44 protein-coding genes (1 of these 44 running past the window's edge) are annotated in these 57,671 nt (G+C 62.7%); 22 read left to right on the top strand and 22 right to left on the bottom strand.

Annotated features, from left to right (window positions below; translation table 11 throughout):
- Nucleotides 1-803, top strand: partial view of a branched-chain amino acid aminotransferase gene (locus KGR00_RS20020; protein ID WP_224419049.1) — the 3' portion only. It extends 295 nt beyond the left edge of the window; the window shows 803 of its 1,098 coding nt (coding positions 296-1,098); the start codon falls outside the window, past its left edge; it ends in the stop codon at nucleotides 801-803.
- Nucleotides 804-1,165: 362 nt separating this feature from the next.
- Here the strand turns inward: KGR00_RS20020 and KGR00_RS20015 are convergent, their stop codons facing one another.
- Entirely contained in the window at nucleotides 1,166-2,203 is a 1,038-nt protein-coding gene (locus tag KGR00_RS20015; protein WP_224417614.1) for an IS110 family transposase, read from the bottom strand.
- Between the two features lie 187 nt (nucleotides 2,204-2,390).
- Here KGR00_RS20015 and KGR00_RS20010 point away from each other — a divergent pair, with 187 nt between their 5' ends.
- The 4 genes from KGR00_RS20010 to KGR00_RS19995 all read left to right on the top strand — a co-directional run bounded on the left by KGR00_RS20010 (nucleotide 2,391) and on the right by KGR00_RS19995 (nucleotide 8,208).
- On the top strand, nucleotides 2,391-2,831 hold the full coding sequence (locus KGR00_RS20010; RefSeq protein ID WP_224419048.1) for a DNA polymerase III subunit chi: 441 nt from the start codon (nucleotides 2,391-2,393) through the stop codon (nucleotides 2,829-2,831).
- Between the two features lie 221 nt (nucleotides 2,832-3,052).
- Complete coding sequence (locus tag KGR00_RS20005; RefSeq protein WP_224419047.1) at nucleotides 3,053-5,893, top strand: valine--tRNA ligase; 2,841 nt, start codon at nucleotides 3,053-3,055, stop codon at nucleotides 5,891-5,893.
- Nucleotides 5,894-6,073: 180 nt separating this feature from the next.
- Nucleotides 6,074-7,957, top strand: coding sequence for a type IV secretory system conjugative DNA transfer family protein (locus tag KGR00_RS20000; protein WP_224419046.1), 1,884 nt, complete (start codon nucleotides 6,074-6,076; stop codon nucleotides 7,955-7,957).
- A gap of 56 nt (nucleotides 7,958-8,013) precedes the next feature.
- Nucleotides 8,014-8,208: an antitoxin gene (locus KGR00_RS19995; protein ID WP_129139217.1), complete on the top strand. Its 195-nt coding sequence runs from the start codon at nucleotides 8,014-8,016 to the stop codon at nucleotides 8,206-8,208.
- Nucleotides 8,209-8,950: 742 nt separating this feature from the next.
- On the opposite strand, the gene KGR00_RS19990 is transcribed toward KGR00_RS19995, so the two are convergent.
- From KGR00_RS19990 to KGR00_RS19965, 6 genes are all read right to left on the bottom strand, one after another.
- A complete protein-coding gene (locus KGR00_RS19990) occupies nucleotides 8,951-9,283 on the bottom strand; it encodes a type II toxin-antitoxin system PemK/MazF family toxin (protein ID WP_224419045.1) in 333 nt (110 codons plus the stop codon).
- A complete protein-coding gene (locus KGR00_RS19985) occupies nucleotides 9,283-9,537 on the bottom strand; it encodes an AbrB/MazE/SpoVT family DNA-binding domain-containing protein (protein ID WP_129139215.1) in 255 nt (84 codons plus the stop codon). Before KGR00_RS19985 ends, KGR00_RS19990 begins: the two co-directional genes overlap by 1 nt.
- A 376-nt stretch (nucleotides 9,538-9,913) precedes the next feature.
- A complete protein-coding gene (locus tag KGR00_RS19980) occupies nucleotides 9,914-11,098 on the bottom strand; it encodes a GGDEF domain-containing protein (RefSeq protein ID WP_224419044.1) in 1,185 nt (394 codons plus the stop codon).
- 318 nt (nucleotides 11,099-11,416) lie between these two features.
- A complete protein-coding gene (locus KGR00_RS19975) occupies nucleotides 11,417-13,111 on the bottom strand; it encodes a mechanosensitive ion channel domain-containing protein (protein WP_224419043.1) in 1,695 nt (564 codons plus the stop codon).
- 264 nt (nucleotides 13,112-13,375) lie between these two features.
- The gene (locus KGR00_RS19970; protein ID WP_224419042.1) at nucleotides 13,376-16,255 is read right to left on the bottom strand and encodes a WG repeat-containing protein; all 2,880 of its coding nucleotides are present in this window, start codon (nucleotides 16,253-16,255) and stop codon (nucleotides 13,376-13,378) included.
- Complete coding sequence (locus KGR00_RS19965) at nucleotides 16,252-19,044, bottom strand: WG repeat-containing protein (protein WP_224424520.1); 2,793 nt, start codon at nucleotides 19,042-19,044, stop codon at nucleotides 16,252-16,254. The genes KGR00_RS19970 and KGR00_RS19965 overlap by 4 nt, the downstream gene beginning before the upstream one ends.
- A gap of 358 nt (nucleotides 19,045-19,402) precedes the next feature.
- On the opposite strand from KGR00_RS19965, the gene KGR00_RS19960 reads away from it, so the two are divergent.
- Entirely contained in the window at nucleotides 19,403-19,954 is a 552-nt protein-coding gene (locus KGR00_RS19960) for a YqhA family protein (protein WP_224419040.1), read from the top strand.
- A gap of 187 nt (nucleotides 19,955-20,141) precedes the next feature.
- Here KGR00_RS19960 and KGR00_RS19955 read toward each other — a convergent pair whose 3' ends face one another.
- Nucleotides 20,142-21,023: a LysR family transcriptional regulator gene (locus KGR00_RS19955; protein WP_224419039.1), complete on the bottom strand. Its 882-nt coding sequence runs from the start codon at nucleotides 21,021-21,023 to the stop codon at nucleotides 20,142-20,144.
- 150 nt (nucleotides 21,024-21,173) lie between these two features.
- Here KGR00_RS19955 and KGR00_RS19950 point away from each other — a divergent pair, with 150 nt between their 5' ends.
- Complete coding sequence (locus tag KGR00_RS19950) at nucleotides 21,174-22,148, top strand: DMT family transporter (RefSeq protein WP_224419038.1); 975 nt, start codon at nucleotides 21,174-21,176, stop codon at nucleotides 22,146-22,148.
- A 90-nt stretch (nucleotides 22,149-22,238) separates the two neighbouring features.
- Here the strand turns inward: KGR00_RS19950 and KGR00_RS19945 are convergent, their stop codons facing one another.
- The gene (locus KGR00_RS19945) at nucleotides 22,239-23,465 is read right to left on the bottom strand and encodes a GGDEF domain-containing protein (protein ID WP_224419037.1); all 1,227 of its coding nucleotides are present in this window, start codon (nucleotides 23,463-23,465) and stop codon (nucleotides 22,239-22,241) included.
- Between the two features lie 209 nt (nucleotides 23,466-23,674).
- The gene (locus tag KGR00_RS19940) at nucleotides 23,675-23,974 is read right to left on the bottom strand and encodes a hypothetical protein (protein ID WP_224424519.1); all 300 of its coding nucleotides are present in this window, start codon (nucleotides 23,972-23,974) and stop codon (nucleotides 23,675-23,677) included.
- Between KGR00_RS19940 and KGR00_RS19935 the strand changes: the two genes are divergently transcribed.
- Entirely contained in the window at nucleotides 23,973-25,481 is a 1,509-nt protein-coding gene (locus KGR00_RS19935) for a DUF2252 family protein (protein ID WP_224419035.1), read from the top strand. The two genes, KGR00_RS19940 and KGR00_RS19935, sit on opposite strands and share 2 nt — an antisense overlap.
- A gap of 80 nt (nucleotides 25,482-25,561) precedes the next feature.
- On the opposite strand, the gene gstA is transcribed toward KGR00_RS19935, so the two are convergent.
- On the bottom strand, nucleotides 25,562-26,164 hold the full coding sequence (gstA, locus tag KGR00_RS19930) for a glutathione transferase GstA (RefSeq protein ID WP_224419034.1): 603 nt from the start codon (nucleotides 26,162-26,164) through the stop codon (nucleotides 25,562-25,564).
- A gap of 119 nt (nucleotides 26,165-26,283) precedes the next feature.
- Here gstA and KGR00_RS19925 point away from each other — a divergent pair, with 119 nt between their 5' ends.
- The 5 genes from KGR00_RS19925 to KGR00_RS19905 all read left to right on the top strand — a co-directional run bounded on the left by KGR00_RS19925 (nucleotide 26,284) and on the right by KGR00_RS19905 (nucleotide 31,784).
- Nucleotides 26,284-27,189, top strand: coding sequence for a LysR family transcriptional regulator (locus KGR00_RS19925; protein WP_224419033.1), 906 nt, complete (start codon nucleotides 26,284-26,286; stop codon nucleotides 27,187-27,189).
- 88 nt (nucleotides 27,190-27,277) lie between these two features.
- Nucleotides 27,278-27,418 (top strand): hypothetical protein, encoded by a 141-nt coding sequence (locus KGR00_RS19920; protein WP_224419032.1) that lies wholly within the window; start codon nucleotides 27,278-27,280, stop codon nucleotides 27,416-27,418.
- 1,138 nt (nucleotides 27,419-28,556) lie between these two features.
- A complete protein-coding gene (locus KGR00_RS19915) occupies nucleotides 28,557-30,032 on the top strand; it encodes a carbohydrate porin (protein WP_224419031.1) in 1,476 nt (491 codons plus the stop codon).
- 52 nt (nucleotides 30,033-30,084) lie between these two features.
- Entirely contained in the window at nucleotides 30,085-30,252 is a 168-nt protein-coding gene (locus tag KGR00_RS19910) for a rubredoxin (protein WP_224419030.1), read from the top strand.
- An 89-nt stretch (nucleotides 30,253-30,341) separates the two neighbouring features.
- A complete protein-coding gene (locus tag KGR00_RS19905) occupies nucleotides 30,342-31,784 on the top strand; it encodes an aldehyde dehydrogenase family protein (protein ID WP_224419029.1) in 1,443 nt (480 codons plus the stop codon).
- Between the two features lie 225 nt (nucleotides 31,785-32,009).
- On the opposite strand, the gene KGR00_RS19900 is transcribed toward KGR00_RS19905, so the two are convergent.
- A complete protein-coding gene (locus KGR00_RS19900; protein WP_224419028.1) occupies nucleotides 32,010-33,008 on the bottom strand; it encodes an oxygenase MpaB family protein in 999 nt (332 codons plus the stop codon).
- Between the two features lie 765 nt (nucleotides 33,009-33,773).
- On the opposite strand from KGR00_RS19900, the gene KGR00_RS19895 reads away from it, so the two are divergent.
- Nucleotides 33,774-34,391: a TetR/AcrR family transcriptional regulator C-terminal domain-containing protein gene (locus tag KGR00_RS19895; RefSeq protein ID WP_224419027.1), complete on the top strand. Its 618-nt coding sequence runs from the start codon at nucleotides 33,774-33,776 to the stop codon at nucleotides 34,389-34,391.
- A 163-nt stretch (nucleotides 34,392-34,554) separates the two neighbouring features.
- Here the strand turns inward: KGR00_RS19895 and KGR00_RS19890 are convergent, their stop codons facing one another.
- On the bottom strand, nucleotides 34,555-34,968 hold the full coding sequence (locus KGR00_RS19890; RefSeq protein WP_224419026.1) for a LysR substrate-binding domain-containing protein: 414 nt from the start codon (nucleotides 34,966-34,968) through the stop codon (nucleotides 34,555-34,557).
- Nucleotides 34,969-35,266: 298 nt separating this feature from the next.
- Nucleotides 35,267-36,028, bottom strand: coding sequence for an acyl-CoA thioester hydrolase/BAAT C-terminal domain-containing protein (locus tag KGR00_RS19885; RefSeq protein ID WP_224419025.1), 762 nt, complete (start codon nucleotides 36,026-36,028; stop codon nucleotides 35,267-35,269).
- A gap of 588 nt (nucleotides 36,029-36,616) precedes the next feature.
- Here KGR00_RS19885 and KGR00_RS19880 point away from each other — a divergent pair.
- Both KGR00_RS19880 and KGR00_RS19875 read left to right on the top strand, forming a co-directional pair.
- Nucleotides 36,617-37,858, top strand: coding sequence for an FAD-dependent oxidoreductase (locus KGR00_RS19880; RefSeq protein ID WP_224419024.1), 1,242 nt, complete (start codon nucleotides 36,617-36,619; stop codon nucleotides 37,856-37,858).
- A 406-nt stretch (nucleotides 37,859-38,264) separates the two neighbouring features.
- Entirely contained in the window at nucleotides 38,265-39,842 is a 1,578-nt protein-coding gene (locus KGR00_RS19875) for a DUF262 domain-containing protein (protein WP_224419023.1), read from the top strand.
- Between the two features lie 219 nt (nucleotides 39,843-40,061).
- On the opposite strand, the gene guaA is transcribed toward KGR00_RS19875, so the two are convergent.
- The 3 genes from guaA to KGR00_RS19860 form a co-directional block, all read right to left on the bottom strand.
- A complete protein-coding gene (gene guaA, locus KGR00_RS19870; protein ID WP_224419022.1) occupies nucleotides 40,062-41,636 on the bottom strand; it encodes a glutamine-hydrolyzing GMP synthase in 1,575 nt (524 codons plus the stop codon).
- A gap of 149 nt (nucleotides 41,637-41,785) precedes the next feature.
- Nucleotides 41,786-43,255, bottom strand: a complete 1,470-nt coding sequence (gene guaB / locus KGR00_RS19865) for an IMP dehydrogenase (protein WP_224419021.1) — start codon at nucleotides 43,253-43,255, stop codon at nucleotides 41,786-41,788.
- A 133-nt stretch (nucleotides 43,256-43,388) separates the two neighbouring features.
- A complete protein-coding gene (locus KGR00_RS19860; protein ID WP_343232811.1) occupies nucleotides 43,389-44,174 on the bottom strand; it encodes a BCCT family transporter in 786 nt (261 codons plus the stop codon).
- A 29-nt stretch (nucleotides 44,175-44,203) separates the two neighbouring features.
- Between KGR00_RS19860 and KGR00_RS19855 the strand changes: the two genes are divergently transcribed.
- Nucleotides 44,204-44,743, top strand: a complete 540-nt coding sequence (locus KGR00_RS19855; RefSeq protein WP_224419020.1) for a hypothetical protein — start codon at nucleotides 44,204-44,206, stop codon at nucleotides 44,741-44,743.
- Nucleotides 44,733-45,662 carry a nucleotidyl transferase AbiEii/AbiGii toxin family protein gene (locus tag KGR00_RS19850; RefSeq protein WP_224419019.1) on the top strand — a complete coding sequence of 310 codons (930 nt, stop codon included), beginning with the start codon at nucleotides 44,733-44,735 and terminating at the stop codon, nucleotides 45,660-45,662. The genes KGR00_RS19855 and KGR00_RS19850 overlap by 11 nt, the downstream gene beginning before the upstream one ends.
- Nucleotides 45,663-45,973: 311 nt before the next feature.
- Here the strand turns inward: KGR00_RS19850 and KGR00_RS19845 are convergent, their stop codons facing one another.
- The gene (locus tag KGR00_RS19845) at nucleotides 45,974-47,107 is read right to left on the bottom strand and encodes an alkene reductase (RefSeq protein ID WP_224419018.1); all 1,134 of its coding nucleotides are present in this window, start codon (nucleotides 47,105-47,107) and stop codon (nucleotides 45,974-45,976) included.
- A 405-nt stretch (nucleotides 47,108-47,512) separates the two neighbouring features.
- Between KGR00_RS19845 and KGR00_RS19840 the strand changes: the two genes are divergently transcribed.
- Together KGR00_RS19840 and KGR00_RS19835 are read left to right on the top strand one after the other, a co-directional pair.
- The gene (locus tag KGR00_RS19840) at nucleotides 47,513-48,415 is read left to right on the top strand and encodes a LysR family transcriptional regulator (RefSeq protein ID WP_224419017.1); all 903 of its coding nucleotides are present in this window, start codon (nucleotides 47,513-47,515) and stop codon (nucleotides 48,413-48,415) included.
- Nucleotides 48,416-48,556: 141 nt separating this feature from the next.
- Nucleotides 48,557-49,330: a TSUP family transporter gene (locus KGR00_RS19835; protein WP_224419016.1), complete on the top strand. Its 774-nt coding sequence runs from the start codon at nucleotides 48,557-48,559 to the stop codon at nucleotides 49,328-49,330.
- A gap of 341 nt (nucleotides 49,331-49,671) precedes the next feature.
- On the opposite strand, the gene KGR00_RS19830 is transcribed toward KGR00_RS19835, so the two are convergent.
- Nucleotides 49,672-50,709, bottom strand: coding sequence for an IS110 family transposase (locus KGR00_RS19830; RefSeq protein ID WP_224424105.1), 1,038 nt, complete (start codon nucleotides 50,707-50,709; stop codon nucleotides 49,672-49,674).
- 126 nt (nucleotides 50,710-50,835) lie between these two features.
- Complete coding sequence (locus KGR00_RS19825) at nucleotides 50,836-52,941, bottom strand: TonB-dependent siderophore receptor (RefSeq protein WP_224419015.1); 2,106 nt, start codon at nucleotides 52,939-52,941, stop codon at nucleotides 50,836-50,838.
- Nucleotides 52,942-53,169: 228 nt separating this feature from the next.
- Between KGR00_RS19825 and xseA the strand changes: the two genes are divergently transcribed.
- The gene (gene xseA, locus KGR00_RS19820) at nucleotides 53,170-54,513 is read left to right on the top strand and encodes an exodeoxyribonuclease VII large subunit (RefSeq protein WP_224419014.1); all 1,344 of its coding nucleotides are present in this window, start codon (nucleotides 53,170-53,172) and stop codon (nucleotides 54,511-54,513) included.
- 78 nt (nucleotides 54,514-54,591) lie between these two features.
- On the top strand, nucleotides 54,592-55,530 hold the full coding sequence (locus tag KGR00_RS19815) for a hypothetical protein (RefSeq protein WP_224419013.1): 939 nt from the start codon (nucleotides 54,592-54,594) through the stop codon (nucleotides 55,528-55,530).
- Nucleotides 55,531-55,961: 431 nt separating this feature from the next.
- Here KGR00_RS19815 and KGR00_RS19810 read toward each other — a convergent pair whose 3' ends face one another.
- Together KGR00_RS19810 and KGR00_RS19805 are read right to left on the bottom strand one after the other, a co-directional pair.
- Nucleotides 55,962-56,996 carry a CNNM domain-containing protein gene (locus tag KGR00_RS19810; protein WP_224419012.1) on the bottom strand — a complete coding sequence of 345 codons (1,035 nt, stop codon included), beginning with the start codon at nucleotides 56,994-56,996 and terminating at the stop codon, nucleotides 55,962-55,964.
- Nucleotides 56,997-57,223: 227 nt separating this feature from the next.
- Nucleotides 57,224-57,442, bottom strand: coding sequence for a hypothetical protein (locus tag KGR00_RS19805; RefSeq protein ID WP_224419011.1), 219 nt, complete (start codon nucleotides 57,440-57,442; stop codon nucleotides 57,224-57,226).
- Between the last annotated feature and the right edge of the window lie 229 nt (nucleotides 57,443-57,671).

The raw sequence follows: 57,671 nt of genomic DNA, 5'->3' as shown, positions 1-57,671 counted from the left end.
GCTTTCGCGCCTCGGCACGCCGTCTGGCACTGCCCGAACTCTCCGACGAGGACTTCATCGGCTCGCTGAAGGCACTGCTCACCCAGGACAGCGCCTGGGTCCCGACCCCGCGGGATGGCGAGGAGACCAGCCTCTACCTGCGCCCGTTCATGATCGCCAGCGAGACCTTCCTCGGCGTGCGCCCGTCCAAGGAGGTCGACTACTACGTGATCGCCTCCCCCGCGGCGGCCTACTTCAAGGGCGGCGTCAAGCCGGTCTCGATCTGGCTGTCGTCGAACTACAAGCGCGCCGCGCCGGGGGGCACCGGCTACGCCAAGTGCGGTGGCAACTACGCCGCCTCGCTGGCCGCCCAGAAGGAAGCCGAGGCCCACGGCTGCGACCAGGTGGCCTTCCTCGACGCGGTCGAGAACCGCTGGATCGAGGAGCTCGGCGGCATGAACCTGTTCTTCGTCTTCAAGGACGGGCGCATCGTCACCCCCGAACTGACCGGCACCATCCTCGAGGGCGTGACCCGCGATTCGATCATCGAGCTCGCCCGCGAGGAGGGCCTGACCCCGGAGGAGCGCCACATCAGCATCGACGAGTGGCGCCAAGGCGCCGCGTCCGGCGAGCTGGCCGAGGTCTTCGCCTGCGGCACCGCGGCGGTGGTCACCCCGGTCGGTGAGCTGGTCAGCGACGACGAACGCCTGCGGCTGACCGGCGACAACGGCGGCGAATACGCCAAGCGCCTGCGCACCCGGCTGCTCGACCTGCAGTACGGCCGCGCCGAGGACAAGCGTGGCTGGCTGACCCGGCTGGCCTAAGTCATCAAAATCGAAGGCTTTTGTGGGAGGGAACTCGTTCCCGATGAAATTTAGCCATTTCTGTCGCGAATGAATTCGCTTATATGGACCCGTCCCGTTGTGCAAGCCAGCAGCAACGAGACATGAGGTGAGACTGCACGCTTATATCCGGCCTCTTGTGGCGCCTGCGGCGCCGGGCCCTGATGGAATGCGCGCTCTCTGGCCTCTTATCTCCCACACGGCCTCCAACGGGCCTAGCGAATTATCAGTGTGCCAGAGAGCCGGTCTTGCCGACCATGTCATCGAGGCAACTTGCCCGCGCAACCTCGGAAAACGCTTTTCTGTATCCGCTTGCGCTTCTTGCCTTTCTTCCCGTCCGGCCCTCAGATCACCTGGCCCTGAGGCTGATAAGGCCGGCTATGAGCCAGCACGGACCAACAGATACGGGCCAGCTTGTTGGCCAGCGCCACGATCGCCTTGCGTTGGCCCACGCGTGCCGCCAGCTCACAGACCCAACGGGCCAGCCGGTCGGGAGCCGCCTGGCGCTGGAACTGGCGTAAGGCCGCCCGGGCCCCATGCACCAACTGGCGTCGCACCTCGCCGTTGCCCCGTTTGGTGATGCCCCTCAACCGCGCCTTGCCACCACTGGAGAACTGCCGCGGTACCAGACCGATCGAGGCACTGAACTGGCGGCCGTTGGGGAAACGCCGGGGATCGCCCAGATGGCTCAGCAACAGCGTGGCATTGACCGGACCGATGCCGGGCACGCTCATCAGCCGTTCGGCATCCGACGAGGCCTTGGCCAGTGCCATCAGCTGCTTGTCATAACCCTTGAGCCGCTCGTCCACGTCACGCCATTGGGCGATCAGGTCTTCCAGCAGCAGGCACAGGGCGCTACCCAGTCGCTCGCGGTGTCGCTCGATCAACTCTCGGGCGACGCCCTGGCGAAGCACCGCGTGGCCCTGGGCCACCACGAGTCCGAACTCGCCCATCAGACCGCGCAACTCATTGCCGATCGCCGTGCGCTCGCGAACCAGACGTGTGCGTACCCGATGTATGGCCTGAAGCGCCTGTTGCGCCTCGGTCTTGATGGCCACGTGGGGCGTGGCGGGACGCGCCGCCGCCTCGGCGATCCCCGCCGCATCGCGGGCGTCGTTCTTGTGGCCCTGGACGAAGGGCTTCACGGCCTGGGGCGGCAACAGGAGCGCGTCATGCCCCATCGCGCGGATCTCACGCGCCCAATAATGGGCCGAACCACAGGCTTCCATCGCGACCCGGCACGGCGGCATCTGGCTCAGTGTCAGGCGCAGTTGCTGGCGGCTCACCGACTTGCCGAAGACCTTGCGGCCGTGTGCATCGATGGCGTGCAGTTGGAAGACGTGCTTGGCGAGATCGATACCCACAATGCTAATCTTGTTCATGAATGGACCCTCCTCTCGGGATGCCGTGGGTGCCCCATGCACCGATAGATGGCGTTACAGGCTCATCTTGGCACAAGGGGGGACGGGTCCATTCCATTTCCCACGGCTCCCCGGTCTTGGGGGGCGTGGACACCGACCACGGGCTCCGCGTAGCCCGTAGCCCGTAGCCCGTTATCAGGTCCTGACCGTGACCCACGTCGATTTCTACATCCTCCCCGACACCACGCTCGAGGCGCGCCTCGACTTCGCCTGCCGGCTGGCCGAGACCATCCATCGCAAGGGCTACCGGCTGCACGTCCATACCCGCGACGAAGCCATGGCCCGCGACATGGACGAACGCCTGTGGACCTTCAAGCCCGAGAGCTACCTGCCCCACGGCCTGCTCGCCGACGGCATCTCACCCACACCGCCGGTGACCCTGGGCTGGGAAGCGCCCCCGGACCCGGGGACCGACAGTCCGCCCATCGAAGCCCTGCTCAACCTGCATGACGGCATCCCCGAGTGGTTCTCGCGCTTCGAGCGGGTCGCCGAGATCATCAACCAGCACCAGGCGGTACTCGAGGCCAAGCGCGACTGCTGGCAGACCTACAAGCAGCGCGGCTACCCGGTCAAGGCCCACAAGCTCTGAGCCAGGACTGACATCTGGCATGACAAGGGACGTCGGCAACTTTTCGCACCAACCTCCGTGGCCATGGCTCCCATCACGCCTCACGCGGCCCCGGCACCGCCCATGACGTTCGCGGCCGCGAACGCTATAATCGGGCCCATTTTTCTCACGCCTCCGATCGCCAGCGCGCCGCGACATGCGCGACGCCCGCGATCGACCCGGCACCGTCAGGCAGAGCGCTCATGGACAAGACCTACCAACCCGAACAGATCGAAACCCGCTGGTACCAGCGCTGGGAAGCCGACAATCGCTTCGCGCCCTCGGGCGAGGGTCAGCCCTACACGATCATGATTCCGCCGCCCAACGTCACCGGCAGCCTGCACATGGGCCACGCCTTCCAGGACACCATCATGGACACCCTGACCCGCTACAAGCGGATGCAGGGCCGCAACACTCTGTGGCAGGTGGGCACCGACCACGCCGGGATCGCCACCCAGATGCTGGTCGAGCGCAAGGTCGCCGCCGAGGAGGGCAAGAGCCGCCACGACCTGGGCCGCGAGGCGTTCACCGACAAGATCTGGGAATGGAAGCAGGAATCCGGCGGCCACATCACCCGCCAGTTGCGCCGCATGGGCGCCAGTGTCGACTGGTCCCGCGAGCGCTTCACCATGGACGACGGCTTCTACAAGGCGGTGCAGGAAGTCTTCGTGCGGCTGTTCGACGAGGGCCTGATCTACCGCGGCAAGCGCCTGGTCAACTGGGACCCGACCCTGCACACCGCGATCAGCGACCTGGAGGTCGAGAACAAGGAGCAACAGGGCCAGTTCTGGCACTTCCGCTATCCGCTCGCCGACGGCGTGACCACGGATGCCGGGCTCGACCACCTGGTGGTCGCCACCACCCGCCCCGAGACCCTGCTCGGCGATACCGGCGTGGCGGTCAACCCCGAGGACCCGCGCTACGCCTCGCTGATCGGCAAGTTCATCGAACTGCCGCTGGTGGGCCGGCGCATCCCCATCGTCGCCGACGCGCACGCCGACATGGACAAGGGCTCGGGCTGCGTGAAGATCACCCCGGCCCACGACTTCAACGACTACGCGGTGGGCAAGCGTCAGGGCCACGTGCTGATCAACGTCTTCACGCCGGATGCCACCATTCGCGAGCGCGCCGAGGTGTTCAACCTCGACGGCACGCCCAACGCCGACGTCGACCCCGCCCTGCCGGCGGCCTACGCCGGGCTCGACCGCTACGCGGCCCGCGAGCGGATCGTCGCCGACATGGATGCCGCCGGCCTGCTCGAGACCACCGAGACCGTCACCAATACCCTGCCCTATGGCGACCGCTCAGGCGATGTCATCGAGCCGCTGCTCACCGACCAGTGGTTCGTCGCCGTGGAAACGCTGGCCAAGCCGGCCATCGAGGCGGTCGAGAACGGCGACATCCAGTTCGTGCCCAAGAACTACGAGAACATGTACTTCGCCTGGATGCGCGACCTGCAGGACTGGTGCATCTCGCGTCAGCTATGGTGGGGCCACCGCATCCCGGCCTGGTATGACGCCGAGGGCAAGGTCTACGTCGGCCGCACCGAGGCGGAAGTGCGCGACAAGCACGGCCTCGCTGCCGACATCGCGCTCACTCAGGACGAAGACGTGCTGGACACCTGGTTCAGTGCCGGGCTGTGGACCTTCGCCACCCTGGGCTGGCCCGAGAAGACCCCGGAACTGGCGACCTTCCACCCCACCAGCGTGCTGGTCACCGGCTTCGACATCATCTTCTTCTGGGTCGCGCGGATGATCATGATGACCCTGAAGTTCACCGGCGAGGTGCCCTTCAAGCAGGTCTACGTCCATGGCCTGGTGCGCGACGCCCAGGGCCAGAAGATGTCCAAGTCCAAGGGCAACGTGCTCGACCCCATCGATCTGATCGACGGTATCGACCTCGAGACGCTGGTGGCCAAGCGCACCGGCAACATGATGCAGCCGCAGAAGGCCCGCGCCATCGAGAAGGCCACCCGGGCCGAGTTCCCCGACGGCATCGAGCCCCACGGCACCGACGCGCTGCGCTTCACCTTCCTGTCGCTGGCCACCACCGGGCGTGACGTCAAGTTCGACATGGGCCGTCTCGACGGCTTCCGCAACTTCTGCAACAAGCTGTGGAACGCCTCGCGCTACGTGCTGATGAACACCGAGGGCGAGGATTGCGGCCTCGACGGCGAGGTGACGCTGTCGCTGGCCGACCGCTGGATCGTCTCGCGGCTGCAGCATACCGAGCGCCAGGTGACCCGCGCGCTGGAGGAATATCGCTTCGACCTGGCCTCCCAGGCGCTCTACGAGTTCGTCTGGAACGAGTACTGCGACTGGTACCTGGAACTCTCCAAGCCGGTGCTGTGGGACGACGCCGCGACGCCGCAAGCCAAGCGCGGCACCCGGCGCACCCTGGTTCGCGTGCTCGAGGCGATCCTGCGCCTGGCACACCCCATGATGCCGTTCATTTCCGAGGAGATCTGGCAGCGCGTGGCGCCGCTCGCCGGCACCGCGGCCGAGGACGCCTCGATCATGAACCAGCCCTGGCCGCAGGCCGACGACACGCGCCTCGACGAGAGCGCCGAACGCGACATCGAATGGCTCAAGGGCGTGATCGTCGCGGTGCGCAACGTGCGCGCCGAGATGAACCTGGCGCCCGGCAAGCCGCTCGACGTGCTGCTCACCAAGGGCGGCGACGCCGACCGTGAGCGGCTGGCCGCCAACCGCGTGTTCCTCGCCAAGCTGGCCAAGCTGGCCAGCGTCGAATGGCTCGACGATCCTGCCCAGACGCCGCTCGCCGCCACGCAACTGGTCGGCGACATGGAAGTGCTGGTGCCCATGGCCGACCTGATCGACAAGGACGCCGAAATCGAGCGCCTGACCAAGGAGCTCGACAAGCAGGACAAGTTCATCGGCGGCATCGAGAAGAAGCTCGGCAACGAAAGCTTCGTCGCCAAGGCCCCGGCCGAGGTGGTGGAGAAGGAACGCGCCAAGCTGGCCGAGGCCCAGGCCAGTCGTCAGGTGCTCGCCGAGCAGCGCGACAAGATCGCCGCGCTCTGAGAGGGTGTTTACAAATTAGGCGAGCGAAGGCCAGACCGGGGCGCGTAGCTAAGGCAAAATCGGCCGAAAAAGCGGAGTTTACGCGCCTTTATCTTGACTGAATAATCGGCACATTGCTGAACCCTCAGCGGGGCGTGTCTGCCCTGTTCGGGGGAGGATGACGACAGGGAGAACTGCCGCATGGATGAGCGCGAGAACTCTTGGCACCAAGAAGGCCAAAAGGCCGGCGAGCACTGGCGCCGCGCCCGCAAAATCGTGGCGTCGCTATTGGCCCCGCTGAGGACGCTCGGCCGCACCTTGGTCGGAGGGGGACGGTACGTGCCGGCGCCAGGCTGGCTGCCTTCGCCTCGGAGCCAGGGGGTGCGGGGGCTGATTTACTCAGCTCAGGCGTTCGCCTTGGTGCTGGGGGTGATCCTGTTGACCGGGGGCGATGCGATGACAACGCTGGCGGCCGATCCGGGTCAAGTGCTGTGGTCGGTATTGCTGCCCGTGGCGGTGCTGCTGGGTGCTCAGACCTGGTGGCAGCGTCGCCATTCGGACTCGGACCCGCGGCGCTGGGTGCTCTTGGCTCCCGTCGCCATCGTCGCCATGTGGTGGGCGGCTATTGTCGTGCCCTGGTATGACCTGGTGCGCAGTGTTGGTGGGGGCATCATCGTGCTGGTGCAGCTGGTGATCGTCGTGGGCCTGGTAGGGGCTGGGATCGCTGCTTTCCTGCGGCTTCGGGACACGACACCTTCGGTGGAGAAGCATCGCCCGGACCTGCTGGCTGACCCCGCCATCCATCGAACAGTGCAGGGGCGCTCACAGCCGGGTGGTGTGCTCGCCGGCGAAGTGGGAGGACAGCCGCTGCATATCGGCACCCAGGACCGCGCCTGCGTCATCGGTCCGCCTGGCACCGGCAAAACGGCCTTCCTGGTCGCTCAGCTGCTGGACTGGGCCGAGTCGGGCCGCTCGTTCGTCGTCAACGACATCAAGCCCGAGATCCTCGAGATCGTCCGCGAGCGCCTGGAGGCCAAGGGCTATCGCCTGCTGGCGTTCAACCCTACGGCTCAGAGTGGAGAGGGTTACAACCCCCTCGATGACCTGGAGAGCCCCGAAGCCGTGGGCGAGCTGGCGTCGGCCCTGGTGCCGCCGGCGGATGATGCTGAACAGTCGGTGTTCATCGAGTCGGCTCGCGACCTCCTGGACGCGCTCATCTGCCACCTGCGCGACGCTGCGGGCGGGGCTTCGCTGCCGAGTCTGCGGGACTATGTTGCGCAATTCAGCGATCACCGGGAGCTGCTGCGCGAGCTGGCCGCTAGTCCGTCGCCGGACGCCCGCGACCTGGCCAACGGACTGCGCATCATGGCCAACAATGAGCGCCTGATGGGCTCGATCTTTGCGACCTTCCAGTCGAATCTCCGTTTCCTGCGCTTCCCGGCGATCCGCGAGGCCCTGGCGGCGTCGGATTTCACACTGGCCGACCTCTGCCGGGGCCGCGTGGGGCTGTTCCTGCAATTCGAGGAGTCCCAGCAGCAGACCACGGCCCGACTGTTCTCGGTGATGATGGGCCACGTCCTGCGCTATCTGATCGAGCACACCAACCGGGCGCCGGTGCTGTTGTTGCTCGATGAGATCGGCAACGTGCCCCAGGTGGCGGGGCTCGTGCAGAAGCTGAACACCATCCGGTCCCGCGAGCTGCCGACATGGTTGTATTGGCAGAGCCGGGAGCAGATGCAGCCGTATGGGACGAAAAACAACGAGGGGCCGAATATCATCATGGGGGCCTGCGACCTCCACCTGGTGTTCCGCCTCAATGACAATGGCACGGCCCAGTGGGTGAGCGACAAGATCGGCAGCGTGGACCGCTTGGTCGAAGCGGTCAGTGCCAGTGAAGACCCCGGTTTCCTCAGCTCCGAGTACACGTACACGCACAGTCATTCCCTGGAGCGTGAGCCGATCATCTGGCCCCACCAACTCCAGCAGCTCGCCCAGGGCGAGGCGGTTTGCACGTATCAAGGGCTCGCGTGGCGTGGCACCGCGACACCGTATTACCGCCGCTGGCCAGAGTTTGAGCGGCGATGACTTTAAGGGGATAAAGTCCCGATATTGGCGGATTGCCATCGAGAGGAAGCCATCGCATGAGCACCCCACTGAATCCACGCATCAGCGAGTTCGAGACGCAGGAACAGGTCGACAGCTACGATCGTTGGTTTCGCGAGCGCGTCCAGCGCAGCTTGAACGGCCCGCGGCCCAACATTCCCCATGATGAGGCAATGGCCAAACTGCGCTCTCTCCTCTTGGAGTCCAAGAAGCGCCAACATACCGCTGGTTAGGAGATACCCATCGACACTCCTGAGCAGAAGAAGATAATCCTTCACGGATGCCAGTGCGGCTAAGCATGGCCTTGCTGGGCTTGCGAGACAGCCTCTCCGATGTGTGCTTTGAGGGCGCGGGCAGCACGACCTCCACGGCGTGATTTTCGCCAGGCTCCCAAGACCAGCACTACAACGCCAGCGATTGCCGCATAGTCCCACCTGGCCATTCTCCAAGGATGAGCGAAATAGCCACTCGGCGGCAGTGTGAGATACACCACCAAGGCAGCTACAGCCAGCGCAAAAATGAGTGAAACACCGGTGATGCGTTCTAGACGAAGCCGCCTCTGCAACGTTTTCGCAGGGATAATGTCGTGCGACCGACCGGTCGAGTGATTCACGAGTGAGCATAACCAGCCACGCTCACTGCGAGGGAGGCCAGCACAAACCACGGTGACTTGCTGACCAGCACGCAGTGGCACTTTGACATCCTCGAGCTGGATGGATTGTTCACGCCCATCACCCCCGCGAATCCAGAAGTCATGGTATGTTTTTTGTCTCATCCGTACGCGGGCATTCCCCACGCCACTACGGGCTGTGACGCGGGTTTCGCTGTAGCGATCTGAATCTAGAACTTCCCCTTGAAGCTTCCAAAACTGTACCCGCTTGCCTCGGTAATTGAAGTCATCCATAACTTTTCACCAGCGCAGTTCCTAGAGTTTCCATGCTTAATAGCCTCCTAACGGAAGCAAGACAGTATGGCTCAGCTCACCAAGGTCGCCAGCTTGGCAAGCACATCATCCATGATCTCTGGCGGCACGTTCTCCACCCATCGTCCCTGACGGGCCTCGATGTCCAGGGTGCGGATCTGACTGCACAGCACGACGCCGGTAGTGGTCGTGCCCGCTTCGGCCAGCGATACCGTGAAGCCTCGGGAACGCGCGAAGTCGCCACCGTTGGTGATCGGCGCAACCAGGGGTGTGCCCATGGCGAGATTGAACGCGTCCGGTGACACGATTAGCACCGGACGCATGCCCTCCTGTTCATGGCCCCGCGTGGGGTTGTGCGAAACGAAATAGATGTCACCGCGCTGCATTACAGCAGCTCACGGCCGACGGGCTCGGCATCCAGCCACTCGCGCTCGCCAGCGGACATATCTGCCGTGGTGTCGCACTGAGCCAGCAGCTCCTCAAGGGAATACCGCGGCTTAGCCGGCTCCACGATCAGACGCCCGTGATCGACCTCGATATCAACCTGAGAGCCGGCGTGCAGGTGCAACTGATCGAGCAGTGCCCGCGGCACCGCCATCATGACAGAGCCGCCGACGCGGCGGAGATTGGTGGTACTCATATTGGCCTCCTTAACCAGCAGCGCACTAGAGCATGAGTTATACAAACATATAACTCAAGGACGCCCGCGCCGCAATCACCAGCGAGTTGTTCAGCCGTCTCTTTTTCCTTTTCTGCCCCTTTTCTCTTTAATAACTCATTGATTATAAGGTATTTTTAGAGAAAAAAGGAGGTTCTTGCGGTTTGAGAGGGAGGGATTTGCGGTACCGGGGAGAGATTTACGGTCTCAGTCCCACAGAGCCCAGTAAACTCAAGATTACGCGGGTTAAATGAGCATTTTGACCGGGCTCGCGCACGAGGCCGATTTTAACGCCGTATTGTCGAGCGCAGGCATTTTGTAAACACTCTCTGACACGACGGTTCGCGCTGGGGAGCCGTCAGGAGCGGCCCGGGCTCCCCAAGGCCATGCGCATCTCCTCGGCGGCGCGCCCCATCACGGCTCGGCTCGCCTCGGCGGCGGCACCCTCGCCGTCTTCGGCCATCTCGTCGTCGCGACCGCAGACCCGGTCGCGACCGCTCCGCTTGGCCGCGTAGAGGCGTCGGTCGGCCATCGCCACCAGGGCATCGATGTCCTGGACCTCGCCATTCACCGCCACTCCCGCGCTCAGCGTCAGGGTCAACTCCCGCTGCACATCCAGCCAATAGGGTGTCTCGCGCACGCCGGCGATCAGGCGCCTGGCGATGCCCATCGCCTCGTCATGACTCATGCCGCGCAGTACGGCGATGAACTCCTCGCCGCCATAACGCCCCAGCATGTCCTCCTCGCGCATATTGAGGCGCAGGCATTCGACCACGTGGCACAGGGCGCGATCGCCGCGCTTGTGGCCGTAACGGTCGTTGATGCGCTTGAAGTGATCGATATCCAGCATCAGCAGCGCGAATGGGGTACCGCTGGCCTGAGCCCTTTCGACCTCGGCCAGCATCGCCCGGCGATTGTAGACGCCGGTCAGGGCGTCGTGGTTGGCCTGACGGCGATAGTTGAGCTCCAGACGTTCCGTGATGCCCTCGAGCTGACGCAGGATCACTCCGAACAGCAGGCTGACCGTGGTCAGATTGGCGACCAGCAACAGGTCGGCGGCCAAGGGCGACAGCGCATTCGCGGCCGGAGCATCGCCCACCGTCATCAGTTGCCAGGCGGTCAGTGCCAGCAGGCCGGCACTGACCAGCAACTTGACCCCTTGCGACAGATCGCTGATGTAGATGATCAGCATGATCAGCGCGAAGTAGAGCTCGAAGCCCTGGCCGCTGCCGTAGACGCCGATCGCCGTGAACATGTGCGCCGTCATCATCGTCAGCAGCAGCAGCACGGCGCTGCCCATGTAACCACGCCGGTGTACCTCGCGAGCGATCAGCGTCCCCGCCAGCCCGGCCAGGGTGATGCCCAGCAGCGCTTTATCGCCCAGCAGCCAGAACATCGGCACCAGATCGAGGACATAGGTGAAGATGGCGATCAGATAAAGACGTGACAGGGTCTGAAAGTACCGCTGACGCTCGGGCGGCAGGGGGCGAGTCGGCAGACTGCGCTTGAACCACGCCGCGAACGGGTGATGACGAGCACGCATGAAAATTCCCTTTCTCCTTCCGCCGGCTTCTTGCTGGCGGTTGCTCCCGCCGTCTGGACGGCGGTCGCGTGATGATCCGGCTCTCGGTTCACGTTCACTTCCCGGGCCTCCCTGCCCTGGGACGCGCGAACGCTCATCGCCTGCTGGCGACGCGGTGACGAGTGGCGATCGTGCGATGGCTGGCCCGGCTAGCCCCGGACCCATACAGAGTCGACGGGCTATAGGGTAGTCGCTATCCCCCCTTCCTTGCTAGCGCGGTGAGGCCGTGCTGCCAGACAGCCGTCCAACGCTGTAGCGCGAGTCGCGGCATGCCGGCGGTCACGGGGTCTGGCCACCCCCGGCGTCATTGACGCGCGCCACATCCTCGTGGGTGACCACCATCACGCTGCGCGGCCACCATTCCGGGTGATGTTCGCGGATGAAGGCCATCAGGCGCTCACGGACGTTCATTTCCGCGACCCAGCCGCCGAACGGATCCGAGGTCATCAGGTAACAGACGACCGTCTGAGCCGTCTCGGTCTGCCCCGTCACGTAACAGCACAGCTTGTGATGCTCGACGATGTTGTCCTCCTCCCGGGCATATTCCAGGAACTTCTCCCGCAGGCACTGGATGTCCGCACTCAGGTGCAGCGTCAACGCCAGACTCCGATACTCCTTGGTGCTCTTCACCGACAGGTTCTCGAAGGGCTTGGAGACGAAGTACGTGACCGGCACGATCACGCGACGCTCGTTCCAGCAGCGCAGGCGGATGAAGGTATAGAAGATGCCCTCGACATAGCACCACTGGTCCTCGAACATCACCAGGTCGCCGATGCGGATCGACTTCGCCAGTGACAGCTGGAACGACGACAGGATGTTGCCCAGCACCGCCTGACCGGCGATACCCACCAGGACCGTCAGCACACTCGCCGAGGCCAGCAGCGACATGCCCAGCGTCTCGAAGAGCTGGACCTGGCTCAGCACGTAGACCGTGACCGCGGTGACCGTGACCAGGATGATCATCCGCCGCAGGGCGTAGAGCGTGGTCAGCAGCTTGCGCTGGTCGCGGGGCTTGGAGTCGTCGATCTGGCCCATCAGCCGCCGCGTCAACCGCAGCATGAGGGTGTCGACGAGGCGAATCGCGATCATCCCGGCGCCCCAGGCGAGAATGCCGATCAACAGCACCCGGAAGGAGGTGGTCGCCACCGCCGAGAACGAGACCACATAGTCGAGCAGCGTCTGGGTCACCAACGACATGACGATGAGCGCCACGGGCAGCTTGATCTGGCCGACGAAGATGCTCGGCACGCCGGCCGGCAGCCAGCGGGTCATCACGCCCACCAGCTTGTAGACCCACCATCCCACCAGGCCCACCGCCAGCAGTACCAGCGGGATGGCGATCCACTCCCAGACCTTGAGGATCCCCAGCGAGGTCTTGAACGACGGAGGGATGTACTCCTCCAGCAGGGAGGGGCCGTACGCCTCGTACAGCAACGGCAGCGACGTCAGGCTGTCCGGCGTGATCAGCCATACCGGCTGCTCGTCGCCCACCTTATAGCGCCCCAGGCGAATGTCGTAGGCTTCCCCCTTGGCGGTGAGCGAGGCCAGCTTGATGTTGCGCCGCGGCTGCCCCGCGTGGGGGCGCTTGTCCGCCGGGTGCTCGGTGGCCCCGTCCTGCCGTCCGGGCAGGCTGGAGACCTGCAGCCATTCGCCGCGCTTGAGCACCTGGGCCAGTTGCCGGGCAAGTTCCCCGCCACGCTGGCGCTGCTCCGCCGGTGCCAGGTTGGAAAGATTCAGGATATGCGCCGCCGCGTCGTATTTCTCCTGCTTGGTCAGCTCCAGAAAGCTGCGGATCGTCTCGCGGGGCGTGGTCTGCTTGACCGCTTCGGGGGCCTCGTCCAGCCCCGTGTTCAGCGAATCGACGGAGAACCAGAGCGCCGACTTGCCCTCGTCCTCCTGCGCCGCGCACAGGCTGGAAAATACCAGCGCCACTGCAGCCACCAGCCACAGCCGCCATGAACCTATCGTCTTCATGTGTCCTTACCGATTCAGGGGGTCTTCCGTGTATACCACCTATCGCCGGCGCGATCCCGGTCCGGCGAATGGCCTCGACTGCGGGCACTCCCGCCCGCAGCGCGGCCAAGTACAGCGTGCCGGCCAGGCGCTCGTCCAGAACATGGGTTAGACGATGCGGCTTATTCCAACCCTCTCTGCGATGACGTTCTTCGTGGGGTCACCATTGGAACGACCCCGAAACCGCCAATGCCTCGTCGCTATTCGGACCGCCGGGCAACGGCATCAACGGCAGCGCTGCGGCAAACGCGTCGGCCACAGGCGCTCCTTGTCGGGGCCATAGAGCACCCTGACGCCACACTCGTTCGTCACGCGGGCGATGGTACTGCCCTGCTGGTCGATCAGCATCGCGCTTTGCGCCGTCGTGACGATGGCGCGTCCGTTCTCGAAATCCGTTACCTGGTCGTAGACCGGTGATATGATGTAGCGTCCGTCCTTGTCGATGAAGCCGTAACGATCCTCGCGGGCTGCATAGGCCAGACCGTTATCCGCGGGCAGCCCGAGGTCCGAATAGCGTTCCGGCATCGCCAGGCGTTCCCCCGACGCATTTATCCAAAACCCGTCCTGACCATTGGAGCGGCTTACCAACGCCGTATCGTTGTGGAACACGCCCGCCTCGCCGTCGACGCTGAGGGTGATCTCGCCGCTCGGGTCGGCGTATTTCGTCGTCGTCGAACTGCCCTCGCGAACACGCCCGATGATGCGAGAGGCGTCCACCGGCCAATACCATTCGCCCTCCGGCAGAGTCGCGACGACGGCGCCCTCGGCATCGATGATTTCCGTCCCCTCATCGGTGTAACGCAACGCCCTTTGCGACTCGGCATGGAAGTCACTGCCCATGCCCGGTTCGAGGGCAACGGCCCATTCGCCGTTGTCGCCGAGGTAGCCGGTCGCGGTGCGATGCCGCCGCTTGATCCAGTCGCCCATCACGCTGAACGCGACCTCGTGGCCGTCGATAAGGATCTCCCCGGCGGGGCTCAGCAGCCTGTGGACGCCGTCGTTACCGAGCGCCCCGGCCTCGACGTTGCCATTGTCGAGCAGCTCCGCCGAAAGCCGGCCTTCGGTATAGGGGACGACGATTTCGCCCTCGGCGTCGACCAACGCCCGGGGCACGTCCTCGAAGGCGTCGCTCCCAAGGCGCCGCTGGACGATCCACAGCCGGCCATTTACCGGCTCGACCGCGGCATACGCCGGCGCCAGGACCCACTCACCGGCCCTGTCGATCACGCCGGCCTTGCCGTCCGACGAAACCGCCACGGCCTGGCCGTCCTGAAAGTCTCCCACGTCCTGGAACCGAGGCTCGGTGATCGGCTGCTGCGCGACAAGATCGTAGAGGCTGAACAATGCCTCCTCCGACGCGCTCTTGCGGTAGCGTACGACCCCGGGGGCGACCACCGACATGGCGAACCCGTTGGGCACGTCGAAGAGCTGCCCCGAACGATCGACGACTCGCGTCACGCCGTTGCCGTAAACCAGCGCATGGCCGTTGTGGAAGTCGTCGATATGCTGCTGCTTCGCGGCGAGCAGGACCGAGCCCGCTCCATCGAGGATGCCCACCCCCTCATCCGTGTGGAACACGAAACGCCGCTCGTCCACGAATTCGTCCGCATAGACTGGCTCGACCTTGTGCCAGTCTTCATGCAATACAAGCTGGCCATCGGCCATCAACAGGCCGGCGCCGGGCTTACAGTGGTGGTATGGGCACTCACTGACCAGAGCAATGGCGACCGGCTGGTCCCCGGCGGCGCCCTCTTCCACTTCCCGGGGTTCGACGTTGTACTCGCCGAGGCGCTCGAGCGTGGACTTGTCGAGCAGGGGGCGCCCATCGGGACCGGCGATCTGGAGCAGTGTCTTTTGCTGGTTGCGGAGCCATGTCCAATCCCCTTGGCGTTCGACATAGTCGATCGTCTGGAACCAGTCACCGCTATCCTTGGCCGAGAGATAGGTGCCGGACTCGAGAATCACGCCCGACAGGGTGTCGCCGTCGAACACCACCAGGAAGTCGGCGGCGGGCGCCTCTTTCAGAGTGACTCCGGGGGCGAGCGAGACCGGCTCAGTGAATGCCGGCCCGAGGACCTCCGTGCTTTCATCACCGGGAACGACCAGGAAGGCGCCCATTTCCCTGGCGCGGCGGCCGGCCTGAGCATCGAATTCGGCGAGCCGCTCGCCCTGCAAGTCGAATGCCGCATAAGTCCCATCGGGCCGCCTGGCATACCATAGCGCCTCATTAAACCGAGCGACTGAAGCGCCCTTGACGACCATGCTGCCATCCTGGCGAATCAGTGCATCACCCTCCGGGCTATCCGACGCCACGGCGACCGCCCCCGGTTGCGACGGGACTCTGATATCCTGGTAATCCGGTTCGACCTGCCACTCAAGGTCTGCGTCGATCAAGCCATAGCGGTAATCGCGGCGCGCGATGAACAGCCCCGATGAGCCGAGCGGCTCGACCAGGGTGACTCCCTCGGGTACGGCGAGCGTCTCCCCGTCGGCATTCTCGTAGGTATCTTCGTACTCGACCTCAACGCGCACAGGAGAACCGTCGCCGACTCGAAACCGCGCCACAGGGTCCTGCAGCGGGGCATCGACCGGCTTGCCGGCACGGTCGATGAGCCGCCAATCGCCCTCCAGGACAACAGCGGCGATGCCCCCGTCCCCGAACGCCTGCACCTCGTCGAACCGGGGTTCGATGGCCCAGTCCCCCCGGCGATCGATGTACCCCCAATGGGCACCGTCGTAAGCGGCAGCCAGCCCGGCCTGGAAATGCCCCACCCGCTCGAAGCGCGGGGGTATCGCCAGCTCTCCCGCCTCGTTGATGAAGCCCCAACGATACGCGCTGCTCCCCCCGGCCGTGGCGACATTATCGATGTCTTCCCCCTCGGCGGGTAACCGCAGCGCCGCCAGCCCATCGTGCAATTCGCTCAGGCAAGAACTGCCACGCCGGCCCCCATGACCGTCCAGTCGGTAGGCCTCGAAAGTCCGGACGTGGTTCGACGTAAAACAACGATCCGCATCCCGCGCCGCCGCGTCTGTCGGCATCAGGAGCGACAGGGTGGCGGCAATCGCCAGTGTCGCCAGGCCGTGGAACGCACCTTGTCCAATCATTGAGCACCTTCCTTGTCTTGCGCACCGTTCTCTTCCCCGGAATCCTCTCCCAGACAGGAGAAGGTGGTCTCATCGAGTTCCGCCGGCCAGGTCACCTCATCCTGGGGGTTGGTGACCACGAACCGATTGCAGAGGACGCCGAAGCCAAACGTTTTCCGCCCCTGGGGATCGATGAAGAACATCCCCTGTCCGTTGCCGAAAACCAGTGCCCGGGACTCGCTGAAGGTCGAGACGCGAGCGTAAGCGGCCGGGATGACGATCTCACCCGCCCGGTCGATGAAGCCGACAAGGTCGCCCGATACCTTGCGACGCTCGAACGCCGCCCGATCCTCGCGCATGGGACCCAAATTGCTGAAATGGGCCCCCGTCACCTTCTCGCCCTGCGCGTTCATGACGCCGTAGAGACGCGCATCCTCGTCCCGCCAGGCGACCAGGCCGTTCGCCCCCGAAGCCTGATCGATGGCACGCTGCCCCGGGATGCGCGTCAGTTCCTCACCGTCGGTGTTGACGAGCGCCGTCGCATCGTCGTCCTCCAGGTTCAGGGAGTAGCGCATCATCCCGGGAATGGGCGTCAGGTTGTCCACCGGCTGAACGTTACCCGCGTCGTCCACCACGACGGTCTCGTGACCATCATGGACCCGCACCTGCATCAGGGGCGGCACGAAGTCCAGTGATTGCGTATAGGCCGGCTCCACCTGCCACTCCCCGTGACTGTCCAGGGCGCCATCGAGATCCTCGAAGAGCGTGAGGGCCAGCGTGCCGTTGGTCTCGAAACGGTCGACCAGGCCCTCGCCGCTGGCCAGCGTGTTACCCGTGCGATCGATGAGCCGGACACCGCCATCGACTGGCTGGACCAGCAGGCGCTCCGGCCCGGCCACTTCCGCGGACTCGTACAGCAGATCGGTGATCGGTCCCCCGGTCTCGGTCGAGACCAATTGGTAACGCCAGTCGCTACGGTGTTCGCCCTCACCGGCACGGCGCTTGATCTCGTAGATACCCGGGGCGATACGCTCCGGCGACGACCGGTCCTCGTGCAACGGCTCGACGACCCACTCACCCTGCCGGTCGATGATCCCCCAGCGTTCGTCGCCGGCATCGGTGCGCACCGCGGCCGGCGCATAGCCATCGACGAACTCGGAGATGGACGTGAACCGGGGCTCCACCACTACCGCACCTTCGGCGACACTCCAGAGTCCCCATCGGGAATCCCCTTGCGACGAGCGTTCGCTGAACTCGAGCAAACCGGCGTTGAACCCGCGCTGGTGCTCGAAGATCTGCGGGCGGAGCGGATAACGCTCACCGTCTCGGTCGACGATGACCACCCGCCCACCGAAGTTGGGCTGGGCCAGCGTATAGTCACCGGAGAACGCCACCATGTCGTCGTAGTCGGCGGGGATGACCCAGTCCCCGTTGGCATCGATGGCACCGATCCGCCCCTCGAGGGTTTTCACCAGGGCCGGGGCGAGCACATCGTCGGTATCCGGGAATGCGTCCCAGTCCTCGTTGCTGACGATCTCCCCATCGGCGGTCAGAACCGCCAGTGGCCGGCCAGCCTTGCGCGGTTTCAGCGCGGCGAGAGGTAGCGACCGCTCGGCATCGCCTGCCTTCAGATCCGCCGGCAGCGTGAACAGATCGACTTGATACTCCTTCAGACGCTGGCGGGTTGCGTCGTCGATCAACGAGTCACCCGCGAGATCCCGGATATCCATGACGTTCCTGGCCTCGTCATACAGCCAGAGCACACCGTCGCGGTAATAGAGCGTCTCGAGTCCGGGCGCGGCCATGCGAAGCGTCTCGCCATTGCGGCGGGCGATGACGACGGCATCCTCCAGCTCGTACAGGACGAACTCGTCGCGTTCAACATAGGGTGAGGCACGGCGCTCGAGTGTCTCGATCTCGTTGCCGGCCGCATCCACCAGCCACCGTTCATGATCGTCGCCTTCAGCGACCCAGGTACCGGTAAGCAACGGCTTGAACGAACGGTAGTCGCGCGTACCCAGCAGTCGGCCCTGGTTGTCGTACAGCCGCCACGTGTCGTCGTCCTCGACCGCCGTCAGCTCGCCATCGGTCACCGGCTCGTCCGTGGCATCGAGCACCGCCGGGGACAGGCGCCACTCCCCATTGGCGTCGAGAATCCCCCAGCGCGCGCGCTCCGGCGACTGCCTGACCCGGACGGCGAAGACGTCCGACGCCTCGGCGCTGACGGACAAGAAGGCCGTGTTCTCGGGCAGCGTCACTCCCTCACCATCCTCGACCCGCCAGACCTTGGGCGGCGTCGGCACTCTGACCGGGAACAGCGCTATTTCCGGCTGGTGGAACGTGGAGCGATAGAATGTCCCGTAAGGCAGGCGCCTGAGGGTCGCGCCATTACGGTCGATGAGCGTATAGCGACCCGCTTGCTTGACCATCGCCGCGCCGCCCGTGCCGAACGGATTGGCCTCTTCGAACTGCGGCGCAATGACCCATTCGCCCCGGGCGTCGATGTATCCCCACTTGCCGTCGAGGGAGACGGCGGCCAGCCCGTTGGCGAAATCCATCGCGTCGTCGAACCGTGGCTCGATCACAACCGCACCGGACTTGTCGACATAGCCTATGGTCGGCCGTCGCGCATCGAGGTCTCCCAGCAGTGGCGCGCGCGCCAAGCCCTCGTGGAAGACCCCGAAACAGCTCAGACGATCGCTCTGCCAGTTACAATGAGTGGGCCAGGGCACGATCGCGGACTGGGCAACGGAAGAGAGAGCGGCGGCAAGCGCACCGACCAGAGACATTGAAATGACACGAAACATCATGGCTCCTTTAATAAAATCCTTTTTATAGCCGACTATCACGCATATTAAGCGATAAGCCCCTCATAGCGGATGAGCCACGCCGAGCGGGATCTCGCGTTTAAAATCCAGCCCGGAAGAGTACACGCCCGTGGACCGGCACGCCAGACATCGGTTTTTTTACGCCAGCATCATCCAAACTGGCGCTTAAACAACGCCAGGTGCCAGCGTCATGTGAAGCCAGCTGGAGAAGCACGCGATGGGCGACAAGCGGATGAAAATCGAAAACATGTTTTCAAAAGCGGCCGAGCGGAACCACACACCTGGGTAAAGTGCTTCGCATTACCTACGATGAAGGCCAAACGACCAGACAGGAGGCATCATGCAAGCACCGGACAAGCGAGAACCGTCCACAAGACAAAACCGCCGGTTCGAGGAGCGTTTCGAGCGATTCCTGTGGGGCTCCCGCTTCCTGGTCATGGCGGCCGTGATTCCCAGCCTGCTGGGAGCCTTTCTGCTCTTCATCATCGGCACGCTGGATATTTGCGAGATAGTCATCGATGCGGCGGCATACTACTTCCTGGGTCAGGGGGTCGATATTCATGAAACCGTCGTGCCGAACATCGTCATTGCCGTCGATATCTATCTGGTGGCCATCGTGCTGCTGGTATTTGGCTTGGGCGTCTACCGGCTTTTTGTCTCTCCGATCGAGCAGGCCGAAGACTATGCGCCCAAGCATCCCTTCAATGTCGAGTCATTCGATCAGTTGAAAGACAAGATCGCTCGCGTCGTCATTCTGGCGGTGATCATCGAGTTTTTTCGCGCCGTGGTGGATATACGCTTTCAGACGCCATTGGATGCCATTTATCTGGCGGTATCGGTCCTGGCCCTGGCAGGCGCTATCTACCTGATGAGCCTCAGCCACCAGAAATAGAGGGCAAACCCCGAATGCGCCGAGCCAATCTGGCACCTTCAGTGGCTCGCGCAACGATGGATCAGATCCTGGCAGAGCGGGGCCACACGTAGACGGTAAGGCTCGGCGGGAGCGCTCGGCACAGTAGACGACGCTGACGTCTGGATGGCCACGGGGCTGTCAGCCAGCATTCAGCCTACGCCCGGATTCATCGCGTCTCCGCGAACACCTCCACGGCCGTATCGATAAAGACATGAGCGCCGGGTACCGGGGTGTCGCCGTTGGCCAGCTCCAGCCCGAGCTGACGCCGGCAAGGGGTCTCCAGCGCCAGCGCGCGCCAGCCCTGGCGCTGCCGGGGCAGATGCAGCGACGGCACCAGCGCGACGCCGAGCCCCTCGCCGACCAGCGTCAGCGCGCTGTTCCAGTCGCGTACCTCGAGCTGAAGATCGTGCAGTGCAAGCCCCGCCGCTTCGAACAGCGTGCGGGCATTGCTGGAGCAGCCACCGGTGGCGAGCACGAACGGCTCCTCGGCCACCGCCGCCAGCGCCACCCGCGAGAGGCCCTGACGCACCCAGCGATGATGCGAGGGCACCACCGCGAGCCATTCGTCCTGGCACAGCGTCACCCCGCCACGCTGCGGAGAGGGGTCACAGACCACGCCGATATCCACACGCCCCGCCGCCAGCCACGCCGCCACCTCGTCATCGGTGCCCTCCACGGCGACGATGCGGATTCCCGGGTGGCGCTGGGCGAAGACCCGCAGCAGGTCCGGCAGCAGCGTGGCCGCGAACGACGGCAGGCACCCCAGCCGCAGGCGGCCATGGGCGATACCCTGGGCCGCGTCGACCAGCTGGCGAATGGTGGTCAACCCTTCGACCACCCGGCGGGCCTGTTCGAGCACCTGCTGACCGAGCCGGGTCAGCACGATGCCGCGTCGCTGCCGCGTGGCCAGGCACGCGCCGAGATCGGCCTCCAACGCGGTCAGCGCCTGACTGGCGCCAGACTGGGTCATGCCCAGCCGGTCGGCGGCACGCGAGAGACTGCCGGTCTCGCCCAGGGCGACCAATAAGCGAATCTGGTTCAGGTTCATGACATAAGCCAGAGTGATATCTGGATTCTTTTGCTGTAACGAGACTTATCTTGTCGCTACCCGCCAGACTGGGGCAAGTCCTGATCGAGCACCGCCGCGGCGCTCCCGAGACACTGCCCGTTTCGCGCTTCCTGGCCGAGGAGATAGCTCATGTCGCGCCACGCTGGCGACCACCAGCCCACCCCCCGATACCGGTACCAAACGACCCAGACTGGCGCAGCCGATCCGCAAGATACGACACCCAGCGCGCTGTGGACGCGCGGCGCGCCGCTGCTATTTCTGCTGCTCTGGTCGCTGGGCTTCCCGGTCTCCAAGATCGGCATCGAGGCCGTCGACCCGCTGCTGTTCCTGGCGCTGCGCTTCGTGCTGGTCCTCCTGGTGCTCTTGCCGGCAGCGCTATGGCTGCACCCGCCGCTGCCGCCCCGGGGGCGCGAATGGGGCCATCAGATCGTGGTCGGGGCGCTGATCCAGACGTTCTACTTCGGGTTTTGCTATACCGGTTTCGCTCTGGGCGCCTCGGCGGCCACGGTGGCGCTGATCATTTCGCTGCAGCCGATTCTGGTCGCGCTACTGGCGCCACGTCTGCTGGGTGAGCGGGTCGACGCCCGGCGCTGGCTGGGACTGGGGCTGGGCCTGGCGGGAGCGGCGCTGGTGATTGCAGCGCGCGAGGCCCACGGCGGTGACTCGCTGGCAGGGCTGATCTGCGCCGTCGGCGCGCTGCTCGGCATCAGCGCCGCCACACTCTATGAGAAGCGCTTCGGCAGCCCACTGCACCCGGTTACCGCCAACGCCATTCAGTACGCCACCGGGCTGGTCACCACGCTGCCGCTGGTGCTGCTGTTCGGCCAGTATCGGCTGGTCTGGTCCGTCGAGATGGTCGCCTCGCTGGGCTACCTGGTGGTGGGCAACTCGCTGATCGCGCTGACGCTGCTGCTGGCGATGATCCGCCGCGGCGCGGCGGCGCAGGTCTCCGCACTGTTCTATCTGATTCCGCCGACGGCGGCGCTGCTGGCGTGGCTGCTGATCGACGAGCCGATGCCCATGCTGGGCTGGGTCGGCATGGCCGTCGCCGCGCTGGGCGTGATCCTGGCGGGCCGTGGCCAGGCCACTCGCCGAGAGACGTGAATGCGAGGCCAGGCTCCACAACGCAGGATGTCAGGCTCGAGGAAATCGACAGATCGCGAATCCGGCCGCAGTCGGCCGGCCACGACGGTCTCATTGCAGACCGCTATCCTCATTCTCCGCATCACTGCCTTCACCACAGGCCACGACCCGATCCCTACCCTCGCGCTTGCCGACGTAAAGCGCCCGATCCGCGCGGGTGATCAGGGCCTGCAGATCGATCTCATCGCCATGAGCCACCGCGACGCCGATGGTGATGCTCAGACGCAGTTCACGCATTTCTTCATCGGCGGGCAGTTCGGCGACCCGTTTCCTCAAGCGCTCCGCAACCCTCAAGGCCCCGTCGGCGCCGGTATCGGGCAGGGCCACCACGAACTCTTCACCCCCGAAACGACCTATCACATCCGTGGGCCGGAGCGAATGCGCACAGACTTCCGAGATCCTGGCCAGGACCCAGTCCCCTTGACTGTGCCCCCAGGTATCATTGATACGCTTGAAATGATCCACGTCGATCATGAACAGGCTGAAGGGCGTCTTTTCCACGCGCGAAACCTGCAAAAGCGCCTCGGCCAGCTTCATGAAATGACGGCGGCTATTCAGACCCGTCAGGGCATCCCGCTCGGCGACCCGACGCAATTGTTCCTCCAGCAACTCGCGGTGCGCTATCTCACCGAGTAATTGACGATTCTGGTCACGCTCTTCATGGAGCAGGAAAAATTGCCGGCGCTGCAATTTCTCCAGACGCAGCAAGGCAAAGAAGCCCACACCGTTGGCCATGATCAACAATAACGCGACACGCACCACCCCCATCGGTTTAGCATCAGCAAACAGGGCTGCAGAGATCAAGAAGCCGATGCTCAAATAGAGGCTGGCGAACGTCACGACCGTCAGTCGATTGGGGATCAGAAGATAGAAGGCCATGGTGGCCACGACCACCGCCGTTACCTGGGTTGAAAGGCTATCGGGACGCAGGGGAACGATCAGTATGATACCCGTCGCCAGTATCCATAACGGCATGGCATGCAACCAGGTTTCATGGGAGTATCGGTGCCTGCATGCAATGAGAACTGCCAGAATCAGACAGAGGCCGACCACCACCGCACGCATGGTGATCAACCGGTAATAGTCTTGGCTCAAGCCCAGGATCTGGTAGTCGGCAATCGCAAACATGCCATAGATCAGCGCCGCCACGACCAACGCAAGCGCGGTTTCGAGCCGCACTCGCGAACCGACCGACCGGCGATACACGGCCTCCTGGTCGACGTCTCGGAACTGGCCCGTCAGCCAGTGTACGCTGAACTGCTTGTTGATTGATGACAAAAGTCTCTATCCCCTGCACAGGATGCCGTTCCCTAATTTCCAGATGGTCGACTATACGACCTGGATTATCATCGCCTTTTCGACCCAAACCCCTACATTATTTTAATAGAAAACGGCTCCATTCATTAAGAAAAAATCAATAATCACCGAAAAACCGGGGCGATGCTTTTTCAGAAAAGCTTCCCTCCCGGCACCGCCGCTCACACGAATTATTCGAAGAATAATGCAGGATTTTCACCGTCCTTATCGGCAGACCAAAGCCTTTCTTTAACACCGCTGGCTTCAGCGTCGCGCCGGCGCTGGCTACCCGCTCCCGACAGGTCCATAGCGTTTTCAGGATCGCGCATCGCGATGGCAACGACCCGCCGCGGTATCTTCCGACCCCGGAACGAGCCCGTGATGGCGCCGACAACGCCCGCTTTCAGCATGCACACCGGGCGCAAGTCGTCCATGCTGAAGGGATCGCCGCCCACCGGGCTCACGTCTAGACGAGACAGGAAGGGACTCATGTCGAAGACCGAGAAACACACACGCCAGGCCCTCTACGAACAGGCTCGGGAGCGCGGCATCGAGGGTCGCTCGACGATGAGCAAGACGGAACTGGCGGCGGCTCTGGAACGCGAGCCCGCCGATCAGGCGGGTCCGGTGGTGGCCACCCGCGTCGATACCTTTCGTCGCCTGGCCGAGGCGGTGTCGGCCGGCGAATTCGTGCTGCAACCCCGCGTGCTGAGCGGCCACGAACGCCGTCTGCACGTGCGCCAGACGCTACGCGAGGACCACCAAACGCGCATCGCGGCATCCTCCGAGGAGGCCGCGATCAAGTTCGACAAGCTCGCGGATTCGCTATTCTCGTTCTTTCGCGGCACGGCACTGCTGTTCTATCGCGACATGGCCGGCGACGATGCCTGGATGCCCACCGTACTCACGCTCGGCGACGTTCATCCCGAGAATTTCGGCGTCATGCCCAATGTGGACAACGTGCCGATCTTCTCGGTCAACGACTTCGACGAGGCCTATTACGCCCCCTTCACCTGGGATATCAAGCGCGGCGCGGTCGGCTTCATGATCGCCGCGGAAACCGAAGGCGAGCTCAAGCGCAAGCACCGCACCAAGATCGTCCGCCGCTTCGTCCAGGGCTACATCGACGCCATGCAGCGCTTGGCCCATGAAGGCACCGAACGCGACGAGGAGATGCGCTTCGACAACGCGCCGAAACTGATCCGCAAGCTGCTCGAGGACGCCGACGAACGGCGCGCCGAATGGCTGGCCGACGACTACCTCGACGAGGCGCGAAGTGGTTTTCGCTCCACCGAGGAACTGGTGCCGATCTCGTCGCGGCGCGACGAGTTCCAGACCATCACCGACCGCCTGGTCAGTGAGAACGCCATCGAGGTGCCGAAACGCGCCCGGGGGCGAGGTAAAAAGGCCGTGCACGTGAAAGACGTGGCGATACGTCGCGGGCAGGGCACCGCCTCGCTGGGGCTCAACCGCTATTACGTGCTCATCGAAGGCCCCGAACGCGACGGTACCGACGACCTGATCATCGAATACAAGCAGGCGCGACGCTCGGCGCTGGCCGGCCTGGTGCCACCCTCGGCCTACGAAATGGATAGCCGGGCCGAGCGCATCAGCCACGCACAGAGCGTTCACCTGGTGCGCGGCGACGTCTTCTACGGTCACGTCGCATTCGACGGCCTGAGCTACATGTCGCGCGAGCGTGCGCCGTTTCGCGACGACATCGACCTCAACGACCTTTCAAAGAGCCAATGGAAGGACTACGCCGGCATCTGCGGCCGCGTGCTCGCCCATGTGCATGCGCTCTCCGACGAGTCCGGCCGGATCGATCACGACGTCGAACCGGCGATCGTCAACGCCATCGGGCCACCGGCGCTGTTCGTCGAAGACATGGTGGAATACGCCGGAGAGGCCGCCGACCGCGTGCGCCGCGACCACGCCCTGTTCCGGGACGATCACGCCCGGGGCGCCTTCGAGCAACTGGACTGGGCGCATCGATAAGACGGAGCAGCCACGGCCCTGAAACTCGCGGGAGGGGTGCGTAGCATTGGGCGCACCAGCCGGGTGCCCCCATGCCGCGGCTAAGTTCCCTCCGCGTCACGCGCCTCCCGAACGGCAGGCCTTGCGCCGATCCGTTCACTGTAACGGCTCAGGGCCGGCCAGTGGGCAAGATCGATGGCAAACAACCGGCACCAGTCCATCACCGTATAAAGATAGGCATCCGCGACGCCGAAGCGCTCCCCCATCAAGTAATCCTGCCTAGCCAGCACGTCCTCGAGGTAATCGAAACGCTTGTGGATCTTGGCGCGGAAGCGCTCGCCGGCCGCCGCGGGCAGTGAGGCATCGAACAGCGGCGCCAGACCGGCATGGATCTCGCTGTTGACGAATGCCAGCCATTCCTGCAGCCGGTAGCGTTCCCGGCTCGCTGCCGGCGGTGCCAGATCCGTGTGCGGAACGAGATCGACCAGATACAGCAGAATTGCCGGGCCTTCCGTCAATATCGTTCCATCGTCGAGTTCCAGCGCCGCGACGTACCCCTTCGGGTTGATGGTCATGAAATCCCGACCGTCCTGGGTCATTTTCTTGCGGTTATCGACGCGCACCAGCTCGAATGGCAGGCCCAGCTCACGCAGGACGATGTGCGGCGAAAGCGAGCAAGTCGCCGGCGCGTAATAGAGCTTCATCGAAACGTCTCCCTGAGTAGCGACATGCCGTCATTGGCCGTCGGGTCACCAGAGTGCGTCTCGCTCTTGCATCCGTAAAATGGATATTCGATCGCTCAGCTATTAGCTAAACTACTACCATGATGAATCTCACCCATTGGCGCTTGGTCGTGGCCGTGGCGGACACCGGCACGATGTCGCAAGGTGCCGAACGCGTCGGCATGACCCAGTCCGCCGCCAGTCAGGCGATCGCCCAGTTGGAGAAAACCCTGGGCGCCCCGCTGTTCACCCGCCGGCGTCGTGAGGTGATCCTGACCGCCTTTGGCGAGTCGGTGGCCGAGCACGCGCGCGCCATGCTCAGCAGTCTGAACGCCATTCGTGCGCTCGCCGATGAACGCCAGGGTATCGGCAGCGGTCGACTTCGCCTGGGCAGCTTCCCCTCGATCCTCTCGCGCTGGCTGCCCACTCTGCTTTCGACCTTCCGCCAGCGCCACCCGGGGATCGAGATCGTCCTACTGGAAGGCAGCGACGAGGAAGTCGAATCCTGGCTGGCCGACCGCACCATCGATCTGGGCGTGGTATTGAACCCCACATCGGATCGTCACCCGCTGATACTCGGCCGGGATGCCTGGGTCGCCTTGATCCCGACTTCCCATCGGCTTGCCCGGCGGGCCAGCGCGCAGGGCGTCGAGCTGACCGAATTGGTCACACAGCCCTACATCCACGCCAGCGGCGGTTGCCGCGTCAACGGTCAGAGTCTGGCCGAAGCGAGAGGACTGACGTTCAGGGATATCCGCGTGACCGTGAGGGACTGGGCCAGCGCTTGCGCCCTGGTGCGTGAAGACATGGGGACTGCCATCGTGCCTGAATCCGTACTGCCGGAAGACAGGAAAGGCCTGCGCGTGCAGCCCTTGCGGCCGAGGGTGGAGCGCTGTTTCGGGCTGGTCGCAGCGGCCCCCGTGGAAAGTGCTCCTTGCTTGCACACCTTCTGGCAGCATGTGGAAAACGCAAAAACCTCACGTGGACCGCGAGTCCGCAAATCGTGACCCATCACGCGACTTGACTGCCGGTACCGCTGTGACTGGCGCGCGGCCGCCCGCATCGACGTGCGCGAGGCGCCGGGCTGACAGGCACTTGCCAGGCCGTCCCGCCACACTGCCCTCCATCCAGGGCCGAGCCGAGTACCAGTTCCTGTTCGACAGCAGCAACAGCGCCCAGGACAACTATGACGACGGCGCCTGGGCCTATACCGTCGGCATGGGTGTCAACTTCTGAACAGACATGACCTCATGCTCGTGAGCTAACCCAGTGGGAGCGAACACCCCGGCAAGCCTCTTGATGGAGGCGCCGGGGTGTCCGTGACCAGCCCAGCCCTCCCAATGCCAGAAAAGCAGCAAAGACACGGCATCGATTCGTCGAATTCAGGCGACTACAGCACTTTGGATGATCGCGACGCACGCACAAGGCCTGTTGATGCAAGCACGCTCTTCATCGTGTTGGTGACACACCAAGACGCCAATTGCGTTTGTCCTCTAACAATGGCTGAACAGGCTCGATCTTTTTTACGCTTTCCCTGCTAATTTCTGAGATGGCAAGCAGGATATTAAAAATTGACCCCGGCCGTTCAAGGTCTCGATACCCCATCCAAAAGTCCAATTTACACCCCGTAAACTGGTACGCCAACCCAGCCCCTCTCTCGTCGATTTTCTCTAGCTACGCGCCCAGTCTCGCGCCCATTCCCCCAGTTTTCAGATAGCAACGCCGGCGGGCTCTCTTGCGCTCCCCTCGCTTCCAGAAGCTTCACCTTCATCAGGGGCTTTGCGTCAATAACCTGATGGTCTTATACGCCTACCCCGAACATCCTTGACAACCCAAAAAGTGTGCCATACGCTTCAGAAACCGTTAATTCCCGACCGGGAATAAAAGGGCGTGAGATAGCCATGAGCAACGCGATGACACAACCATCGAGGGTTATGCGCGTGATTCAGAGGCGGGCGAGAATGCCTGTAACCCGCTTTTCCAAATCACCAAAGCAAACAACCATCGCTCCTCATGGCGAGTCGCGATTCTGCGTGCCTTCCCGACAAAGACTCTGTCTATGCCGACCCAAGTGGCCGCCTCATCGTCGACTCGAAAAATATAAAGGGGTCCGCGCGAACAAGAGATGCAACGCCGGAAAACGATCCGGCCAAATTCGACAGTAACAAACCAGGAGGTGCCCACTCACCATCAAGCCATCGTGCTACCGCATGATGCGGTCAGCAGAACGCGCAAAACTTAACAAACGCACTCGGCACAACACCATACAACCGACATACACAGTCAGCATACATAACAGTGGACCCTGCCACTATAAAAATCGGCACCATACAATATCAAACACAACATAAAGCCCGGAGGGCTAACAATTAAAATGAGCCGCCACATCAACTTTAAAAAATGCTCGACAGGCCCCAAGAACAGCCATCGCCATTGCAACCAAAACAACGAGCGGGGTACAAGCAAGAAAACATCGCCTCATATAAACCGAAAAATCGCCCGAGGCCTTGCAATAACCACTATCGCACTGGGATTTCAATCATTTTCAAACCCTGCCAGCGCCACGAACAATGACTACACGAATGACAGCAAGGCAGTCAAAAAAAGTGAATTCGCACCTTTAACGGGGCCAGATTTTGACAAGTTCGATGGATTCATGGAGCAAGGCCTCCTCGTCAAGATGCCACCTAACCGAGACACTATCCTTAAAGACGCATGGGGCTTACGCAGTCAGCTCGCCGAGCACAATATCGGCCTCCAAATCCTCAGTCTGAACAATCTGACCTACGACCTGAATTCACCTAGTTATCACGGCGACCAGACCTACAACGGTGAAGATTTGACAGGAATGTCCACCGAACAGGTCCTGCTGACCTACAACTTCGATCAGGAAGGCATAGATCAGAAACAGCTGATCTTCGCCATGGTCAACACCGTCACGAATTGGCAGCCTCAGGGGCCGCGTGCGACCGCCAGCTTGAGTCGACTCGCATATTATCAATCCTTCAATCAGAAACAGTGGGAAATGAAGGTCGGTTACTTGAGTAATGCGCTCGAGTACGTGGGTATCTACACCGGTGGTTCACTGGTAGGGGGCACTCAGGGCATCAACTCCGTGATTCCCTTTCAAGTCGGCCTCAGCCGGCTCCCGTTTTCGTCGCCAGGCATCAATCTCAAGTTCAATGCCGATAATGGCTTCTACAACAAACTGGGTGCCCAGCGAAGCATGTCACCGCATGGCCCGGAAGCTGAAATAGACAACAACGAACACGGGTTCCGCTGGCAAACACCAGGCGCAGGAACGCTCTTCATCGATGAAATCGGCCTACAGAAAAGCCCTACTCAGGATACACGCTACATGTGGTTGCGCGCCGGCGCGATTCATAACTCATCAGATTACGACCTGATGAACGGCCAGGGAAAGAGCAATGACAATTACGCTTACTACCTCGCTGCCGATGTGCAACTGACCCCGCCGGGGAATACCCAGAGTCATGGTCAAGGATGGATTCTTGGCGGCAGCTACAACTATGCGCCATCCGACAGGAACCTCTACACCGAGTACCTCGAGGCGCGTCTATACAAGCGTGGAATAATACCCTCCCGTCCTTTTGACATGCTGTCTTTCAATATCAACCGGACCAAATTCAGTCCGGAAGCAAGGCATGCCTATGCCGCCAACTCGATCGATACCGCTCACCACTCGGATGCTGCCACTGTTTCATATATGGCACGGATTTACTCAGGCGCATACTTGAGCACTGCCCTCAGTCACGTCTCGAGCCCGAGCTTCGCCCCCGAAAAAGACGACGCCCTGAACCTCAGCCTCAGCCTCAACCTGTTCTTTTAATAAGTTTCAAGCAACTGATCAGTTTTTAAAAACTTTCAAGGAGGAAAAATCGATGAGCAGAGTCTGGAGATGTACCGTATGCGGATTCGAATATTTCGAAGAGAAAGGTCTGCCTGAAGAAGGCATAGAACCAGGCACCAGCTGGGATGACATTCCCCAAGACTGGGTGTGTCCTGATTGCGGGATGGCCAAATCCGAGTTTGAAATGGTGGAAGTCTGAAAACAGGCGCGGTATTCACACCGCGCCTCCAGAGCGAGACGCCCGTCTCAATCGCTGAAATTGCTTCAGCACGAAATGAGGGAAATGCAATGAACTATGACCGTCATGAACTGCAGCGCGTGCTTGACCTGCAACGCGCAAGCTTCATTGAACAAGGTGGTGGCAGTGTTGCGCAACGACGCTCACGCGTCAGCAAGATGGCGCTAGCGCTACTGGAGAACATGGATGCCCTGGCAGATACCCTATCAGCCGACTACGGGTCACGCCCGGCTGTGCTGACTAAAGCCTTAGAAGGGCTTGGCTGGGTACAGGATATCGGGCAGACACTTTCCAATCTTCCCCAGTGGATGGAATCACGCGAAGTCCCCGGGGGTTTTGTACAAGCCAAACCCAAGGGCGTCGTCGGTATCATGGGGGCCTGGAACTTCCCGCTGACACTGACCTTTCACCCGGCAATGCTCGCTTTGGCAACGGGTAACCGGGTCATGCTGAACTTCCCCGAATACCACCAGCGAACCGGCAAGTTGTTACGAGAGATTTTCAGCAAACAGTTCGATGAGAGCGAAGTCTGTGTCTTCAACGGCGATCTCGGCACGGCACAAGCCTTCTCGGCGCTACCGCTGGATCATCTGTTTTTCACGGGGTCGCCGAGCATCGGTAAAGTGGTGGCTCAAGCCGCCGGCAAAAACCTGGTGCCGATCACCTTGGAGCTCGGCGGAAAAAACCCAGTCGTCGTCGCTGACGATGTAGATCTCGATCTTGCCACAAAGCGTATTGCATCCACTCGCCTCTTGAATGGAGGCCAGGTATGCCTGTGCCCGGATTACGTGTTCGTACCGGAACGACAATTTGATGAGTTCGTAGAGAACCTTAAGGCGGAACTGCAAAACCTAAGCGGCGATCTCCTGAAAAACCCCGCTTTCGTCCCCATCATCAACGACAATAATTTTGACCGCATCATCTCACTCATTGACGATGCCGTTGCAAAGGGCGCCAAAAAAATCGTCGCCTCGAACGAAAGCCAGCATGATCTATCACCCAATCGCGCGACGCGCAGAATCCCGCCTACCCTGCTAATCGACACGCCGGAGACGGCCAGGATCAACAGTGAAGAAATTTTCGGCCCCGTCCTGGTATTGAAGCCCTACGGCACACTGTCCGAAGTTATCAGTTACATCAATGCTCACCCATCACCACTGGCCGCCTATTGGTATGGCGAGGACACCAGTGGCTTCCGACGGTTCCTCGACGGCACGAACAGTGGGGGCGTCACCCGTAACGATGGTTTCGTCCACGCCTCACTGCCGGATGCTCCCTTTGGCGGTGTCGGGCGGTCCGGCTTCGGTGCCTATCATGGCCGCGCCGGGTTCGATACCTTCACTCACTACCGCACTGTCGCGAATAGCGTGGGTGAACAGGGAACCGCCGACGCTTTCGTCGATGGCGCCATGCTCGACAGCAACGCACAAGCCGATATCGATGGCGCCGTTGCCACGGCCGTTGCGGCGTTCAAGGATAATGTCAGTCACTGAAGACACCCAACCCGGCCTGATGACCGCCGTTCTATCTCGCGAATCATGGGTAGGACGGCGATTCCTTCCGCTGACAATCCCAAAACATGCGTCGAAGAATGAGTGAATCCACTCTAAACCAAACGCAAAAAGATAACCAATCAACACAAAGCCGCTTTCAGGAAAACAAGAAACCGCTGACGTCAGCGGTTTCCGGAAATTATCTGAAGGGAAGGTGGTCGGATACTAAGATCCTTTTCTGTTTTCTCCTGAATTTTTTCTTTTTGCTTGCGCATGCCGCTTGCGCGCTTCGGCCACCATTTCGACGGCATCGGGGCCCCACATCATTCGCAGAAAGTAGCTTTCGACCGGGCGTGTCTGTAGCAACCAGACCAGCGGCAGGAGCACTACCCTGGCAGCGAGTACCTTCTTCTCTTGGCGCGGAGTTAGCCCGCTGTTTTTACGCGCTTTCCCCGAGACGGCAGACATTGCGAGCAATTTGAACAGCCCTTCCTGGAAGAAAAGCTGAAACTTCACCTTGCGCTGCGACGGATGGTAGTTTTTCTTGATCGACTCCTGCCAGAGCTGGTGGAAATTCTGCCCCGTCGCCGGGATGGTCGACAGTGTCTTGGTGACACCGAATAGGTCATCATACTTCCGATAGAGCTTTTTCAGATCATCCATGGATTTCGGCAGCTCCTCTTCGTCATGCGGGAAAAGCCGAGAATACTCGCTGACCTGTTCGATATAGCGATCCCGCTGCTCCGGCTTCAGTCGGCGCGGCAGTCTCAAGCCGTGAAAACCAAGACGCTCGTAGACCCAGAGCATGGAATGCATTTCCGTCAACGTCGCCCACATGGAGTCCCGCGGGGAGTTGGCGTCGTAACCGCCGAGTTCGGGCGTGCCGACATCGATCACGTCACCCGCGACCTTCCCATGCACGCGGATCAAGTGCTGCGCGACACGTTTCGCCGTGTCCTTGTCGCCAAGCCACATGGGCGCATGGATGCCGGAGTTTCTCTGGCCCCGGTCGAAGACATCGAACAGCGTCAGCTCGCCACGATGCGCCTTCTTCGAAATCGGGTCCCAGTCTCGAACACCCGCCACCACTGGCTTGTACGTCAGTTGCAGAATGAACTGCGCCGGTGACTGAAAGACGATGACAGCGGGGTGGAGAAGCACATCCCAAGCCAAAGAACCGGGACCGAATACGCCACGCTGCACTGAATCTTCATCGCTGGCCACGGTAGGCGCGCCATGGCGTCTCCACCGGGTCGCCTTTCCACGTAGCCGATCCCGGCTAACGATGACATTGGGATGAGACGCGGCCTGTGTGTCTCTTGTTGTCATGACTCTGCTCCATATTCCCGGGTGGGAATATGATTTAAGACCCTGGCTCTAGCGCTGTCAACTTAGCCTTTAGGAGGGACCGAATGAGCCTACCCGGCTCGACTTCATGACCTCGGCAGCCTTCATTGCGCGGCACCTGACGGCGGTGCGCAGCCTGCTCCCGCCCTGATCTGCCCTGGGCCTGCATCATTCCCGCTCCATCGTTGCCGTGCAGAGCTTGAAAGCTGGGCTGGGGCTGCCGTCTCGTCCGATGTAGCTCCCTGGATCAGATCGATGATCGCGAACCCCACATCGTCGGACCGGATAGCGCCTGTCACTACCGGGGAAGAACGCGCCGCATGCTTCCCGGAGCGGGCGGATGGCGAAAGCCCGCGGGATCGGCTCTCTCGCGGAGTACACAGGCATTGCCGCGTTCGGAGGCACTATCGGGCTCATCGGGCCCACGACGCGCCTCGAGAAAACACGGAGTCACTTCAGGCATCCATTCCATGCCGCTGGTCGCGGCACGTGTTATGCAATGTCACTGCCTTGCCAAGCGGGAATTGCAAAGGCCATGATGGACCTTTAACACGACCGGTCAGTAAACACATGGCAGCAAAAGAACGCGCGGCAACGGGGGCGAGCCATGCACGACGCCCAGGCAAGCGAGCAGGATTGGGGGTGGACCAGATCATTGCCGCGGCAAGAACGCTTCCTTTGGAGAAGCTTTCCATGCAGTCGCTTGCCGATGTCCTGAAAGTGGACCGCAAGGCCCTGCATTATCACGTCAAGGACCGCCAGTCGCTCTTCGAACTCCTGGCGCATGACGCTTTTTCACAACAGCTTTCACAAAGCCGGGTGTCGGAAGCCTCGGATTGGAAAGAGGCGTGCAGGATCTACGCACACGATCTGGCGGAAAGCGCAGCCGCGCTCGCCGAGCTGGTGGATTATCTCTGGTTCGGTGACGTCACGAATGATCTGACGTTGCAGCCCGTTGAGATCCTGTTCCAGCAGTTGGGTACGGCTGGCTTCACGGACGAGGAGGCCATACGTCTCATGACGGTGCTGGCGACCCTTTGTCTGGGCCACGCACGCGATCTGGCGCAAGCACGCAAAGAAGCTGCCCGTACGCGTAAGCAGCTCCTGAAATCCACGCTTCGTTCCACAAAAAGCCACGACTTTCCCAACCTGGAGAGAATCGCGTCTCTTGATGTCGACACCTATAGTGCCGAGCAGCTCAACTTCAGCATCGAGCTCATACTCGAGGGCGCAGAGCATACACTGGCAAGCCATCGGTAGGCAGCAAGCACTTCCCGGCACTACGGCTTTGTCTGAAAATGTCTGCGCTCACCCATACGACGTTAACAATTGACTGATGCGCCAGCCCGGTGCGCTCTTTCGCCGATTCTTGCTTAATGATGCGCCCCGGTCTGGTCTTCGCTCGTCGATCTTTCAGGCCGCACTAGTCGAGATAGGGCCCCAGCACGCCTTCGATCCAGCTCATGAAGACGCGGACGCGGCGCGACAGATTCCGTCGATGGGCCACGACCAGGGATACATCGAGTGGCTCGGGGCGGAAATCCGGCAGAACCTCCACCAGCGCCCCGCTTTCCAGGTACCGCCCCATCCCGGTGAGCGCAGCCTGGATCAGGCCGATGCCGGCAAGGCCGGCGGCTTCATAGGTCTGGACGCTGTTCACATGCAGGGCGCCGGGCAGCGTGGCGTAGTCGTCGCCGTCCGGGTATTCCCAGCCACAGGGTCGGGCACCGAGGGCCCGGCTGTAATGGATCGTGCGGTGGCCTTGCCGGTGCAGGTCCTCCAGCGACCTGGGCGTGCCGTGCCGCGCGAGATAGCCGGGGCTGGCGGCGTTCACCATGCGTAGCCGGCCCCGAGGAGATGTCGGTGGGCGATCTCGAAACCGCCCGGCATTATGGCGCGCGCATCGCACAAGTCGGCGACCGTTTCGCCGCGCCACACCCTGCCTGACCCGGAAAACCAAACGGCAACGAGGCGCAACTATGACCCTCGCTGAGCCATCCCGCTTCATCGTCGGGCGCAGGACGAGATGGCTTGAGCCTGGGACCGGGCTTCCCCCGTGACGCACGAGGCACGTTAGCGACACCCCCAGGCCCCGCCGGCTCATCGTGACGCCGACCACGACGTGTCAACGGCGCTCAGCCAGACAAATGGCGCGCGAAGAAGTCGATCAGTTGGGTGTGGTGGGCGTTTTCCGCGTCACTGCGCGGCACATGGTCCTCCCCCTCGTAGTAGTGAACCTCCGGGGTGCGACCATGGCCCTGCAAGCGGGCTTCGAGCCGACGGGTCATCGCCACCGACCAGACGCGATCCGCCGTGCCGTGGCTCAGGAACAGCGGGCCGGCATAACGCTCGATCTCGATCGGCTGGGTGGGCAACAACGTCTCGGACGACCCTCGCCAGTTCCAGGCGCGGTTGGCGCCATCCCACGCCTGCCAGCCGGGGTCGCCCACGTCGCGGAAGGTGCGCCCGTCGAACGCCCCGCAGATGCAGTCCGGCGGGCTGTGCGCAGCCACGGCATCGGCAATGCCCGGCACGCCATCCCGCACCATCAACGAGGTCAGCAGCAAGGCATGTTCCGCCCCGCGCGAGACGCCGTAGAGCCCTACACGGCCGGAGGAAACACCGAAGTCACGCAAGGCATCGAGCGCCGCGACGCTGCGGTCCAACGACACCTCATGAATGCTGCCGGCGTTCCAGACATTGCCGCCCTGGGAGTAGCCGAAGGGAAAGGCCAGGAAGCCGTGCGCCGCCAGGATCACCGCATTGCGATGGCTCCAGCCCGACCAGGCGCCTTCCGAGCCGTGCAGTATCATCACCGCGGGAAATGGGCCGTCGCCCGGTGGGCCATAGGTCGTGCCCCACTCGGGGAGCAATCGTCGTACGATATTCAACGTCATGCGCGATCCTGTCGGTCCATGGGTCTCGTAAAGTTTTCGGGTTACATCATCACATCGATATGCCGGGAATCATTCCGATTACTGGTTCCGTTGGGGATCCGGGCAACGCGCTCCCCTGATCTTACCCAGCAATCGTGGACACCGCTCCAAGCGATCATTCGAGCTTCGAAGGCCTCGGGGCTACCTTGAGGCTATGAAAGAAGCCCTCGACACCGGCGTTATGGCAGTAGTTGCCCTTGGCACGCCTGCTACACATGAGAGCGTGACGGGTGTCAGCCGCGACGGGTACCGGGTCGAGCCTGGCCTCCACGGTCGGTGTGCATGATTCCCCTTGGGCCCCACAAGCCCTCTGGGTAGAGCATCACGGAACAGGCAATGACGCGTACAGACCCAGGCGCCGATCACGGAAACAAAACCTTTTCATCGCCATGCCATTGGGAAAATGCTCGGCATAAATCTCCCAATACAGAATTAAAATCTTAATTATCAGCGCCTAGCCGATTTTCTGGGAAGTGTTGATAAACTCGCTAGTTTGACAGGCCCCGCAACGCGGCGAAGCTATCCATAACTATCGGCAGGGAGACTTTCATGGCCCGCAATATCATCGTTCTGGGTGCCGGCATGGTCGGCGTATCCGTGGCCTGGCATCTGGTGCGGCGCGGCCATGACGTCACGCTGGTGGACCGCCGCGAGCCGGGGCTCGAGACCTCCTTCGGCAATGCCGGTATCATCCAGCGCGAGGCCGTGCGCCCCTACGCCTTCCCCAAGGATATCGGCACCCTGCTGCGCGTGCTGCCCAACCGCCAGGTGGACATCCGCTACCGCCCCACCGGCATGATGAGCGCGGCGGGCCCACTGCTGGACTACTGGCTGAACTCGAGTGGTGAGCGCTACGCGCGCATCGTGCGCGAGTGGGCCTCGCTGATCATGCGCTGCCAGGAGGCCCACGCGCCGATGATTGAAGCCGCCGGCGCCGAGGCGCTGGTGCGCAAGGGCGGCTGGCTGGAGCTTTACCGCACCCGCAAGGAGTTCGAGGAACGCCAGCAAGTGGCCCAGGAGAATCACGAGCGCTTCGGGGTCGAGTACGAGGTGCTGGACGCCGAGGCGCTCTACGCCAAGGAACCGCATCTGGGCAAGGGGCTGATCGGAGCGATCCACTGGACGCAGCCCTGGATGGTCTCGGACCCCGGCGGCCTGGTGCAGGCCTACGCCCGCAGCTTTGCCGAACAGGGCGGCCAAGTGAAGCAGGCCAGCGTCGAGGACGTACTTCAGGTCGAAGGCGGCTGGCAGGTCAAGACCAGCGAGGGGGATCTGGAGGCGGAGGAAATCGTGGTGGCCATGGGCCCCTGGACAGGCGAACTGCTGGCGAGGCTGGGCATGAAGGTGCCACTGTTCGTGAAACGCGGCTACCACATGCACTACTCCGCCGAAAACGAGGCCAAGCTCAACCACTGGGTGATGGACGCCGAGAAGGGATTCCTGCTCGAACCGATGCGGGCCGGGATTCGCCTGACCACCGGCGCCGAGCTGGCCGACCTGAACTCGCCGCCCCAGTACAAGCAGCTGGCTGCCGCCGAGAAGGTGGCACGCAAGCTGTTCCCGCTGGGCAAGCGTCGCGATAGCCAGCCCTGGAAAGGCGCCCGCCCCTGCCTGCCCGACATGAAACCGGTGATCGGCCCGGCCCCCGACAAGGCAGGGTTATGGCTCGCCTTCGGCCACGGCCATCAGGGCTTTACCCTGGGCCCGGCCACCGGCGATCTGCTCGCGCAGATGATGGATGGCGAAGCGCCTGCGGTGGATATGGACCCATTCCGCGTCGATCGCTTCTGAAGGTGGGGTTACTGCGAAAACGGGCGCCCTTGAGGCGCCCGCTTTGCAAGAGAGCTTGGTAACAGCGATCAAGCCGAGAACACCCAGTATTAGCCGCGTAGGGTGCAGAAACTAGGGGATCATTACACATTTTCCCTGCTTGCACCTCTTGCAAAATCTGCATCTGCTAGGTTTCAATTCCTATCCGCACAGCAGCATAAACTTGTTCGCCGGAAAGCTATCTCCCATGTACTTGATGACGTATTTATCGGAAACATACAGCGCAGCTACTGACTCTCTGATCAAATACAACAGGCCTCTCAGGCGAAAAGCTAACACAGAGAAGAACATCACGAACAACATGAACACACCACTATCAACAGCAAGCCTTAAGAAAATTGTTAAAAATCTCAGGTGAGACATAAACATGACTGATCTAACAATTCGCACTCTAGTGGACCGCGTGAGCGCAGGTGATATTCGAATCCCAGCTTTCCAACGAGATTTCGTATGGGAGCCTGACCAGATTGCATTTTTAATAGACAGTGTTTACAAGAACTTCCCTATCGGGACGGTTGTTTTCTGGCAGACAGACCAAAGATTAAACACAGAAAAGAGACTAGGGGCTTTTGACTTACCAGAACCCAAAAAAGACTACCCCGTCAACTATGTTCTAGATGGACAGCAGCGTTTAACGAGCTTGTTTAGCGTTTTCCAAACAGAACTCAGGCCGTCGGACTCATCTTGGGTTGATATATACTTTGACATGGATGCAGCAGAAAACCCTCAAGACACTTCCTTTTTTGCACTTGACATCTCGGAAGTAGATCCTGATCGCCACTTCCCCATAAAAACCTTTTTCGATACAGTCTCTTATCGTAATGCCACCAAAAGCCTCTCAGATGAGAAGGCAACTCTCGTCGACAAGGTGCAAGAGAAATTTAAAGAGTACAGAATACAAAACCAAACTTTCGAAACGCAAGATAGAAATGAAGTGGCAATCGTTTTTGAGCGAATCAATCGAGCTGGCACCGAGCTCGATCTATTCGAGCTTCTAGCCGCATGGAGTTGGTCTGATGATTTTGATTTAGTTGAAAAATTCAAGGATCTTCAGATCAAGATCACCGAGCATGGGTTTGAGGATCTATCTGACGAACGAGACTTGCAACTTCGAACTTGTGCAGCTGTCATCACTGGGGAAACATCTCCGAATAAAATTTTGGACCTCCAAGGCGATGACATCCGAGATCGTTTTGCAGAGATAGACGCTGGCATTCTAGGAGCCATTGATTTTCTCAAAAGAGAACTCGGTGTAGTCCACTACAAAATGCTGCCTTTCCCGGGCGTTATTGTTCCGTTGAGCACTTTTTTTGCAACGACTGCAAGCGACGGCGTGAACTATTCCGACAAGCAGAAGGAGAAGTTAGTACATTGGTTCTGGCGATCTATTTTTACCCGCAGATTTTCGTCGGATGTCACTGAAAGACAGGCCAGCGACATCCGCGAAATGAAAGCCTTAAAAGAAAACGAAGATCACAACTTCAAATTCCCTGCTTTCGAAATAAAGTTTGACTTTAGAAAATCAAGATTCTCAGCCGGCACGGCCAATTCTAAAGCACTTGTTTTGATGCTCGCAAATAGGCAGCCACATTCCTTTTTGAGCGGAGCAAAGATAGATGCATCCAAGGTTCTCAAGAAGGGGAGTCGTCACGAGTTCCACCACATCTTCCCTAGAAAGCATCTTGAAACCCTTGGCGAAGAAGCTCGTGACATAAATTCTCTAGCCAATATTTGCTTTCTCACCAGAAGCGACAACAATAATATTAAAGCTCGAGCACCAGAAACGTACTTTGACGAGATGTCGACTGCAAATCGAGAAAAATATCTAGAGGAAGCGCTGTGCCAGTACTATGACAAAGATCTTCCATTTAAAGATTTCCTAGATGTCCGCACTGAACGTCTAACGGAGCTAGCTTACTCTCTATCGGGTGAAGCGAGACAGTAAGTTAGTAAGTCATCAATTGAGGAAAAATGCTGTGGGCACTATGCTAACACCTCATCGTCCCAACAAAAACTGCTTTCAGTAGACAGAAAGAAACCTAAAAGACAGTTGGCTATGTCAAGCCCCGATAAATGCCAGGATCGATATTGGAACCTCTTCATCCCCACTAAAAAGCCCGCCTCACGGCGGGCTTTCTGCGAGGCCTATTTAGCCGTCACTGGTTCACTCCCACTCAATCGTCGCGGGCGGCTTGCTGCTGACGTCGTAGGTCACGCGCGATACGCCGCTGATTTCATTGATGATTCGGTTGGAGACCTTCTCCAGCAGCTCGTAGGGCAGGTGCGCCCAGCGGGCGGTCATGAAGTCGATGGTTTCCACGGCGCGCAGGGCGATGACCCATTCGTAGCGGCGGCCGTCGCCGACGACGCCGACGGATTTCACCGGGAGGAAGACGGCGAAGGCCTGGCTGGTCTTGTGGTACCAGTCGGCATTGTGCAGTTCCTCGATGAAGATGGCGTCGGCTTCACGCAAGATGTCGGCGTATTCTTTCTTCACTTCGCCGAGGATGCGCACGCCGAGGCCCGGTCCCGGGAAGGGATGACGGTAGACCATGTCGTACGGCAGGCCGAGTTCGAGGCCGAGCTTGCGCACTTCGTCCTTGAACAGCTCGCGCAGCGGTTCGACCAGCTTGAGCTTCATGGTCTCGGGCAGGCCGCCGACGTTGTGGTGCGACTTGATGACGTGCGCCTTGCCGGTCTTGCTGGCGGCGGACTCGATCACGTCCGGGTAGATGGTGCCCTGGGCGAGGAAGTCCACGCCGTCGATCTTGGCGGCCTCGCGGTCGAACACGTCGATGAAGGTGTTGCCGATGACCTTGCGCTTGGCCTCGGGGTCGTTTTCGCCTTCGAGCTTGCCGAGGAATTCGTCCTCGGCGTCGACGCGGATCACCCGCACGCCCATGTGGCTGGCGAAGGTTTCCATCACCTGGTCGCCTTCGTTCTTGCGCAGCAGGCCGTTGTCGACGAACACGCAGGTCAGTTGGTCGCCGATTGCCTTGTGCAGCAACGCCGCGACTACCGAGGAGTCCACCCCGCCGGAAAGGCCCAGCAGCACATGGCGGTCGCCGACCTGCTCGCGCACCCGCTCGGAAAGATCCTCGATGATCTGCGCCGGAGTCCACAGCCGCTCGGCGTGACAGATCTCCAGCACGAAGCGCTCGAGGATGCGCTGCCCCTGCAGGGTGTGGGTCACCTCGGGGTGGAACTGCACGCCGTAGAAGCGCTTCTCGGGCCAGGTCATGGCGGCGATCGGGCAGCTCGGCGTGGAGGCGGTGACGCTGAACGCCTCGGGCGCCCGGGCGACCTTGTCGCCGTGGCTCATCCACACGTCGAGCAGCGCGCTGCCGTCGTGGTCGACGTGATCCTTGATGCCGCCGAGCAGGTCGTCGTCGCCGCTGACCTTGATCTGCGCGTAACCGAACTCGCGCTTGTTGGAGCCTTCGGTGGCGCCGCCGAGCTGCTCGGCCATGGTCTGCATGCCGTAGCAGATGCCCAGCACCGGCAGGCCCAGTTCGAACACGCACTCGGGCGCGCGCGGCGAGCCCAGCTCGGAGACCGACTCCGGCCCGCCGGAGAGGATGATGCCGTTGGGGTTGTACTCGCGGATTTCGGCTTCGGTGATGTCGAAGGCGCGAACCTCGGAGTAGACGCCGATCTCGCGCACGCGACGGGCGATCAGCTGGGTGTACTGGGAGCCGAAGTCGAGGATCAGGATCTTGTGGGCGTGAATATCTTGCATGAAATGGGCACCGCCGTTGTGGACTCAAACGTCGAGGCCTGGATCATTGCCTCGAAAATCGAGAGGGAAGAATGAAGAAGTAAGAGGCGGTATGCCCCGCCTCTCTTTTCTTCCCTCTTATCTCTTCTATCTTCCTTCTTACTCAGGTATCAGCCAGCTCTGTAATTAGGAGCCTCTTTGGTAATCTGCACGTCATGCACGTGCGACTCGGCGAAGCCGGCGCCGGTGATCTGCACGAACTGCGGCTTGGTGCGCATCTCCTCGACGTCGTGGCAGCCGGTGTAGCCCATGGAGGCGCGCAGCCCGCCCATCAGTTGGTGGACGATGGCGCTCATCAGGCCCTTGTAGGGCACGCGGCCTTCGATGCCTTCCGGCACCAGCTTCTCGGCGCCTTCGGACTTGTCCTGGAAGTAGCGGTCGGCGCTGCCCTGGCTCTGGGACATGGCGCCCATCGAGCCCATGCCGCGGTAGGCCTTGTAGGTGCGGCCCTGGTAGAGCTCGACCTCGCCCGGGGCTTCCTCGGTGCCGGCCAGCAGGCCGCCGATCATCACCGTGCTGGCACCGGCGGCGATCGCCTTGGCCAGGTCGCCGGAGAAGCGGATGCCGCCGTCGGCGATCAGCGGGATGTCGTAGGGCTTGAGCGCCTCGGCGACGTTGGAGACGGCGGTGATCTGCGGCACGCCGACCCCGGCGACGATGCGGGTGGTGCAGATCGAGCCGGGGCCGATGCCCACCTTGACGGCGTCCGCGCCGGCCTCGGCCAGATCCCGGGCGGCTTCGGCGGTGGCGATGTTGCCGCCGATCACCTGCACCGCGGGGAAGTGTTCCTTCACCCAGCGCACCCGCTCGATCACGCCGCGGGAGTGGCCATGGGCGGTATCCACCACCACGACATCGACGCCGGCCTCGGCCAGTGCGGCGATGCGCTCGGCGGTCTCCGGCCCGGTGCCCACGGCGGCGCCGACCAGCAGGCGGCCGTCGGCGTCCTTGGCGGCGTAGGGGTAGGTGCGCGCCTTCTCGATGTCGCGCACGGTGACCAGGCCGCGCAGGCGGAAGGCGTCATCGACGATCAGGATCTTCTCGATGCGGTTTTCCTGCAGCTTGGCCTTGATGGCGTCGAGCGGCGTGCCCTCGGTCACGGTGACCAGTTTCTCGCGCGGGGTCATGATCGCCGCGACGTCGTCGCTGTGGTCGGGCTGGAAGCGCATGTCGCGCCCGGTGACGATGCCCACCAGGGTCTCCCCTTCCACCACCGGGAAGCCGGAGTAGCCGTATTCGTCGGCCATCGCCAGCAGGTCCTTGAGCTTGGCCTCGGGGCTCACCGTGACCGGGTCCTTGACGATCACGCTCTCGTGCTTCTTGACCTTGCGCACCTCGGCGGCCTGGGCGGTGATGGTCATGTTCTTGTGGATGATGCCGATCCCGCCTTCCTGGGCCATGGCAATCGCCAGGCGCGCTTCGGTGACGGTGTCCATGGCGGACGAGACGAGCGGGATGTTGAGCTGAAGGTGGCGGGTCAGGCGGGACTTGAGGCTGACGTCCTTGGGCAGGACATCCGAGTAGCCGGGAACGAGTAATACGTCGTCGAACGTAAGAGCTTCTTGCGCCATACGTAGCATATCGGAATCACCCAATGAGCAGATTGTGGGGAGGGGGGAGAAGTTAATCGACCATTATAACGTCGCCCGTTTTTCCACTCAATGCGACTGTGGAACGATCGGGGCAAGCCGCGTACGGCCGCCCCGTTCGGCCTCAGCCCTGCCGGCTGGGGGTAGGATTGCTCAGTAGCCCCTGCTCGCGGGCCATGGCCCGGGCCGCCTGGGGGCCGGTCCACAGCGAAGGCAGCAACACCAGCGACACCGGAATGGCGGTGATCACGATGAACTGCTGCAAAACGCCGATCTGCCCGGCGCCCATGTACAGCAGAGTGGCCGCCATCAGTGCCATGACGATGCCCCAGAAGGCACGCACCAGCGGGCTGGGGTCGTCGTGGCCGCTGCCGACCACCGAAATGGCGTAGCTCATCGAGTCGCCGGTGGTGGCGATGGGCGCCATCACCGCGACGCTGAGGATCATCTGACGGATGGTGCGGCCGCGCGAGATGCGCGCCACGAAGATCGCCATCAACGGGCCATAACCGATGAACCAGGCGAAGAAGAACACCGTCCACCACTTCATCCACCAGGCGGGCGCGGTCTCGGCGGTCATGGTCGCCATGCGGAAGAACGAGGAAAGGTATTCGCCGAAGCCCTGGGTGAAGGCGTTGGTCAAAAACAGGGTCGGGCCGAAGATGAAGATAGCTGCGGCGATCGCCAGCGCCAGGAACACGTTGAAGCGGCTTAGCATCTGGATGCCGCGGCCGATGCCGGTCATCGCCGAGGTCACGTAGACGGCGCCCAGCGCCGCCAGGATGACCAGTTGCGTGCCATAGCCCTGCGAGAAACCGAACAGCTCATGCAGGCCGAAGCTGACCTGGGTGGCCAGGAAGCCGAACGGCCCGACAGTGCTGTTTGTCATGCAGCAAGTGTACATATACACTATCTATAGATAGTCTTGGTGTGTACTTAATGGATCAGATCACCGCCCGTGCCCGGCTCGACGACTGGGATCGACAACATCGCTATGTATTTACCCTCTCGGACCTGGCCAAGATCTTCCCCGAAGACAGCCCCAAGACCCTGCAAGAGGGAGTCAATCGACTACGCCGGTATGGCCTGCTCGAGGCAGCCAGCCGTGGCGTGTACGTCTACAAGCTGTCACGACATCAGGACGCCGACCTGCTCGAAAGAATCGCCAAGGCCATGCGCCGCGGCGAATACAGCTATGTCAGCCTCGAGTCCGCGCTCTCGGAATATGGCGCGATCTCACAGATCCCCGTCGATCGGCTGACGGTAATGACCACCGGACGCAAGGGCGAGTATCGAACCCCTTATGGCACCATCGAGTTCACCCACACCAAACGGTCCATTCCCCAACTGCTCGACCGGATGCGCGATGTAGGGCGTCCCTTGCGGCTGGCGACACCCCAGGCTGCGTGGGACGATCTCAAGCGGGTCGGACGCAATACCCACCTTGTCGACCAAGCGAGCCTGCCGTATGAACACTGAACGCGCCAACTTCGACGAGCTGGTCGCTCGAGCGATGTCCCAGCCTGGTCGTATTGCCATGCGCCCGGTTATCGAGAAGGAGCTGCTGCATCTCGATATCCTGTTCGCACTCGAGCAGGAACGGCTTCTGGATGGACTGACCTTTCAGGGAGGAACGTCTCTTCGCTTGTGTCAGGGCTCACCGCGCTTCAGCGAAGACCTGGATTTCGCCGGCGGCTGGGATTTTTGCAGCCAGGATCTGGCGCGCATTCGCGCATGCATCGAGGACTACGTCAGCAATCGCTATCAGCTCGAGGTCAGCGTCAAGGAGCCGAAGCAACTGCGGGAAGAAACCGGCTACCGTGATATTCGTGTCGACAAGTGGCAGGTTTCCGTAGTCACGGCGCCGGCCCGAAAGGACATTCCTAAGCAGCGTATCAAACTGGAAGTGGCCAGCATTCCTGCGTATACGCGGGAGGCGCATGCAATCCAGGTTCACTACCCTTTTCTGCCGGATGGCTACGACGACTTGCTGGTCGAGACGGAAAGCCTAGATGAAGTCATGGCGGACAAATTGATCTCGCTGGTCAACACAAAGCAATATGTGCGGCATCGTGACATCTGGGACCTGGCATGGCTCAAGCAGCAAGGGGCGTCTCCCGATATCGAGCTCATCAAGCGCAAGATTCAGGACTATACCGTAGAGCACTACCCTGACCGAGCCAGGGATATGCAATCACGCTTGGTCGGCATTGTGTCCGGTACAGCCTTTCAGGACGAAATGACTCGCTTTCTGCCTGCCGAAACCGTCGACCGAACGATAAGGAATCCCCGCTTTGCCGACTTCCTAGGCCGCGAGATCACGGCCATGCTGGATCAGGTGGTCACCTCGCTAGAAGGCCCTGCGCCGGGATTTCCCAACCCGGAGTTCACTCTCTAGGAAACATTGCTCGAAGAAGCCGCCTACCACCTGGCAGACATGGCTAAGCGCGGCTCCCACGGCTCCTGTCTGTAGCTTGTCCTTATGGGCAAGCGTACTGGAGACAAGGTATTCCCAATGGCAAAGACACGGCGGCCGGGCGCGGGTGGCGGGAGGCTTATTTGAAGAAAGGCATTCCCGATGGCGGAGGGTACGGCCGCTCGGTGCCCCATTCATCGCGACCCCGTTCGCTCCCACGGGTTCCTTGCCTAGCTGGCCTGGGGCGCTGGCACTACCACCAGGCCAGATAGCTCGACAAGAAAATGCTCCGGTCAGGATTTCTCCTCGAGCATCTTCTCGCGCTCGAGACGTGCCTGCTCTTCAGGATACGTGGGAAAGTCCACGTAGCCGCGGGCATCGCCGCCGTAGAAGGTATTCGGATCGAAATCCGCCAGCGGCCAGCCGTTTTTCATGCGCTCCACCAGATCCGGATTCGAGGTGAACAGGCGACCGAACACCGGCAGGTCGATGGTGCCCTCGTCGATCAGCGTCTGCGCCTCTGCCTGGTCCAGATTGCCGGCGAGCAGCAGCGTGCCGTCGTAGACGTCGCGGAACTGGCGCAGATAGTCACGCGGCATGGGCGGCATGCCCTGGCCGCCCTGGTCGTGCAGATGCACGTAGGCAAGGCCGCGCTTGTTGAATTCACGCGCCAGGTGAAGGTAGGTCTCGCCGTTGTCGTCGTACTCCGGCATGTCGAACAGGGTGCCATGCGGTGAGAGACGCACCCCGACACGGCGGGCGCCGATCATCTTGCTGACCTCGTCGACCACTTCCAGCAGCAGTCGGCAGCGGTTTTCCCGCGAGCCGCCGTACTCGTCGTCGCGGTCGTTGACGCCGGGATTCAGGAACTGCTCGAAGAGATAGCCGTTGGCGCCATGGATCTCGACGCCGTCGAAGCCCACCTCGCGGGCGTTGACCGCCGCCTGCGCGAAATCGCCAACGATATCCTTGACTTCCCGGGTTTCGAGTCGGCGAGGCTGGCTGGCTTTGAGCATGTCCGGCTTGCCGTCCTCGTTATAGCCAAAGGCCATGCCGCCGGGCTTGTCGCTGGGGCCCACCGGCGAGGCGCCGGCAACCTGCACGGTAGTGTGCGAGACGCGCCCGACGTGCCAGATCTGGGCGAAGAAGACGCCGCCGCGCTCATGTACCGCACGGGTCGCCTTGGCCCAGCCGGCGAGCTGATCGGGGCCGAAGATACCCGGGTTGTAGAGATACCCCTGCCCCTGACGCGAGATCGGCGTGCCTTCGGAGATGATCAGCCCGGCACTGGCGCGCTGGCGATAGTAGAGCGCCCCCAGTTCCGTGGGGATGTCCTCCGGGGCGCGGGAGCGGGTCATGGGCGCCATGACGATGCGGTTGTTCAGGCGGGTGCCGGCGAGATCGAACGGTTCGAATAACGAAGCCACGTAGCAAACTCCTTGTAACGAGGACGTCAGGGCGACAATGCAAGCGAGCCTCCGGGGCTCGCTGAAGTGGGGCAAGTCTAGATAATGATTAGCGTGTTAACAATATACATGGTCGACTGCCGCGATGAAGGAAAACTATGGTTCGCCGTTTTACCGTGCGTCATCTTCACACTGGTGATGGCACTTGGGCTCCGCTGAGGCCGCCCTATCAGGCAACCCGATGCCTACAATCTGACCCAGTGGTCCCTTCATCGCGAACCCGTTCGCTCCCACGCGGCCTGCCGGCACCGGGTCTGGCGGGAGGGCGTTCACTCCCGGCGGTCTGGCATTCGGCCTCGGCCATGAACTGCCTTGCGCTATGCTCAAGCAACGACACTGCTCGAGCGGCCATTGCCCATGCCACCGATGACCCTTCTCAGAGACCAGCGCTTGCGCGTCTTCCACGCCGTGGCTACACACAGCGGCTTCTCGAGGGCGGCGGGGCATCTCGGCCTGACCCAGCAGGCCGTTTCCTTGCAGGTCCGTTCGCTGGAACGCGAGGTGGGCACGCGACTCTTCACCCGCGGGCATCGCACCACGTCGCTCACCCCGGCCGGGCGGACGCTGTTCGCCCACGCCGAGCGAATCCTGGCCCTGTACGCACAAGCCAACGAGTCGCTCACCGCCATCGCGCGTAGCGCCCAGCCGACGTTGCGCATCGCAGCCACCCATTCCATCGCCAAGTACCGCCTGCCTCGGCTCATGAGCCGTTTTCACGAACGCGACGCTACCCGCATCCTGCTGGAGGTGGGCAACAGTCGCCATGTCGTCGAGCGGCTTCACGACGGGCGAGTCGATGTCGCCATCTCCAGTGCCGGCGCCCCGGATCCCGGGCGCCTGGAGACCACGCCCTGCTTTCGAGATCCGCTGGTCTTCGTCGTCGCGCCCGATCATCCCTGGGCCGACCAAGCCGTCGTCACCCTGCAGGATCTGCAAGCGGCGCCCCTGATCGCGCGGGAGGAAGGCTCGAGCACGCGCGCCCTTCTGCAGCGCCGGCTGCATACCCTGGGTCTGTCGATGGAGCAAATGAACATCACCCTGACTGCCGGTAACCCGGAGGCGGCCAAGGCGGCGGCACAGGCCGGGCTCGGCGTGGCCATCCTCTCCTCGCTGTGCGCCCGCGATGCCCTGGCGAGCGGGCGGTTGATCGCCAAGCGCATCGCCTCGCTAAGCCTGACCCGGGACTTCTACCTGGCGAGCCACAAGGCCGCGTCGCCACCGCCCGCCGTGGGCCATTTCATCACCGTGGCCAGGCAGGCGCTCGCCTAGAGGTCCCGTGTTCTGGCCCGCCGGCCACCGACAAGCCGGCCTTGTCACGCCACGAGTCTTTCTCGTTGGACCGGCGCCGAGGAGCGGCGCATCCTGCCGGCTGACCGCCCTGAAGGCGCTTCAGCGACTGGATGACCGCCCGTGGAACCCGCAGCCTCTACCGCCCTGAGCCATCTCGATGCCGGTCACGGCCTGATCGTCGCCGCCATGGCCTTCGTGGCGGCGGTGATCGGGGGCATCGGCGGCTATGGCACCGGGCTCCTGTTGCCCCCGGTGCTCATCCCGCTGATCGGCGCCGAGGCGGTGGTCCCGGTGATCGGCCTCTCGGCACTGCTCACCAACACCAGCCGGGTATTCGCCTTCCGCACCCATCTCGACCGGCACAAGGCGGCTCGCATCGTGGCGTTGGCACTGCCCGGCTGTCTTCTCGGCGCCTATGGCTATACCCGGCTTTCCGGTCCCGGCATCAGCCTCGTCCTTGGCCTGATGCTGGTCCTGATCGTGGCGCTGCGACCGTGGCTGATGCGTCGCCGGGGCCGGGTAGGCAGGCGGGGCATGTCCCTGGGCGCGGCGGGTTACGGGCTGCTGACGGGGGGCACCTCGGGGTCCGGTGTCGTGTTGATCGCGCTGCTGATGGCGTGCGGCTCGTCCGGCGCCGGCGTCGTCGCCACCGATGCTGGCATCTCCCTGGCGCTGGGCCTCGCCAAGGTCGGCGTGTTCCAGGCCACGGGCGCCCTGCCGCCGGCGCTCTGGGTCCTGGCAGGGATCATCGGCATCTGTGCCATTCCGGGCACGCTGCTGGCCAGGCGCCTGGCACGACGCCTTTCCACGCAAGCCCACGCCCGGCTCCTGGACGCCGTGGTACTCCTGGGCGGCCTGATGCTGGTCGTGGACGGGCTCCGGGGCGTGGCTTGACGCGCCATTGCCGATTGTCGGGCTAGATGGCCGATTGATTCATCGCGAACAAGTTCGCTTATATGGACCCGTCCCGTTGTGCAAGCCAGCAGCGACGAGACATGAGGTGAGACTGCACGCTTATATCCGGCCTCTTGTGGCGCCTGCGGCGCCGGGCCCTGATGGAATGCGCGCTCTCTGGCCTCTTATCTCCCACACGGCCTCCAACGGGCCTAGCGAATTATCAGTGTGCCAGAGAGCCGGTCTTGCCGACCATGTCATCGAGGCAACTTGCCCGCGCAACCTCGGAAAACGCTTTTCTGTATCCGCTTGCGCTTCTTGCCTTTCTTCCCGTCCGGCCCTCAGATCACCTGGCCCTGAGGCTGATAAGGCCGGCTATGAGCCAGCACGGACCAACAGATACGGGCCAGCTTGTTGGCCAGCGCCACGATCGCCTTGCGTTGGCCCACGCGTGCCGCCAGCTCACAGACCCAACGGGCCAGCCGGTCGGGAGCCGCCTGGCGCTGGAACTGGCGTAAGGCCGCCCGGGCCCCATGCACCAACTGGCGTCGCACCTCGCCGTTGCCCCGTTTGGTGATGCCCTTCAACCGCGCCTTGCCACCACTGGAGAACTGCCGCGGTACCAGACCGATCGAGGCACTGAACTGGCGGCCGTTGGGGAAGCGCCGGGGATCGCCCAGATGGCTCAGCAACAGCGTGGCATTGACCGGACCGATGCCGGGCACGCTCATCAGCCGTTCGGCATCCGACGAGGCCTTGGCCAGTGCCATCAGCTGCTTGTCATAACCCTTGAGCCGCTCGTCCACGTCACGCCATTGGGCGATCAGGTCTTCCAGCAGCAGGCACAGGGCGCTACCCAGTCGCTCGCGGTGTCGCTCGATCAACTCTCGGGCGACGCCCTGGCGAAGCACCGCGTGGCCCTGGGCCACCACGAGTCCGAACTCGCCCATCAGACCGCGCAACTCATTGCCGATCGCCGTGCGCTCGCGAACCAGACGTGTGCGTACCCGATGTATGGCCTGAAGCGCCTGTTGCGCCTCGGTCTTGATGGCCACGTGGGGCGTGGCGGGACGCGCCGCCGCCTCGGCGATCCCCGCCGCATCGCGGGCGTCGTTCTTGTGGCCCTGGACGAAGGGCTTCACGGCCTGGGGCGGCAACAGGAGCGCGTCATGCCCCATCGCGCGGATCTCACGCGCCCAATAATGGGCCGAACCACAGGCTTCCATCGCGACCCGGCACGGCGGCATCTGGCTCAGTGTCAGGCGCAGTTGCTGGCGGCTCACCGACTTGCCGAAGACCTTGCGGCCGTGTGCATCGATGGCGTGCAGTTGGAAGACGTGCTTGGCGAGATCGATACCCACAATGCTAATCTTGTTCATGAATGGACCCTCCTCTCGGGATGCCGTGGGTGCCCCATGCACCGATAGATGGCGTTACAAGCTCATCTTGGCACAAGGGGGGACGGGTCCATTCCATTTCCCACGGCTTCTGTCGTCACTCCGGCCCTACCAGCGGTAGCTCACCTTGGCCACGACTTCGCGGCCCTGGTTGTAGTAGTTCGCCGTACCGGAGTTGACCACGTGCTGCTCGTCGAACAGGTTGCTGACGTGCACGGTCAGGTCGGTGTCCTTGACGACCCGATAGCCGAAGGCCGCATCGAATAGCGTGGCCGACTCGCTCTTGGCCGTGTTGGCGGCATCGAAGTAATAAGACCCCACATAGCGGGCGCCGAGGCCGACGCTCATCCCGGCGTCCGGCAGGGTGTAATGGCCCCACAGCGACGCCGTGTGTTTCGGTGCGGTGGTGAACTCGTTGCCTTCGATCGAGGTGCCGTCGCGAAGCGTGCCCCGCTCCACCTCCGAGGCCATGTAGGAGTAGCCGCCGGTCAGGTTGACGTTGTCGGTCAACTCGACCTTGGCTTCCAGATCGAGGCCCCGCACCCGGGATTCGCCGAGGGTTTCCTGTTGGATGGCACCATTGTCCTGCACCACGGCGATGGTGACGTCTTCCTTGGTCAGGTCATAGATTGCCGCCGAGAACAGCGCGTCCATGCCGAGAGGCGCGTATTTCACGCCGATCTCGTGTTGCTCGCCGCGTTCGGGCTTGACCCCGATGGAAGGCGGCGCGACCGATTCCACGTAGCTGAGATAGGTGGAGACCTCGTCATTGATCTTGTAGGTCAGCGCACCGCGTACCGAGGTCTCGGAGATGTCATCGGAAGCGCTGACGCCGCTCATGTCGGTGCTGGAGAGATCCATCGCGTCATTGCGCACTCCCAGCGTGACGATGTAGCGGTCGTCGAAGGACAGATTCTGGGTCAGGAAGACCGAGCGGGTCGTGTAGTCCTGGTCGTTGCGGCTGTACACGTCCAGGCTCGCCGGCGCCCCGCTGTACTCGGGATCGGCGATGTCGATCGGCTGCGCCAGCCCGTAGAAGGAGCTGTCGTCGGTCGCGGCATCGCGATATTCGACACCCGCCAGGGTGCTGCTGTCGATGGCCTCGAAGCTGGCGTCGTATTGCAGGATGGCGTTGCCGATCAACTCCCGGGCCGACGAGTCGCCACCGAAATAATAGCGCGACAGTTCGGTGCCCTGTCGTCCGGCGTAGTCGTAGAGATAGACGTAGCCCGAGTCGTCGCTCAGATCGCTGTAGCGCAGGTTGCCGCGCAGGGTCAGCCCGTTGTCGAAGTCATGGGTGAGCATGCCGGTCACGCTGGTACGCTCGACGTCGTGATCGTTGAAGCCGGGCTCGCCGAAGAAAGCGTCACGGTCGTATTCCCCGTCGAGCGGGTAGCCACCGCTGTTGGGCGTGTTGTCGCGTTTCAGATAATCCAGGATCAGGGTGGCCGAGGTGGCATCCGTCGGTTCCCAGGTCAGTCCGCCCATCAGGAAGCGGTCGTCGTCATTCGAGTGAGCGTACTCGCGGTCGCTGTCCTTGAACTTGCCGGTGAAACGATAGGCCAGTGTCTTGTCGGCATCCAGGGTGTCGCCGACGTCGATACCGACCTCCTTGTGGTCGAACGAGCCGTAGCCCACGTAGCCTTCGCCGAAGCGCTCGAACCTGGGACGCTTGCTCACGAAGTTGACCGAGCCGCCGGGATCCGCCGGACCGAACAAGGTGGAATTGGCACCGCGCAGCACCTCGACACGCTCGTAGGCATAGGGCTCCTCGCGCACGCCGCGCATCGTGCCGAGCGTCATTCCGTCACGGTAGGTCGTGGCATCGTAGCCGCGAATCTGGAAGTAGTCGTTACGGTCGTCGGTGCCCCAGTAGCCGGTGACGACCCCCGGCGTGTATTGCAGGACTTCCTCGGTGGTGGTGGCGTCGCGCTGTTCGATCTCCTTTTGCGTGATCACCGACACCGAGGCGGGCGTGTCCTGAATGCTGGTCGCGACCTTGCCGCCCATCCACAGCTCCCGGGCCACCGTGGTGTTCGCGTTGTCGTCGGCGAGTGCCCGGGCGTTGACGATGATCGGCGCGAGCCGATAGTCCTTGGCTTCGTCACCGTTGCCCTCGTCGGCTTCCTGGGCGTTGCCGCTCCCCGGGAAAGCCATCAGCGGTGTGCAGCAAAGCAGCGCGGCTGTGGCCCCCTGCCATCGCGCGCGGCTCACGGGCGACTTTTTCTGACTCTCGGTCATGCTCGATCCCCTTGATGGTTTGGCGGTACACGAAGGCCGCCTTATGGTTTTTGGTCAAGCGAGCGTCAGATTCTGTAAGGGGATATCGAACAGTCAATACGAATAAAACTGATAATGTTTTTCATTACCATAGAGTCATCCGCGTCGTTCCGGAGACGGCGATGATGGTAGGCTGCCCCGATCGCCACGAGGATGTCCGCCATGCCCGACGCCACCGATGCCGCCCTTTCCGTCAGCGAGCTCAACCGCCGTGCCCGGCAGATGCTGGAGCGCGGGTTCGGCGAATGCTGGGTGGAGGGGGAGATCTCGAGCCTGGCGCGGCCGGCCTCGGGGCACGTCTACTTCACGCTCAAGGACGACCGCGCCCAGGTGAAATGCGCGCTGTTCCGCAACCGCGCCCGCTTCACCCCGGCGCTGAACAACGGCGACCAGGTGCGCCTGCGCGGCAAGGTCTCGCTGTTCGAGCCGCGCGGCGACTACCAGTTGATCGTCGAGGCGGTGCAGCCCGCCGGCCAGGGGGCGTTGCTCGCCGCCTTCGAGCGCCTCAAGCGCCAGCTCGCCGGCGAGGGGGTGTTCGCCAACCAGCGCCCGCTGCCCTACCCGCCGCGCCATCTGGCGGTGATCAGCTCGCCCACCGGTGCGGCGATCCGCGACGTGCTGGCGGTGCTCGCCGCGCGCTGGCCGGCGCTGCCGGTGACGCTGCTGCCGGTGGCGGTGCAGGGTCGCGAGGCGGCGCCGGCGATCATTCGCGCGATCGCCATCGCCAACCGCCTCGCCGAGTCGCCCGGCTCAGGCTTCGACGCCATTCTGGTGACTCGCGGCGGCGGCAGCCTGGAGGATCTGTGGGCGTTCAACGACGAGCATCTGGCGCGGGCGATCTTCCATTCGCGGCTGCCGGTGATGGCCGCGGTGGGCCACGAGGTGGACGTCACCCTGGCCGACTTCGCCGCCGACGTGCGCGCGCCGACGCCCTCGGCCGCCGCCGAGCAACTGGTGCCCGACCAGCGCGATCGGCGCCGGCGCCTGAGCGAGCTCCGCCAGCGCCTGGCCAACGCCCAGCAGGGCCGGCTCGAGGCCGAGGCCCAGCGTCTCGATCACCTGCGTGCCCGGCTGCGCCACCCCGGCGAGCGACTCGCCCAGCAGCGCCAGCGTCTCGACCAGTTGGAGGGCCGCCTGCACCGCGCCCTGGAGCAGCGCCTGACCGGCGAGCGCCGCCACCTCGACCACCTGCGCAGCCGGCTGGCGGGGCTCGATCCCGGCCGTCACCTCACGCAGGCACGACGCCGGCTCGATGCCCTCGACGAGCGGCTGCACGCCGCCATGCCGCGCCAGATCGAACAGCGCCGGGCAAACCTGGCGGCGCTGGTGCGCGAACTGCAGGCGGTCAGCCCGCTGGCGGTGCTGGGGCGCGGCTACGCGATCCTCGAGAACGCCGACGGCACGGTGATCAAGCGCGCCGGCGACACCCGCCCGGGCGAGACGCTCAAGGCACGGCTTGGCGAAGGCCGGCTCAGTGTCGAGGTCAAGCGCCGATACAAGCGATAGCGACCGCTCAACTATTCACTGGCGCCGCCGATATCCTGCTTGAATAGTGCTACGCCAGCGCTCAAGCAAGGAACGCCCATGAAGATCGGCTCGCCCTTTTACCCCGCACCTCGCGCCACCGTCATGGAGCGGACAACCCTAGCGGCACGGGCGGATGGCACCGGACCCACCCCGTCGACATCGCTACCTGGCCGGACCGAGGAAACAGCGCCCAACCCGGTCGCCGAGCGCCTGCAGGAGCTCCAGGATGGACTGCAGCGTCTTCAGGCGATGCCCCGCGAGGTCGACGAGAACAAGGCGGACTTTCTCATGCAGCGCCTGGAGATGCTCAAGGCGCTGATGATGTTCGCCTCGCCCAACAAGCTCGCGGCGATCGCCAAGGAGCTCAAGAGCATCGCCGGCGAGTTGAATGGCCTCGCCAGGAACCTGGGCGGCGGCACCGGGGCGGCCCCGATGGCCCTGCCTTCGCCGACCCTGGGCGCGACACAGACCACGCCAGAGGTCGTCGACGCGCTAACGGGCGCGCAGTTGACCCTGGGGGCTGAGGCCCCACTGACATCGGTCGACGGCGCGACCGCGCCCGGCGAGCCGACAGCCACTCCGCCAGCCAACCTGACGAGTGGACGCACGGACGATACGACACCCGGCTCGGCAGGCACACAAGAAGCAACGGACGACGACAAGCCCTCCGCTAGCACTGTCGGGCCCGGCACCTCGGCGCTACCGAGCGGGCAACCCTCTGAGTCCGCCTCCGGGGCACGTGATGGCGCACTCTTGGGCCTGCTCAAGGACGCCAAGAAATCCCTGAGTGAGGCGATCGCCCAGTTGCGCGCCGCCACCGACGAGGAGAATCGCGACGGCAAGAAGGCCCTGCGTCAGGCCGAGAAGCAGCTCGCCGGCCTAGACCGGACGCTGGCCCGCTCGGTTCTCGCCGGGTTCTACTCGGAACTGAGCCGACAACCCAGCGACATGCCGTCCGGACGGGCCCGGTTCGGCAGCATCGATATCGCGATCTGAGCGATACGGTTTCCCCCGCCATCTCGGTATAAATTAAAACGCATATCATTTATATTTACATCGACTGGCGTATCATGAGGGCGTCCAAGCGATCTTCGCGCCCGATGCCTCACCGACTGCCGATCGTCCAGTGCTCGCTCTTCTGCGCCCGTCCCGGGCGCGCTTATCTTGTGTACGCCCGGTACAGGCTCACCAATGAAAAAGAGTCATCGCATTTTGCCGGGGGAAGGCGGCGCGGATCAGCGCGAACGAGCCCCCTTCCACAGGAACCCGCATGCGCCATGTAGGCCATCCAGACTGGTCTTCTTGGGAGGGAATTTATGCCCCATAGCGGGCCTTGACGTTTCACGCTGATTCGCGAAGAACCTCGACACAGCGCCCGCCGGGCTGCTGCCGGCGGGCGGTCGTCATGGCTGTGGCGGGGGCCGCGCTCAGCGCTGCGAGCGGGCCGACTCGTCGCGCTTGATGCGTTTCAGCCAACGCTGCTTGGCGTACTTGCGCAGGTTCTGCACGTTGTCGGTCTCGTCGACGATGTCCTGACCCAGGATCGTCTCGATGACGTCTTCCAGGGTGATCAGGCCGACCCAGGTGCCGTGGTCGTCGTAGACGACCCGCATGTGGTTGTGGTCCTTGAGCATCGAGGTGAAGACTTGCTCGACGTTGTCGGCCTCCTGGAGAACCTCGACGGGGTGCATCAGCGCCTTCATGGTCTGTGCATCGTCGGCGTGATAGGTATCCGCCTTGTGGACATAGCCCAGGGCCTGCTCGTCAGCGTCCATGACCGGGAAGCGGGTGAACTGGGTCTTGCCGTAGCGCTGGTCGAACTCCCCCACCGTCAGCATCGGCGCCACCGTCTCGCACACGGTGCGCGGGGTCATCACGCTTTTCACGCTGATCTCGTGCAGATTGAGAATATTGACGATGGTTCGGGTCTCGTCGCTGTCCAGCGCCTTCTCCTCCAGGCCAATGCGAGCCAGCGCCTTGATCTCGCCGCGCATGTCGACATCGTGCTCGGACTTGCCGATACGGTTGGTAATCAGCTCGGAAAGCCACAGGAACGGCGCCAGGACCACGATCATGACACGCAGCAGCGGTGGCAGCAGCGGAGCCAGGCCACGCCAATAGGTAGCCCCGATGGTCTTGGGAATGATTTCCGAAAGCACCAGTATCAGCAGCGTCATCAGGGCGGAAGCCACGGCGATATAGGTCTCGCCGAACAACACCGACACCTGGGCACCGACACCGGTGGCCCCCACCGTATGGGCGATGGTATTGAGCGTCAGGATCGCCGCCAAAGGCCGGTCGATGTTGGCCTTCAGCCGGGACAGGGAATCATGCAGCTTGGGGCGCTGCTCTTTCAGTTGAGCGATGTAGCTCGGGGTCAAAGACAACAACGCCGCTTCGAGCACCGAGCAGAGGAAAGAAAAGCCAATGGAGAGTAGAGCGAAAGCCGCCAGCAGGACCATGATGACTCACGATAGGGACTGATGCGTCCCCATATAAATAAGCCTCTTGCAACTGTCAACCCGCGACGGTATCGCGGTATTTCCCTGCCGCCCCCGGGATACGCGGAGACTGGCACCGAGCCTCCGCGTATCCCGAAAACGGCCTGTCGAGTCATCTTGTCGGCGTCGGCCAGGGGCCGCTGGCGGTGCCGGGGCGCGGCAGGGCGAGGGCCGGCACACCGGCTCTCTCAGGCCTGATTGAGCGTCTCGGCGTCGGCGCCGGGCTTGAAGGTGCCGGGCTCCAGCGAGTGGCGCCCGAGCAGCTTGTAGAAGTCGGTGCGGTTGCGCCCGGCGCCTTGCCTTGCCTCGCCGACTGCCGATCGTCCAGTGCTAGCTTTTCTGCGCCCGCCCCGGGCACGCTTATCTTGTGTACACCCGGTACAGGCGCACCAATCAAAAAGAGTCATCGCATTTTGCCGGGGAAGGCGGCACGGCTCAGCGCGAACGACCATGCCCCCTGGCGGGGCCTTGACGTTTCACGCTGATCCGCGAAGAACCGCCCCGGGTTTTGTAAGAGATTTCCCACACGCCCCATCACAGATCCCCGATAGCGCGCGGTGCAGAGGCTTGCGTAAAGTCTCCCCATTTACCCATCCGTGACAGTCGACGATGACGCGGCCCGCGACCGCGTCACCG

Source organism: Modicisalibacter sp. MOD 31.J, from assembly GCF_020147985.1.
Classification (GTDB): domain Bacteria; phylum Pseudomonadota; class Gammaproteobacteria; order Pseudomonadales; family Halomonadaceae; genus Modicisalibacter; species Modicisalibacter coralii.
This window is presented reverse-complemented; position numbering and strand designations above follow the sequence as displayed.

Bases quoted from the DNA above. Each gene is read 5' to 3' on its own strand.
- KGR00_RS20015 (WP_224417614.1), bottom strand. From the start codon at position 2,203: ATGAACAAGATTAGCATTGTGGGTATCGATCTCGCCAAGCACGTCTTC.
- KGR00_RS20005 (WP_224419047.1), top strand. From the start codon at position 3,053: ATGGACAAGACCTACCAACCCGAACAGATCGAAACCCGCTGGTACCAG.
- KGR00_RS20000 (WP_224419046.1), top strand. From the start codon at position 6,074: ATGGATGAGCGCGAGAACTCTTGGCACCAAGAAGGCCAAAAGGCCGGC.
- KGR00_RS19995 (WP_129139217.1), top strand. From the start codon at position 8,014: ATGAGCACCCCACTGAATCCACGCATCAGCGAGTTCGAGACGCAGGAA.
- KGR00_RS19990 (WP_224419045.1), bottom strand. From the start codon at position 9,283: ATGCAGCGCGGTGACATCTATTTCGTTTCGCACAACCCCACGCGGGGC.
- KGR00_RS19985 (WP_129139215.1), bottom strand. From the start codon at position 9,537: ATGAGTACCACCAATCTCCGCCGCGTCGGCGGCTCTGTCATGATGGCG.
- KGR00_RS19980 (WP_224419044.1), bottom strand. From the start codon at position 11,098: ATGCGTGCTCGTCATCACCCGTTCGCGGCGTGGTTCAAGCGCAGTCTG.
- KGR00_RS19975 (WP_224419043.1), bottom strand. From the start codon at position 13,111: ATGAAGACGATAGGTTCATGGCGGCTGTGGCTGGTGGCTGCAGTGGCG.
- KGR00_RS19970 (WP_224419042.1), bottom strand. From the start codon at position 16,255: ATGATTGGACAAGGTGCGTTCCACGGCCTGGCGACACTGGCGATTGCC.
- KGR00_RS19965 (WP_224424520.1), bottom strand. From the start codon at position 19,044: ATGATGTTTCGTGTCATTTCAATGTCTCTGGTCGGTGCGCTTGCCGCC.
- KGR00_RS19960 (WP_224419040.1), top strand. From the start codon at position 19,403: ATGCAAGCACCGGACAAGCGAGAACCGTCCACAAGACAAAACCGCCGG.
- KGR00_RS19955 (WP_224419039.1), bottom strand. From the start codon at position 21,023: ATGAACCTGAACCAGATTCGCTTATTGGTCGCCCTGGGCGAGACCGGC.
- KGR00_RS19950 (WP_224419038.1), top strand. From the start codon at position 21,174: ATGTCGCGCCACGCTGGCGACCACCAGCCCACCCCCCGATACCGGTAC.
- KGR00_RS19935 (WP_224419035.1), top strand. From the start codon at position 23,973: ATGTCGAAGACCGAGAAACACACACGCCAGGCCCTCTACGAACAGGCT.
- KGR00_RS19940 (WP_224424519.1), bottom strand. From the start codon at position 23,974: ATGAGTCCCTTCCTGTCTCGTCTAGACGTGAGCCCGGTGGGCGGCGAT.
- gstA (WP_224419034.1), bottom strand. From the start codon at position 26,164: ATGAAGCTCTATTACGCGCCGGCGACTTGCTCGCTTTCGCCGCACATC.
- KGR00_RS19925 (WP_224419033.1), top strand. From the start codon at position 26,284: ATGATGAATCTCACCCATTGGCGCTTGGTCGTGGCCGTGGCGGACACC.
- KGR00_RS19915 (WP_224419031.1), top strand. From the start codon at position 28,557: ATGAGCCGCCACATCAACTTTAAAAAATGCTCGACAGGCCCCAAGAAC.
- KGR00_RS19910 (WP_224419030.1), top strand. From the start codon at position 30,085: ATGAGCAGAGTCTGGAGATGTACCGTATGCGGATTCGAATATTTCGAA.
- KGR00_RS19905 (WP_224419029.1), top strand. From the start codon at position 30,342: ATGAACTATGACCGTCATGAACTGCAGCGCGTGCTTGACCTGCAACGC.
- KGR00_RS19890 (WP_224419026.1), bottom strand. From the start codon at position 34,968: ATGGTGAACGCCGCCAGCCCCGGCTATCTCGCGCGGCACGGCACGCCC.
- KGR00_RS19885 (WP_224419025.1), bottom strand. From the start codon at position 36,028: ATGACGTTGAATATCGTACGACGATTGCTCCCCGAGTGGGGCACGACC.
- KGR00_RS19880 (WP_224419024.1), top strand. From the start codon at position 36,617: ATGGCCCGCAATATCATCGTTCTGGGTGCCGGCATGGTCGGCGTATCC.
- KGR00_RS19875 (WP_224419023.1), top strand. From the start codon at position 38,265: ATGACTGATCTAACAATTCGCACTCTAGTGGACCGCGTGAGCGCAGGT.
- guaA (WP_224419022.1), bottom strand. From the start codon at position 41,636: ATGCAAGATATTCACGCCCACAAGATCCTGATCCTCGACTTCGGCTCC.
- guaB (WP_224419021.1), bottom strand. From the start codon at position 43,255: ATGCTACGTATGGCGCAAGAAGCTCTTACGTTCGACGACGTATTACTC.
- KGR00_RS19855 (WP_224419020.1), top strand. From the start codon at position 44,204: ATGGATCAGATCACCGCCCGTGCCCGGCTCGACGACTGGGATCGACAA.
- KGR00_RS19850 (WP_224419019.1), top strand. From the start codon at position 44,733: ATGAACACTGAACGCGCCAACTTCGACGAGCTGGTCGCTCGAGCGATG.
- KGR00_RS19840 (WP_224419017.1), top strand. From the start codon at position 47,513: ATGACCCTTCTCAGAGACCAGCGCTTGCGCGTCTTCCACGCCGTGGCT.
- KGR00_RS19830 (WP_224424105.1), bottom strand. From the start codon at position 50,709: ATGAACAAGATTAGCATTGTGGGTATCGATCTCGCCAAGCACGTCTTC.
- xseA (WP_224419014.1), top strand. From the start codon at position 53,170: ATGCCCGACGCCACCGATGCCGCCCTTTCCGTCAGCGAGCTCAACCGC.
- KGR00_RS19815 (WP_224419013.1), top strand. From the start codon at position 54,592: ATGAAGATCGGCTCGCCCTTTTACCCCGCACCTCGCGCCACCGTCATG.
- KGR00_RS19810 (WP_224419012.1), bottom strand. From the start codon at position 56,996: ATGGTCCTGCTGGCGGCTTTCGCTCTACTCTCCATTGGCTTTTCTTTC.
- KGR00_RS19805 (WP_224419011.1), bottom strand. From the start codon at position 57,442: ATGACTCTTTTTGATTGGTGCGCCTGTACCGGGTGTACACAAGATAAG.